Consider the following 57,671-nt stretch of genomic DNA (forward strand, 5'->3'; position numbering starts at 1 on the left):
TATCCGCTGCACCTTCTTGAGCCATTGCACGATTCACGACAGGTATTCCTCTCTAAACGTCAAAAGTAACCAATTGATACGTTTGTACCAGACAGGCAATAAAAAGCCGCCTGTTATAGGCGGCTTTTTAATTGAAACACTTACGCTTGTGGCCGCATGTGCGGGAACAGGATCACGTCGCGGATGGACGGTGAGTTGGTCAGCAACATCACCAGACGGTCGATGCCGATCCCTTCACCCGCCGTTGGCGGCATGCCGTACTCCAGCGCGCGAACGAAGTCGGCATCATAGTGCATGGCTTCGTCGTCGCCGGCGTCCTTGTCGGCCACCTGCGCCATGAAACGCTCCGCCTGGTCTTCGGCGTCGTTCAACTCGGAGTAGGCGTTGGCAATTTCACGGCCACCGATAAACAGTTCGAAACGGTCGGTGACGTTCGGGTTCTCGTCGTTACGACGGGCCAGCGGCGACACTTCGAACGGGTACTGGGTGATGAAGTGCGGCTGTTCCAGCTTGTGCTCGACCAGCTCTTCGAAAATCATCACCTGCAATTTGCCCAAACCTTCGAAGCCCAGCACCTTGGCGCCGGCCTTCTTGGCGATGGCGCGGGCCTTGTCGATGTCATTCAGGTCGTCAGCGGTCAGCTCAGGGTTGTACTTGAGGATCGAGTCGAACACCGACAGACGCACGAATGGCTCGCCGAAGTGGAACACCTTGTCGCCGTACGGCACGTCGGTGCTGCCCAGAACCAGTTGAGCCAGTTCGCGGAACAGCTCTTCGGTCAGGTCCATGTTGTCTTCGTAGTCGGCGTAAGCCTGGTAGAACTCCAACATGGTGAATTCAGGGTTGTGACGCGTCGAAACGCCTTCGTTACGGAAGTTGCGGTTGATCTCGAAGACTTTCTCGAAACCGCCGACGACCAAACGCTTGAGGTACAGCTCAGGCGCGATACGCAGGAACATTTCCATGTCCAGCGCGTTGTGGTGAGTCTCGAACGGCTTGGCCGCCGCGCCGCCTGGAATGGTTTGCAGCATCGGCGTTTCCACTTCGAGGAAGTCACGCTTCATCAGGAAGCTGCGGATGTGCGCAATCACTTGCGAGCGAACGCGGAAGGTCTGGCGCACCTCTTCGTTGACGATCAGGTCAACGTAACGCTGACGGTAGCGCTGTTCGGTGTCGGTCAGGCCGTGATGCTTGTCCGGCAGCGGACGCAGGGATTTGGTCAGCAGGCGCACGCTGGTCATTTCGACGTACAGGTCGCCCTTGCCGGAACGCGCCAGGGTGCCTTCGGCGGCAATGATGTCGCCCATGTCCCAGGTTTTCACCGCGGCCAGGGTGTCTTCGGACAGGGTTTTACGGTTGACGTAAACCTGAATGCGACCGGTCATGTCCTGGATCACCATGAACGAGCCACGGTTGAGCATGATGCGACCCGCCACCTTGACCGGGATTGCAGCCTCTGCCAGTTCTTCCTTGGTCTTGTCCGCGTACTGTTTCTGCAAATCTTCGCAGTAATTGTCGCGGCGGAAGTCGTTGGGGAAGGCATTGCCCTTGGCGCGCTCGGCAGCAAGCTTTTCCTTGCGCAGGGCGATCAGGGAGTTTTCTTCCTGTTGCAGGGCTTGCGGGTCGAGTTGTAGGTCGCTCATGTCTTTAAATATTCCATCACAGGTTCGTTGCCCCCAGCCTTTGGCTGGGGATCGCGGGCAAGCCCGCTCCCACAGGATCGCGGTGAATCAGCTGATCACTGCATGCATGTCTTACAAGCCTTGTTTCAGGCTGGCCACCAGGTATTCGTCGATGTCGCCGTCGAGCACCTTGTCGCAGTCGCTGCGTTCGATGTTGGTACGCAGATCCTTGATCCGCGAGGCATCGAGCACATACGAACGGATCTGGTGACCCCAGCCGATATCCGACTTGGTGTCTTCCAGGGCCTGGGAAGCGGCGTTGCGCTTCTGCACTTCCTGCTCATACAAACGCGCCCGCAACATTTTCATCGCGGTGTCTTTGTTCGCATGCTGGGAACGTTCGTTCTGGCAGCTGACCACGGTGTTGGTCGGTACGTGGGTAATCCGTACGGCCGAGTCGGTGGTGTTAACGTGCTGGCCACCGGCACCGGAGGAGCGGTAGGTGTCGATGCGCAGGTCCGACGGGTTGATGTCGATTTCGATGTTGTCATCGATTTCCGGCGACACGAACACGGCCGAGAACGAGGTGTGACGACGGTTGCCGGAGTCGAACGGGCTCTTGCGCACCAGACGGTGCACGCCGATTTCAGTACGCAGCCAGCCAAAGGCGTATTCGCCCTTGATGTGCACGGTAGCGCCTTTGATACCGGCGACTTCACCGGCCGACAGCTCCATGATGGTGGCGTCGAAACCGCGTTTATCCGCCCAGCGCAGGTACATGCGCAGCAGGATGTTGGCCCAGTCCTGAGCCTCGGTACCGCCGGAGCCGGCCTGAATGTCCAGGTAGGCGTTGTTGGCGTCCATCTCACCGCTGAACATGCGACGGAATTCAAGTTTTTCCAGGGATTCGCGCAGGCGCTCGACTTCGGCAGCGACGTCATCGACGGCGGCCTGGTCTTCTTCTTCGGCGGACATCAGCAGCAGGTCTTTGGCATCGGCCAGACCGCTGTGCATTTCGTCGAGGGTTTCGACGATCTGAGCCAGCAGCGACCGCTCGCGGCCCAGCTCCTGAGCGTACGACGGGTTGTTCCAGACACTCGGATCTTCAAGCTCGCGATTGACTTCAGTCAGACGCTCATGCTTTTGATCGTAGTCAAAGATACCCCCGAATAGTTTCGGAGCGCTCGGACAGGTCCTTGATACTGTTAAGGATCGGGTTGATTTCCATGGCGGGCAGCACTCGTTGGCGAACTTTTGAAAGCCGGCGAGTATAACGTAATCAAGCTGCCACGGCAGCCCGCCTGGCGGCTTTAGCGGCGACTGATTAAAGCGAACGCCGAGTAAATCTGTGGCGAGGGAGCTTGCTCCGTTGGACTGCGCAGCAGTCCCCTTCTTTATTTGCGGATAAGAGGGGCCGCTTCGCTGCCCAGCGGGAGCAAGCTCCCTCGCCACAGGGGTGTTTGCCAGCCAAGAGATCTATATTCACAAACCCAGTCGCCTGCTACTCGATCCCCACCTGATTACGCCCATTGTTCTTCGCCAGGTACAGCCCCTTGTCTGCCGCCGAGATCAATTGCCGGCAATCGCTTCCCGGCTGCGGAATCATGGTCGACAGGCCGATACTGATGGTCAGGCACGAACCTTCGGTCGGGAAAATGTGCGGGATTTTCAACCCGGCCACGGTCTGGCGCAGTTTTTCCGCCACCATTCGCGCACCGCCCGGCGAGGTGTTGGGCAGGACCAGGACGAACTCTTCGCCGCCGTAACGGGCCGGCAAGTCCGAAGGTCTGGAGCTGGCGTCGCGAATCGCCGTAGCCACTTTGCGCAGGGCTTCATCGCCTTCGAGGTGGCCAAAGCTGTCGTTGAAGGACTTGAAGTAGTCGACATCGATCATCAGTAGCGACAATTGAGTCTGGTCCCGCAGCGAACGCCGCCACTCCAGCTCCAGGTATTCATCGAAATGCCGGCGGTTCGACAGCCCGGTCAGGCCGTCGGAGTTCATCAGGCGTTGCAGCACCAGGTTGGTGTCGAGCAACTGCTGCTGGCTGACCCGCAGCGCGCGATACGCCGCGTCACGCTGCAGCAGGGTCATGTAGGAGCGCGAGTGATAGCGGATACGCGCCACCAGTTCGATGTTGTCCGGCAGTTTGACCAGGTAATCGTTGGCGCCGGCGGCAAACGCCGCGCTCTTGATCAGTGGGTCTTCCTTGGTCGACAGGACAATGATCGGAATGTCCTTGGTCGCCGGGTGATTACGGTATTCGCGCACCAGGCTCAGGCCGTCGAGGCCGGGCATGACCAGGTCCTGAAGGATTACGGTCGGCTTGATGCGAATCGCCTGGGCGATGGCCTGGTGCGGGTCGGCACAGAAATGGAAGTCGATGTTTTCTTCGTTCGACAAACCACGCCGCACTGCCTCGCCGATCATCGCCTGATCGTCCACCAACAACACCATGGCGGCGTTTTCATCGGTTTTGAAGTCGTCGAGCTGTAATTCATTCATGTGCGGTCACCTGAGTACTGCCTTGGCCACGATTGCTGCTAATAATAGTCATTTTGAGAAGATCTCCAGCAATCGTGGCGCTATCTTGTCCAGTGGACGAACTTCCACAGCCGCGTTAATGGCCGCGGCCGCCTTCGGCATGCCATACACCGCACTGCTTTGTTGGTCCTGAGCGATGGTCAGGTAGCCCTGTTGGCGCATGAGTTTAAGCCCTTGCGCGCCGTCGCGCCCCATACCGGTCAGCAGAACGCCCACGGCGTCACCGCTCCAGTAACTGGCCACACTTTCGAAAAACACATCGATCGACGGCCGATATATCTCGTTGACCGGTTCGGCGGTGTAGGCGAGTGTGCCGTTTTTCAGCAATCGAATGTGATGGTTGGTGCCGGCCAGCAGGACCACGCCGCTTTGCGGCCGTTCGCCTTCCAGGGCCAGGCGCACGTTCAGGCCACTGGCGCTGGCAAGCCATTCGGCCATGCCGGCGGCGAATACCTGATCCACATGCTGGACCAGCACGATGGCCGCCGAAAAATCTCGAGGCAGGCCCTTGAGCAGCACTTCCAGCGCCGCCGGCCCGCCAGCGGATGAACCGATGGCCACCAAATGCTGGCGCGAAGACGAGTGGCGGTGCTGGCTCGGTGCCGATCGCACCCGATTGCTGTGGTCACCAATCAGCCAGCCAATGTTCATGATCTTGCGCAGCAGCGGTGCGGCGGCTTCCTGAGGATTGTCGCCGCCGATAGCCGGGGTATCGACCACATCCAGCGCGCCGTAGCCCATGGCTTCGAATACCCGGTGTACGTTCTGCTCGCGGTCGACGGTGACAATGACTATCGCGCATGGGGTCTCGGCCATGATTCGCCGGGTCGCTTCCACACCGTCCATCAACGGCATGATCAAATCCATCAGGATCAGATCCGGGGTGTATTCAGTGCACCGTTGCACTGCCTCGGCCCCATTGCCGGCGACCCAGACCACATCGTGCGCCGGTTCGAACGCCAAAGCGCGGCGCAAGGCCTCTACCGCCATGGGCATGTCGTTGACGATAGCGATTTTCATGCCCGCGCGCCTCCAATGAGCTCAACCACTGCATCCAGCAAAGCGTCATCATGAAAACTCGCTTTGGCTAGATAATAGTCGGCTCCGGCGTCCAGTCCACGGCGGCGGTCTTCTTCACGGTCCTTGTAGGACACCACCATCACCGGCAGGGATTGCAGACGGTTGTCGCGGCGCACCAAAGACACCAGCTCGATGCCATCCATGCGCGGCATGTCGATGTCAGTGATCAACAGATCGAAGTCCTCTGAACGCAGGGCGTTCCAGCCATCCATGCCGTCCACCGCCACCGCGACGTCATAGCCGCGATTGAGCAGCAGCTTGCGCTGCAACTCACGAACCGTCAGCGAGTCGTCCACCACCAGAATCCGTTTACGCGCCGCTTCGACGGCCTGATTGGCATGCCGGGCAATGCGCTCCAGACGCCCGGTATTGAGCAGTTTGTCCACCGAACGCAGCATGTCTTCGACGTCGACGATCAGCACCACCGAGCCGTCGTCGAGCAAGGCCCCGGCGGAAATGTCCTGCACCTTGCCCAGGCGCTCGTCCAGCGGTAGCACCACCAATGTGCGCTCGCCGATAAAGCGCTCGACTGCCACCCCGTAGATCGCCTCGCGCTCGCGGATGACCACGACTTTGAGGGTTTGCGCGTTGTTCTGGCTCGCCGGGCGATGCAACAGCTGACTGGCGGCGACCAGCCCGACATGCCGGCCTTCGTACCAGAAGTGCTGCCGGCCTTCGACCTGCACGATATCTTCCGGCGCCAGGTCGCACATGCGCTCGATGTGCGCCAGCGGGAAGGCATACGCCTCATCACCGACTTCCACCACCAGGCTGCGCACCACCGACAGCGTCAGCGGCACTTCCAGATGAAAGCGACTGCCCTCGCCCGCTGTCTGCTCCAGCACCACGGCACCGCGCAATTGGCGAACCATATGCTGAACCGCATCCAGCCCCACGCCGCGCCCGGAGACTTCAGTGACGGAGTCGCGCAGGCTGAAACCCGGCAGAAACAGGAACGTCAGCAGCTCCTCTTCGCTCAACTGAGCGGCGGTCTCGGCTGGGGATAACTGCCGTTCGACGATGTTGCGCCGAAGCTTTTCCAGATCAACACCATTGCCGTCATCGCTGAGTTCCAACACCAGCAGACCGGCCTGATGGGATGCTCGCAAACGGATCACGCCTTCTTCCGGTTTGCCGGCCAATAGTCGTTGTTCCCGGGTTTCGATGCCGTGATCCACCGCATTGCGCAGCAGGTGCGTCAGCGGCGCTTCGAGTTTTTCCAGTACGTCGCGGTCGACCTGGGTCTTATCGCCCTCAATCTCCAGCCGCACCTGTTTCCCAAGGTCGCGGCCGAGATCACGGACCATGCGCACTTGCCCGCTCAGCACGTCGGCGAATGGCCGCATGCGACAGGCCAGCGCCGTGTCGTACAACACCTGCGCACGCCGGCTGGCGTGCCAGGCGAACTCGTCCAGCTCGGCGTTTTTTTCCACCAGCAATTGCTGGGACTCGGCCAACAATCGGCGGGCATCGCCCAAGGCTTCCTGGGCTTCGAGACTCAAGGCATGGTCCTTGAGATGGACGTTGAGGTTTTCCAGCGCCCGCAGGCCGTTGCTCTGCATGCGTTTGAGGCGCTGCATGGTGGCCAGGTGCGGCTTGAGCCGCTGGGTTTCCACCAGGGATTTACTCGACAGGTCGAGCAGGCTGTTCAAGCGCTCGGCCGTGACACGCAATACGCGTTCGCCACTTTCGGTGGTGCGTTTAGTCGTGGGCGCTGGCTCGGCGGGCGCTGCCGGGGAGGCTTCGGCGGTGGCCGGCATGGGCGGCTCAACCTTGGGCGTCGGCGGTTGCATCTGAAGCTCTGCCATCGGCGGCGCGATGGGGGCAGTGGCCGCCATGTGATCAAGCAACCGGCCCATCAAGACGACGTAAGCGTCGATATCCGCAGGCGCCGGAGCGTTGCCCGGCGTCGCAATCCGCATCAGCAGATCGGTGCCTTGCAACAGTGCATCAATGTGTTCGGGCCGCAGGTACAGGCGCCCTTCCTGGGCGCTGACCAGGTAATCTTCCATCACATGGGCAACGCTGACCCCGGCATCGACACCGACAATCCGCGCCGCGCCCTTGAGCGAATGGGCGGCGCGCATGCACGACTCAAGGTAATCGGCCTGAGTCGGATCACGCTCAAGCGCCAAAAGACCTGCGCTCAGCACCAGGGTCTGGGCCTCGGCTTCGAGGCTGAACAGTTCCAGCAAAGAGGCGTCACGCATTTGCTCGGGGGTCATGTGAGGCTCCGGGTCACGGCGGACAGCAGCTGTTCTTCATCCAGCCAACGCAGGCTGCGACCTTTGAATTGCAAGACGCCACGGGTGTATCTGGCGCTGGCCTGGGTGCCGGATTGGGACGCCGCATCGAGAATGCGCTCGTCGATAGCGTGAATCCCGTCCACCTCATCCACCGGTACCACCACCGGTCCGCCGTGGGCGGCGATGATCAGCATCCGCGGCATCACCCGCGCGCCGGACGCCACACCACTGGTGGCATCGAGCCCCAGCAACTCCACCAGCGACAGGCATGCCACCAAGGCACCGCGCACATTCGCCACGCCGAGCAACGCCCCGGAGCGCTGGTGCGGCAAGGAGTGAATCGCTTGCAACGGCGCCACTTCGACCAGGCTGCGAGTGGCCAGGCCCAACCATTCTTCGCCGAGGCGAAACATCAGCAGCGAGCGGGTTTTCACATCGCTGCCGGCCACCGTGGATACTTGCTCGCGGTCGTCCTGCCGCAAGGCATAGCGATCGAGCAAGCGCGTGGCGGCGACCGAATACACCGCGCAGTTGCGACAATGAATGTGCTCGCTCAGCAATGGGCAGGACTTGTCGCCGTGGATACCGATGCGGTTCCAGCAGTCGTCGATGGCCTGGGCATTTTCATGGATGACGCTCAAGGAATCGGCGGCGTTCATCGTTTACGCTCACTGTCTGCGGCGCGCTCGCTGCGGGCGGCGCGAGCCTGTAATCGTCGGGCTCCCGCCGTGTCGCCCTGGGACTGGAGCAAGGCGGCCAGATGCATCAACGCGTCGGGGTGTTGCGGTTCGAGGTACAACGCCTTGCGATAAAAGCCCTGGGCCTCGAGAGCGCTGCCGGCGACATCGCTGAGCAGCCCCAGCCAATAGAACACTTGGGCCACCGGCTCGTGACTGCGCAAAAAACTATCGCACGCGGCGCGGGCCTCCGCGCTTTTGCCTTCATTGGCCAGCGCGGCAATGTTCGCCAGCAGCGTGGCGGCGTCTGAAGGGGTGGCAGTGGCAACCGGAGGCATCGACACCACCGTCGCAAAAGGCCGACTGCGCACTGGCGGCGGTGTCACGCTGGGCACCGGTTGTTGCACCGGCAGCGGCGTCGGCACGAAGGTCGCGAGCGGCTCTTGCGCACTTTGACGACTGAAGGCAAACGACTGCGGGATGCCGATCGAGCGCATGCCGAAACGGCCCAGCAGACTGCCTTCCGCCGGGCCGATAAACAGCACGCCGTCGACGTGGGTCAGGCGCTTGAGCACTTCGAACACTTGCTGCTGGGTCGACTGATCGAAATAGATCAGCAAATTGCGGCAGAACACGAAGTCATAAGGTGGCTCACTGGCCAGCAAGGCCGGATCCAGCAGATTGCCAACCTGCAAACGCACCTGCTCAATCACGCGCCCACTGAGGCGATAGTTGTCGTTTTCAGCCGTGAAATGCCGCTCGCGGAAGTCGATGTCCTGGCCACGAAACGAATTCTTGCCGTACAGCGCGAGCCTGGCCTTTTCCACCGACAGCGGGCTGACATCCATGCCGTCGACTTTGAACTGGTGCGGCGCCAGCCCGGCATCGAGCAATGCCATGGCAATGGAATACGGTTCTTCGCCGGTGGAACACGGCAGACTGAGAATCCGCAGGGCGCGCATGTTATTGATCGCCGCCAGCCGTTTGGCCGCCAGTTTCGCCAGCGTGGTGAAGGATTCCGGGTAACGGAAAAACCAGGTCTCGGGGACGATTACCGCTTCGATCAGCGCCTGTTGTTCGTCGCGCGAGCCCAGCAGAGTGTGCCAATACTCATCGGCCGTCTGAACCCGAGCCGCCGTGATGCGCTGGCGCACCGCGCGTTCGATGATCGCCGGGCCGACCGAGCCCACATCGAGGCCAATACGTTCTTTGAGGAAATCGAAAAACCGTTGATCGCTGCTCATCCCTGCTCCTCAAACTGCGCCAGGTCCAGCGGCGGCGAGGGAAACAACAAGGCGCGGACCTGTTCGTCCAGCAAATCGGCAACCCGCACCCATTGCAGTAAACCCTGGGCATCTTCGCGCACCGGCCCCAGGTACGGCGCCTGGCGATTGTCCAGGCCATAAGGCTGAAAGTCCGCCGGGTTGCAGCGCAACGTGTCGGTGGCCTGTTCCAGAATCAGCCCGAGCAATTGCGCAGGCGTCGCCTCATCCGGGCGATAATGCACCAGCACCAGCCGCGTACTGTTGCGAGCCTGGGCCGGTTGGCCGAACGTCAGGGCGCTGAGGTCGATCACCGGCACCACCGCGCCGCGACAGGCAAATACCCCCGCCACCCAGTCCGGTGCCTGGGGAATCGGTTTCAACGGCAGCTGCGGCAGCACTTCGGCCACCTCGATGGCCTGCAAGGCGTAACGCTCGTTGCCGATGCGGAACACCAGAAACAACGACTGTTTCACCGGCATCACCGCGCCGCGCTTGACCGCGAGCTCGCTCATCAGACTTTGAATCGCGAGACGCCGCCACGTAGCCCCACGGCCACCTGGCTCAATTCATCAATGGCGAAACTGGCCTGACGCAAAGACTCGACAGTCTGGCTGCTGGCATCGCCCAACTGCACCAACGCGTGGTTGATCTGCTCGGCGCCGGTGGCCTGGGCCTGCATGCCTTCGTTGACCATCAACACCCGTGGTGCCAGTGCCTGAACCTGATGGATGATCTGCGACAACTGCTCGCCCACCGACTGCACCTCGGACATGCCACGGCGCACTTCTTCAGAAAACTTGTCCATGCCCATGACCCCGGCCGACACCGCCGACTGGATCTCGCGCACCATCTGCTCGATGTCGTAAGTGGCCACCGCAGTCTGGTCTGCCAGGCGCCGTACTTCGGTAGCGACCACGGAAAACCCGCGACCATATTCACCGGCCTTCTCGGCTTCGATCGCGGCATTCAGGGACAACAGGTTGGTCTGGTCGGCGACTTTGACGATGGTCACCACCACCTGATTGATGTTGCCGGCCTTCTCGTTAAGGATCGCCAGTTTGGCGTTGACCAGATCGGCCGCGCCCATCACCGAGTGCATGGTGTCTTCCATGCGCGCCAGGCCTTGTTGACCGGAACCTGCCAGCACCGACGCCTGATCGGCGGCGGTGGAGACCTCGGTCATGGTGCGTACCAGATCCCGCGAAGTGGCGGCAATTTCCCGCGAGGTCGCACCGATTTCGGTGGTGGTGGCAGCGGTTTCGGTGGCCGTGGCCTGCTGCTGCTTGGACGTCGCGGCGATTTCCGTGACCGACGTGGTGACCTGCACCGAGGAGCGCTGGGCCTGGGACACCAGCGAGGTGAGCTCGGTCATCATGTCGTTGAAGCCGGTTTCCACCGCACCAAATTCATCCTTGCGATCAAGATTCAAGCGGCTGCTGAGATCGCCGCTGCGCATGACTTCGAGAATATCCACGATGCGATTCATTGGGGCCATGATCGCGCGCATCAGCAGCAGGCCACAGAGGCCGGCGACGATGATCGCCACCAGCAAAGAGACGCCCATACTGATTTTGGCGTCGGTCACCGCTTCGCCGATGGACAGCGTGGCTCTGTCAGACAGGTCGTGATTCACTTCGATAAGGGTGTTCAACTGCTTGCGCCCATTGACCCAGGCCGGCGTGAGCTTCTGCTCCAGGGCAAGACGCGCTGGCTCGTACTCTTTGCGCTGATAGAGGTCGAGGACGTTGGTCATCTCTTGATTGAAGAGCTGATGACGTGCTTCGAATTCATCGAATGCGGCCTGATCCTGGGGAGTGAAAATGGTCTTGCGGTAATTGACCATCTGCTCGCTCAAGCGCTCTTCGAAGCTCTTGTACATGGCGTGGTCGGCGGGTGTTATCTCGCGACGTCCGGAAAGACCGACAATTTGCTGGGTCAGGTTATAACTGTCGACCCACGCACCGCGCATCATCGAGCTGAAGTAGACACCAGGAACCGCATCGAGGCGGACCCTTTCTGCGCTGGCGTCGATCTTCATCAGCCGAGAAAAGGACACCACAACCATCAACAGCATGATCGCGATAATCACCGCAAAGCTCGCCAAAATGCGTTGGCGCAACGTCCAGTTCTTCACAGTCAGTCCTCGGTGCGGTTCGAATTGCGGGGGAGTATAGCCGAGGGCGGTGCTTCGGTTATCAGATGGGCGAGCAAGGCCGGGATTGGATCTGGATGGGGCTTTGCGCGATAGAGGGTGGGTGCCAGGGGTAATTCGGAGGAAACGAACTATGGAAGGGTCATTGAGGGGTGTGGTGCAGTTCAGAATAAAAATTAACAAACCAATATCAAAACACGCTAACCAACTATCAACTCTGACAGTAGCCACTACCCTGATGAATTATTACTCTACGACCTGTATAAACACCAACTAACGAGCACACCATCATGCCAGCACCCAAAGACTACGATAGCCTGAAAGCGAAAGGCGAAAAGGCCATAGGAACAATGTCTGCATTCCTCAACGACACACAAATACTTGATACCAAAACGATAACTTACGTACGAGGCAATGAAGTTTATATGTTCTTCGGCGAAAGCGAAGACCGGAGCTTTGTGCTTCTCAGCTTTCCAGAAGCACTGGACCCCAGCGAAATACATACTGTACGTTACCCAGAAGATTTTGAGGGTTTAAACAGTTCATGGCAAGCCGCTGACAAAAATTCACCTCTAACCGTAAAAAAAGGCTCCTTAACACAACTAAAATTCTTCGACTCGGGAAAGCGTTCTTTCGAAGGTACATTTGACATCGATTTAGAAGGCGATCTTGGCAAATTAACCGGAAAGTTTCATATTCCAAAACAATAGTAACATCACTAAAACAATAAACCCCATCAACACAATCAGTTGATGGGGTTTTCTTCTTTATAGCCTAACGTCGTCCCAAGCCCGATCAAGCGATTCTAACTTGCTTCTCCAACTCGGCCTTCAACCCCGGCTCCAGCTTCAACTGCCGCGCCAGTTCATCGAGGTAGGACTTTTCCATGAAGCTCTCTTCGTCCACCAGCATCACACTGGCGATGTACATTTCAGCCGCCATTTCCGGCGTACTCGCAGCGCGGGCGACGTCGGTCGGGTCCAGCGGTTTGTTGAGTTCAGCATGCAGCCACTGCTGCAGTTCCTGATCGTTGTCGAGCTTGGTGAACTCGCCTTCGATCAACGCACGCTCGCGTTCATCCACATGACCATCGGCTTTGGCCGCCGCCACCAGCGCCTTGAGAATCGCCTGGCTGTGCTGCTCGACTTGCGCCGCCGGCACGCGGTCGAGGGTTTGCGGTTCGGTCTTCGGCGCGCTGCCTTGCTGGGCCTGCCAATTTCCGTAAGCCTTATAGGCAATGACCCCCAACGCGGCGAGGCCGCCGTAAGTCAGGGCCTTGCCGCCCACGCTGCGAGCCTTCTTGCTGCCCAGCAGCAGGCCCATGGCCCCGGCCGCCAACGCACCGCCGCCGGCACCCGAAAGCACACTGCCGAGCCCGCCAGCCCCACCACTACCACCAAGCAAGCCGCCCAGCCCACCGCCAGCCGATTTGTTCTGCGTCCCGCCAGCCTTGTTCTGCAACAGATCCTGACCGGACTTGAGTAACTGATCGAGCAATCCACGGGTGTTCATTTGCTGCCTCCACGAATTCGGGTTAACCGGATCATTAAGGCCATGAGCCTGGACCGAAAGTGCCCGGTGCCGTCGGGTGAGAGTGCTTCAGGATGTTGCTTGCTACTCGTGGCTGTGGATTTCCAATAAAAAACGGGATGGATTTATTAACTAAATAAATCCATCCCGATTATTTTGTCTCTAGTATTTTATTGGAGGGGGAAATTGACGTCGGTCTTTAAATAGATCCGCCTGTTCACGCAAAAAAAAAAAAAAAAAAAAAAAATCAAACCCCCAATGCAATCCATCGAGGGTTTGATTGAAATAGATATGAACCTATTTCTGGGCTAGACACTCCTTACTTACCATTCCAACAACTTGTTAATCTGAGATATCTGCTCCGAGCTCTGTACCTCCCAACTCTTCAGTCGTTGGGGCCGGGGTAGTATCAATACGACACGCTACCGCAGAAGGCCCTTGGGTAGCATGGGCAAAAGAGTACTGCCCATTGGACATTACAACTGTCCAGCTGTGATTGATCTGAGAGTGAGGTTCGTGCGTCCACGTCGCATTGTGTAACCAGCCTGCAGCCTGAACAATACCTCCCGTCTGTCCTACGTAAGTGTCATACACCGCTCTAAGCTGTGCGCGATTGATTGGCAGTCCTCCTCCTTGGGCTATACACGCCCGTTCAGCGTCGAACTGATTCATCAGACTGCCAATTCGCATAAACATTATCACCCCAGTCACTGTAATTTTATGAGTAACCGAAGCGCCCTTACTGTCTGTGACCTTCAACGTAGTGGTCCCTCTCCCCGCCACTCGTACCTTCCCCGCAGCATCAATCGTCGCCACGTTATTACTGGCAGAGCTGTATGTATAGGGAGGAACGCCTCCTGTCCCAACTCGAGTGTAGGTAGCATCGTCAGGCGGATTTATTGGCGGAATACCGCGAACAACGCTGTAACTTGGAAGGTTCAATGTTACATCAGCACCGAATGACAAAGGCACAACCACAGTAAAAGTCCAGACTGTCGAAACCTGACCACTGCCATACAGCGCTTTCGCGGTGAAATGGTGCTCCGCCACATCCAGCGCCGTGACCACCAGGGTCCAGATCCCGGTCGCCGCGTCGGCGACAGGTTCGCCCTTGACGGTGGTGCCATCGAGAATCTGCACCTTCTGGCCTTTGCTGGCCGTACCGGTGAGCGTCACGCTGGTCTCGACGGTGAAACCGTTGTGAGGGACTTCGACGTTCTTGGCGTCTTTCACCGAGGTAATGGTCGGTGCAACGACTGCCGTTACATTCACCACCCACGCCGCCGAAACCTGACCACTGCCATACAGCGCTTTAGCCGTCAGGCTACGCACACCGACCGCGACGGATATGGTTGCGGTCCAAATCCCGCCCACTGCGGTGAGTTCGCCTCCTATTGGGGCATCTCCATCATAGAGCTGCACTTTTTGGCCAACACTGGCGCTACCCGTGATCGTGATCGAGGTCTCGATCGTGGTACCACCATTGTCGATTTCACCCTTTGAATCTGTCACGCGGTCGATTACTGGCGGCACAGTCACGGCCTCACCAATCACCCGCGCCTTGGCCTCCCTCGAGGAATATTTCTGCTCGCCGTTTCTTTTCAGCACATAGGCCACACTCACCGTCTGGACGGAAACGACCTTGTCATTCGGGATTTCCAGTACCACACGCACCGGATCCCCGAATTCGTCCGCCTGAACATTTCCCCCTACGGTCATCACAACATCCGGCAGCCCCGGTGATTGGCCGGTGTAGGTCGCTTCGATGAAGTCGCCCACTTCGAAGCGAGGGTCTCTCACCAGGATAATCACATACAGGTAGGCCCCCAGTTTTCCCAGGTCGATGGTGCCTGACTCGTCGTCGGCCTCACTCAGAATTTCGCGCAGAATCGCAGCTGGCAAGCGGGTGCCCGCCAAGTCCTCTTCCACGGTTTGAGTCGCAGACCAGATAGCATCGGTGTCCGGGACGTTTCCGAGCTGGTCGGTGACGGTGTAGGAAAAGTTGAGTTCATGGTCGGGTCTTTGCGCGACCTCCAGGTGGGCGCGGGTCACGGTAAAACACACCCTGGTCGCGATCGGTGAGCCCGGATCGGGTGGTTCAGGCGCTTCGTCCCTGCCAACGATGAAATGCATGGACTCACCGTTACACTTCAGGGTAATCGTGTCGTAGGCTCGGCAGTAGGGATAAGACACACACACTTGGGCACTGACGAAGTCGGGGCCGACGCCGTTCTTGATGGCGTCGGGCAACAATAACTCCAGCTCGGAATGGCCCTCGACCTCCGGAAATCTGTCTTTTAAACCGGGCCGGATTTTGTTGTACAGCATCGTCAGCATCGGTGAGGTACCGATATTGTTGCTGCCGCGCTTGATGATGTAGAAGAGTTCATTGATCCGATCCGCATGCAACCGGCCTTTGGGGATACGCAGGGTCGTGATCGCGTTCTCATCCTCAATGATTTTGCTGTACAGAAACGTGGTCTCCCCGACCAGCCACAGCTCCATGACATCCCCGGGATTCATCGTGCCCGACAACGGCGGATCGATCTCGACGGTGGCGCCCTCACCGTCAGTGACGAGATCGTAAATCACCAGGGACACGCCGATATCGGCCCCTATGACTGGCCGGGTCGCGTCAGGCACTCGGGGTCTATCCAGCACTAGTACGGTGTTATCGGGCGATTCCGGTAGGGTCATGATAAAGGCTCCTGCACGATGGGCTTTGGGTTGGGTTATCCAATACCGATACGCGGGAACTGGCTACTGTCAGAATTAACAGGTAGACGACTTTTCCAGACAAACGGTAAAGCGTATCCCCAGATGCCGCTGCGCAGGCTACCCATCGATTTAAAAGATATACACTCGGGCAAATCGATAAAAACCGCCCACCCGGTAATTCCCCATGATGACCCTGCGTCAGATCCGCCACTTCATTGCCGTGGCCGAGACCGGTTCGATCTCTGCCGCGGCGCAAACCGCGTTCATTTCTCAATCCACCCTGACCCTGGCCATCCAGCAACTGGAGCAGGAAATCGGTGTCGGCCTGTTCAATCGCCACGCCAAGGGCATGACCCTGACCCACCAGGGTCATCAATTCCTGCGCCAGGCACACCTGATTCTGGCCACGGTGGAGAATGCCAAACGCAGCCTGCAACAGAGCACCGATCAGGTTGCCGGGCAGTTGATCATCGGCGTGACCAGCCTGGTTGCCGGTTATTACCTGGCGGATTTGCTCACCCGGTTCCAGCGCGCTTACCCCAACGTTGAAATACGCGTGATGGAAGACGAGCGGCCGTACATCGAGCATTTGCTGGTCAGCGGTGAAATTGATGTGGGCGTGCTGATCCTTTCCAATCTGGAAGACCGCCACGCCTTGCAGACCGAAGTCCTGACCCACTCGCCCCATCGGCTGTGGCTGCCGGCCCAGCATCCGCTGCTGGAACACGACAGCATCAACCTCGCCGATGTCGCTCGCGAGCCGCTGATTCAGCTGAACGTCGATGAAATGGACCGCAACGCCCAGCGCATGTGGTCGGCGGCCTCGCTGCAACCGCGCATCACCTTGCGAACAGCCTCGACGGAAGCGGTACGAAGCCTGGTCGCCGCGGGCTTGGGCGTTTCCATTCAACCGGACATGACTTACCGCCCGTGGTCCCTGGAGGGCGACATCATCGAAGCGCGGCCGATCGCCGACCTGAGCCAGACCCTCGATGTCGGTCTGGCGTGGCGTCGCGGCACTGCCCGGCCCGCGCTGGTGGACCCGTTCCTGACCGTCGCTCGCGAACAACCCCATGGCGGGCGCAAGCCATCTATTTAATCGAACGCCGCCTTCAGTATTTAGTATTTGTCGACCACAAGCCCGGCCACTAGTCTTGAGGCATCTATAAGACGGCCTGGCCCAGTCACAGGGAATCCCATGGCCACACAAGAAAAGAGAACCCGAAAAATGGCTGGCGCGCAGACTCCGTTGTTCACCGCGTTGTTGATCGATGGCGAGTTGGTCGCGGGTCAGGGTTTCGTCGAACCCATCCTCAACCCGGCCACCGGAGAAGTGCTGACGCACATTGCCGAAGCCAGCACCGAGCAGGTCGAAACCGCGATCCTCGCCGCCCACCGCGCCTTTGCCAGTTGGTCGCGGACCACGCCGCAGCAGCGCTCGAACCTGCTGCTGGACATCGCCAACGCCATTGAAAAAAACGCCGACCTGCTCGCCCGCCTCGAATCCCTGAACTGCGGCAAGCCGTTGCACCTGGCGCGTCAGGACGATTTGAGCGCCACGGTCGATGTGTTCCGTTTCTTCGCCGGTGCCGTGCGTTGCCAGACCGGCCAGCTCAGCGGCGAATACTTGCCGGGTTACACCAGCATGGTTCGCCGCGATCCGATTGGCGTGGTCGCCTCGATTGCGCCGTGGAACTACCCGATCATGATGGCCGCCTGGAAAATCGCCCCCGCCCTCGCCGCGGGCAACACGCTGGTGTTCAAACCGTCGGAACACACGCCACTGTCGATTCTGGCGTTGGCACCGGCGCTCGCCGAGATCCTGCCGCGCGGGGTGATCAACATCATTTGCGGTGGCGGTGAAGGCGTCGGCAGCCATTTGGTCAGCCACCCGAAAGTGCGCATGGTGTCGCTGACTGGCGATATCGTCACCGGACAAAAAATCCTCCAGGCCGCGGCGAAAACCCTGAAACGCACCCACCTCGAACTCGGCGGCAAGGCCCCGGTGATTGTCTGCAACGATGCGGACATTCAAGCGGTGGTCGAGGGCGTGCGCACCTACGGCTATTACAACGCCGGCCAGGACTGCACCGCCGCGTGCCGGATTTATGCCCAGGCCGGGATTCATGACCGCTTGGTGGCGGAACTCGGCGCAGCGGTCGGCAGCCTGCGTTTTGCCGGTAAACGTGATGCCGACAACGAGATCGGCCCGCTGATCAGCACTCGCCAGCGCGACCGCGTGGCCAGTTTCGTCGAGCGTGCCCTCGGCCAGCCGCACATCGAGCGAGTGACCGGCGCGGCGGTGCATTCCGGTGCCGGCTTCTATTACCAGCCCACTTTGCTGGCCGGTTGCAAACAGAGCGATGAAATCGTCCAGCGCGAAGTGTTCGGGCCGGTGGTCACCGTGACCCGTTTCGATGAGCTCGAACAAGCAGTGGACTGGGCCAACGACTCGGAATACGGCCTCGCCTCCTCGGTCTGGACCCAGAATCTCGACAAAGCCATGCAGGTCGCAGCGCGTTTGCAGTACGGCTGCACCTGGATCAACAGCCATTTCATGCTGGTCAGCGAAATGCCCCATGGCGGCCTGAAGCGCTCGGGCTATGGCAAAGACTTATCCAGTGATTCGCTGCAGGACTACAGCGTGGTGCGCCACATCATGGCCCGTCACGGACAGCATTTATAAAAGCGCACTACGCTAACAATTAGCCATAACGGCATTGGCTTCACCCCGTTCAGAACTGCCCCGACCATAATTTAAAGAAGAGGGTTCACCATGCTTGTGCACAAGACCGCACTGCTCAGTGCAATCACCACGGCACTGCTGGCCAGCGCCAGCCTGCAAGCCGCCGAGCCGCTGAAAGCCGTCGGTGCCGGCGAAGGTCAGCTGGATATCGTCGCCTGGCCCGGCTATATCGAACGGGGCGAAACCGACAAGACCTACGACTGGGTGACCGGCTTCGAGAAGGAAACCGGCTGCAAGGTCAACGTCAAGACGGCCGGCACGTCCGATGAAATGGTCAGCCTGATGGCCAAGGGCGGTTACGACCTGGTGACGGCGTCCGGCGACGCCTCCCTGCGTCTGATCGCCGGCAAACGTGTGCAACCGATCAATACCGCATTGATTCCCAACTGGAAAAATCTCGATCCGCGCCTCAAGGATGCGCCGTGGTATGTGGTCAACAACCAGACTTACGGCACCCCTTATCAATGGGGCCCGAACGTGTTGATGTACAACACCAAGGTGTTCACGCAGCCACCTACCAGTTGGGGGGTGCTGTTCGAAGAGCAGAAGCTGTCCGACGGCAAATCCAACAAGGGCCGCGTGCAAGCGTATGACGGCCCGATCTACATCGCCGACGCGGCGCTGTACCTGAAAACCGCCAAGCCGGAACTGGGCATCACGGATCCTTACCTGCTCGACGAAAAACAGTACAAGGCCGTTCTCGACCTGCTGCGCGCCCAGCAAAAGTTGATCCATCGCTACTGGCACGACACCACCGTGCAGATGAGTGACTTCAAGAACGAAGGCGTGGTGGCCTCCAGTTCCTGGCCCTATCAGGTCAACGGCCTGATGAACGAGAAACAGCCCGTCGCCTCGACCATCCCCAAAGAAGGCGCCACTGGATGGGCCGACACCACCATGCTGCACGCCGAGGCCAAGCACCCGAACTGCGCGTACAAATGGATGGACTGGTCGCTCACGCCGAAGGTCCAGGGCGATGTGTCCGCCTGGTTCGGCTCGCTGCCGGCGGTCCCGGCGGCGTGTAAGGCCAGCGAACTGCTGGGCGCCGAGGGTTGCAAGACCAACGGTTTCGATCAGTTCGACAAGATCGCCTTCTGGAAAACTCCGCAGGCTGAAGGTGGCAAGTACGTGCCTTATAGCCGCTGGACCCAGGATTACATTGCGATTATGGGGGGCAGGTAACACTCGGTACATAGTTGGCGAGGAATACTTGTGGCGAGGGAGCTTGCTCCCGCTGGGTGGCGAAGCCGCCCCAAAAACCAGTCACTGCGGTCTACCAGGTAAACCGCATTAACCCTTTTTTGGGAGTGCTACGCACTCCAGCGGGAGCAAGCTCCCTCGCCACAAAAGCCCATCGATCACGATTCAGATTTTTCAGAAGTCCAGGCAAGGCCACTGTGATGATCCTCGCCTTTTCGGAGCAACGCACCATGACGCTTGCAGTCCAGTTCACCAACGTTTCCCGGCAGTTCGGCGAGGTGAAGGCCGTTGACCGGGTTTCTATCGATATCCAGGACGGCGAGTTCTTTTCCATGCTGGGCCCCTCCGGCTCGGGCAAAACCACCTGCCTGCGCCTGATCGCCGGTTTCGAACAACCGAGCGCGGGTTCCATCCGTATTCACGGCGCCGAAGCTGCGGGGTTACCGCCGTATCAGCGTGACGTGAATACTGTGTTCCAGGACTACGCGTTGTTCCCGCACATGAACGTACTCGACAACGTCGCCTACGGTTTGAAAGTCAAAGGTGTCGGCAAGACCGAACGCCAAAAACGCGCCGAAGAAGCCCTCGATATGGTCGCCCTCGGCGGCTACGGCGAGCGCAAACCGGTGCAACTCTCCGGCGGCCAGCGCCAGCGCGTGGCCCTGGCCCGCGCGTTGGTCAATCGCCCGCGTGTGTTGTTGCTCGACGAACCCTTGGGTGCCCTCGATCTGAAACTGCGCGAGCAAATGCAAGGCGAGCTGAAGAAGCTGCAACGCCAGCTCGGCATCACGTTTATCTTCGTCACTCACGACCAGACCGAAGCGCTGTCGATGTCCGACCGCGTGGCCGTGTTCAACAAGGGCCGCATCGAACAGGTCGACACACCGCGCAACCTGTACATGAAGCCGGCAACCACGTTCGTCGCAGAATTCGTTGGCACTTCCAATGTGATTCGCGGCGATCTGGCCCGGCAGTTGAGCGGCAATCCACAGCCGTTTTCGATCCGCCCGGAACACGTGCGTTTCGCCGAAGGCCCGCTGGCCAGCCATGAAATCGAAGTCAGCGGCCTGCTGCACGACATCCAGTACCAAGGCAGCGCCACCCGCTATGAACTGAAACTGGAAAACGGCCAGACATTGAACATCAGCCAGGCCAACGTTCAGTGGCTGGATGTCAGCACGCAACATCAGACCGGGCAACGCATCAGCGCTCGTTGGGCGCGCGAGGCGATGATCCCGCTGCACGATAATGTTGTGGGCGGGGTGTGAGATGAACAGCGTGGCCGCTCCTCAAACCCCTGCCAGCGGCTCTCCGTTGCGCCGGTTTTCGAACGTGCTGTACCGGCGGCCGAACCTGTATCTGTCGCTGCTGCTGGTGCCGCCGCTGCTGTGGTTCGGTGCGATCTACCTCGGTTCGCTGTTGACGTTGTTGTGGCAAGGCTTCTACACCTTCGATGACTTCACCATGGCGGTCACGCCCGACCTGACCCTGGCGAATTTCACCGCACTGTTCCAGCCGTCAAACTTCGACATCATCCTGCGCACCCTGAGCATGGCTGTCGTCGTGTCGATCGCCAGTGCGGTCGTGGCGTTCCCGATCGCCTACTACATGGCGCGCTACACCACCGGCAAGACCAAGGCGTTTTTCTACATCGCGGTGATGATGCCAATGTGGGCCAGTTACATCGTCAAGGCCTACGCCTGGACCTTGCTGCTGGCCAAGGGCGGCGTGGCCCAGTGGTTTGTTCAGCACCTGGGGCTGGAGCCGGTGTTGCAGTTCGTGCTCGGGATTCCGGGCGTCGGCGGCAGCACCTTGTCGACCTCGCATCTGGGGCGGTTCATGGTGTTCGTCTACATCTGGCTGCCGTTCATGATCCTGCCGATCCAGGCCTCACTGGAACGCCTGCCGCCGTCCTTGCTGCAAGCCTCGGCGGACCTTGGTGCCAAGCCGCGTCAGACCTTCATGCAAGTGATTCTGCCGCTGTCGATTCCGGGCATCGCCGCCGGTTCGATCTTCACCTTTTCGTTGACCCTGGGCGATTTCATCGTGCCGCAACTGGTGGGCCCGCCGGGCTACTTCATCGGCAGCATGGTCTACGCCCAGCAAGGAGCGATCGGCAATATGCCGATGGCGGCGGCCTTCACGCTGGTGCCGATCGTGCTGATCGCCATTTACCTGTCCATCGTCAAACGTCTGGGGGCTTTCGATGCGCTCTGATACTTCATCTCAAGACCGGGCATCCCTGGGCCTGCGCATCGCCGCCTGGGGCGGGTTGGTGTTCTTGCACTTCCCGATCCTGATCATCTTCCTCTACGCCTTCAACACCGAAGACGCGGCGTTCAGCTTTCCGCCCAAGGGCTTTACCCTGAAGTGGATCGGCGTGGCGTTCTCCCGCCCCGACGTGCTGGAAGCGATCAAGCTGTCGTTGCAAATCGCGGCCGTCGCCACATTGATTGCGCTGGTCCTGGGCACTCTTGCGTCGGCGGCGTTGTACCGGCGGGACTTCTTCGGCAAGCAAGGCATCTCGCTGATGCTGATCCTGCCGATTGCCCTGCCCGGGATCATCACCGGGATCGCGCTGTTGGCGACGTTCAAAACGCTAGGGATCGAACCGGGGATGTTCACCATCATCGTCGGCCACGCGACCTTCTGCGTGGTGATCGTCTACAACAACGTCATCGCCCGCTTGCGCCGCACTTCATACAGTTTGATTGAGGCCTCGATGGACCTCGGCGCCGACGGCTGGCAGACCTTCCGCTACATCGTCCTGCCGAACCTCGGCTCGGCGATGCTGGCCGGTGGCATGCTGGCGTTTGCGCTGTCGTTCGACGAAATCATCGTCACCACCTTCACCGCCGGCCATGAACGCACCTTGCCACTGTGGCTGCTCAACCAGCTTAGCCGCCCACGGGACGTGCCGGTCACCAACGTCGTCGCGATGCTGGTGATGATGGTGACCATGCTGCCGATCCTCGGCGCCTATTACCTGACCCGGGGCGGGGAAAGCGTTGCGGGCAGTGGCGGGAAATAACGGACAACGCATTTCCAAGGTGAAAACCGGATCCTGTGGGAGCGGGCTTGCCCGCGATAGCGGTCTTACAGTCGACATTTCAGTTGAATGTCAGTCAGTCATCGCGGGCAAGCCCGCTCCCACAGGGGGCCGGTTTCAGCAGGAACACATAAGCAGCTTCGATGAGGACATAGCCATGCAAACCAAACTCTTGATCAACGGCCAACTCGTCAATGGCGACGGCCCCGCCCAAGCCGTGTTCAACCCGGCTCTGGGCCGTGTGCTGGTAGAAATCAACGAAGCCAGCGAAGCCCAGGTCGACGCCGCCGTGCGTGCCGCCGACAACGCCTTCCAAGCCTGGTCGCAAACCACGCCGAAAGAACGCTCGTTGCTGCTGCTCAAACTCGCCGACATCATCGAAGCCCATGGCGAAGAGCTGGCCAAACTGGAGTCGGACAATTGCGGCAAACCCTACAGCGCCGCGCTGAATGATGAGATCCCGGCGATTGCCGACGTTTTCCGTTTCTTCGCCGGCGCCAACCGTTGCATGAGCGGCGCGCTGGGAGGGGAATACCTGCCCGGCCACACCTCGATGATCCGCCGCGACCCGGTGGGCGTGATTGCCTCCATCGCGCCGTGGAACTACCCGCTAATGATGCTCGCCTGGAAAATCGCCCCGGCCCTGGCCGCCGGTAATACCGTGGTGCTCAAGCCGTCGGAGCAAACCCCGCTGACCGCCCTGCGCCTGGCAGAACTGGCGTCGGACATCTTCCCGGCTGGTGTGCTTAACTTGGTGTTCGGTCGTGGTCCTACGGTCGGCAGCCCATTGGTCACACATCCGAAAGTGCGCATGGTGTCGCTGACCGGCTCCATCGCCACCGGCTCGAACATCATTTCCAGCACCGCCGCAAACGTCAAACGCCTGCATATGGAACTGGGCGGCAAGGCACCGGTGATTATCTTCGACGATGCGGACATCGACGCCGCCGTGGAAGGCATTCGCACCTTCGGTTTCTACAACGCTGGTCAGGATTGCACCGCCGCCTGCCGCATTTACGCGCAAGCAGGCATCTACGACCAGTTCGTCGAGAAGCTCGGTGCGGCCGTCAGCAGTATCAAGTACGGCTTGCAGGACGATCCCTCGACGGAGCTTGGCCCGTTGATCAGCGCACAACATCGCGACCGCGTGACCGCGTTGGTCGAACGTGCCATGGCGCAACCACACATCCGTTTGATCACGGGCGGCAAAGCGGTGGAAGGCAATGGCTTCTTCTTTGAGCCAACGGTGCTGGCCGACGTGCAACAAGACGACGAGATCGTGCGCCGCGAAGTGTTCGGGCCGGTAGTGTCGGTCACCAGGTTCACCGATGAAGCGCAGGCATTGGCCTGGGCCAACGATTCAGACTACGGCCTGGCGTCATCGGTCTGGACCACGGACGTCGGCCGCGCGCATCGCCTGTCTGCACGCTTGCAGTACGGCTGCACGTGGGTGAATACCCACTTCATGCTGGTCAGCGAAATGCCCCATGGCGGTCAGAAACTGTCTGGTTACGGGAAGGACATGTCGATGTATGGGCTGGAGGATTACACCGTTGTGCGGCATGTGATGTTCAAGCATTGAAAGCTTCGCGGGCAAGTCGGATCGCCGCACCGCTCGCTCCTACAGGGTTTACGTCGTTTGATCGACACAAAACCTGTAGGAGCGAGCGGTGCGGCGATCCGACTTGCCCGCAAATGGCGTCATCACGAACTCAAGGAAGGCACCCGAGGGCTGTTAGATCGGTTGTGGTTTGGAAAGGATTTCAAATTCATCCATCAGCAGATGGATTTCGGTACTCGGATTGGGTTCGCCGCTGATGGCGACGTCTTCGAGAATCTTGGGTGCCAAGGCTCTGGCTTTCTGAAAAGGTTCACCCAATAGCTGAGCAAAATAGTTGATGCCTTTGCCCTTTTGGTACGTATCCATGTTCGGTTTTTCTCTGAGGCTTTTGGCTACCAAGTCGCCGGGAGAGTTTTTCCCAACAGCTCTAAATGGCTTTCGATTGAAGCCGAAGTGCAAAAGAAGCCAAAACTCAAAACAGGGAAACGATGCTATGACTTTGATTTTCGGATGAGGCCTCGCCAGATCTATCGCCCTTTCGAAACATTGGTGCGTATCGCGATCCAATGCACAAAACACTTTGTCGAAACGTTTCTGACGGGCAATGGCTCTTTCTACTATTCCACTCGGGTGCGTGACGCCGCAGTGGGCAATTTCTACCTGAGCTTTGGCGCGAAAATGAAACGCGGCCTCCTCCAGGTACCGTTTTCCTGACTTGCTATCTTCACAGAGAACCAGCACTTGGGGCTGAGGCTTGAATCTTGATTTCTTCCGATCAAATGATTTTTTCGAGTGCACCATTGGTCATCCCCGCCTAATCAGAGGCAAACCGCGGTAACGGCCTTCAAAGTAGCGTTTCTCAACATCCTCCCCCTCTCGCCCTTCAAAATCGTGAACGGAAAAAACACTGGTTGCACCATTGGCATCGCGCTCAGTGATCCAGAACTGATCACGCCGCAGAATTTTTGCATTCATTAGATGAGTGTCATGTGTCGTAAAGATCAGCTGAGTATCCAATCCGCTATCGAGATGTTTCCCGATCAGATCAGCAACTATCTCAGGATGCAGGCTGCTGTCCAACTCATCGACAGACAGTATCCCGCTTCCATCTGCGCGATTGATCATGAACCAGGGTAGCCAAAAGCCAATCAGGTTTTTTGTGCCTCCGGACTCCTCTGAAAAATCAAACTCTGCTGCTCCCAAAAGACTTGTATGCGTCAGGGTCACTTTGTCTTTTTGTGCCGCCGCGAAGAATTCTTTAAGCGTGAGCTTCTTCTTGATCGGAACAGCATCTGCATCCTCGGTATTGAGTTGAATAGCAGACACCGGAATATCCACTGCCCTTAGGAACTCCTTCAAATCGACTGTGTAGTCCGAGGCAACCTGTAAAAACCTGATGGAGGCGGCAGACAGCCCCATCATATTGTTCTGCTCAATGACAAGAAGTCCGGTTTGAAACCAGGTAAACGGCGCTCGCAACTGAGTCAACTCTTCGCTGCTGTTCGCAACGGCCTGCGAAATAAACAACACCTTAGGGCTCGTCAGGCGCCGCCAGGCATTGTGGACATCCTTCCCCCCCTCAAGACTTGAACCAAAAACATACTGCTCTCCCTCATCACCAAAACGACGTTCATACAGCAGTGTTTCTTTCCCTTTGGGATAGGAGACCAGTTGCTCCTTGATTATCCGTTGCGAAGTAATGCGCAGAACAAACCGATATCGGAGTCCGTTTTGAATGAAGTTGTACTCAAAAAAACTGGGTTCGTCCTTGAGCTGCGAGTCAAAACGAAACGGTGAAACCGGCAGCGGTTCATCATTTGAGGACGGGGTCGTTGCGAGCAAGCGCCCCATGATCCCCATCGCCTGGATAAGAGAAGATTTACCGGACGCGTTAGGCCCGTAAATCGCCGCTACCTTCAACAAGTCCGGTAGTTTTTCGCCACTTACGGAAGGTTTGAATACATTGCGCTTTTTACTCAGGCGTGGGGTCGCCACCATGGACAGAGTTTGCGTATCACGGAAGGAGCGATAATTGGAAACCGAAAATTCGATCAACATGTAGAAATCCTGCACTTAATTCCGGAAAGCAGAATAAATATAGGAAAAACCATTCATTTGGCGCTGTCTCTCTGCACCTCGTGCAAAAACAGGAAATTCCTACAGATGGAGCCTTCCAGCAAATACAACAATTCCTACAACAAGCATCGCCAGAGTAGACTTGGCGCCGCGAGCGCCTGAACGATAGGCTTCATCCCGTCGCTGCCAAATCAGCGACCCGGGGTCGAAGCCGGAACATCATCAACATGGCGCATCCGCGCCCCCATATGAACTGGGGCAATTTTGCCTTTCAGCTTCGCTTTATGGTGGGCCGTGTGGCGCGGGCCTCTCGGCTTACATGTTGATCGAGAATGTTCCGACTTCGAACGCCGCGCGGTCCGCCACCCGAATCTGTCGAAGGATTAGTGGCGGCTTCCTTTTCAACATGGAGTCGAAAAATGCTTGAGCACACGCTAAATCCCTCTGAAATCCATCCTCATTACACTCCTACTGTCTTCACCCGCCACAATCGCTTCCTCCACGCCTTCATGCAGGACAACCAAGCCTGGTTCTGCGTCCAGGACCTCGGTCGCCTGATGGGTCGACCGATGGACCAACGGCTCACCCTGAAGCTCGATCCTGATCAACGCCAATATGTCTGGCTGCTGAAGAACGGCAAAACGACCGAATCACTGATGGTCAGCGAATCAGGGATGTATGCCCTGCTCGTTCACCATTTCGTCCCGGAAAACCGAAACCTGCGCCAGTGGCTGAGCAACGAGGTCATCCCAATGCTGCGTGATTCGAAAGCGACATCTGTGGATAACATTCCCAGCCTGAGTTCGTTGCAATGGGCTGGGGTTTCTGTGCCGCTGCTGCATTGGCAGCATCAGGCCTGGATCAAGTGGCGGGACATGCCTGACCTGATGCAGGCACAGCGGCCATTCACGATTTGTAGCCGTTGAACTGATGAACAAAGGGACGGACTTTTACAGTCCGCCCCTTTGGTTTTCCAACATCACTCAATCTCCTACTGTTAAAACCGCGAAACACTGCGCATCGCATCCACCAGATACCGCATCGCAATCCGGTCATTCTCCGACAGCTCGCGATACCGCTCCACCAACTTCAACTCCTCCGAACTGAGCCGACGCCTTCGCCGACCGGTGGTCAGCCAGGGAAAGATTCCTAATATTTCAGTGATGCCTTGTACTTTCGACATGGACGATGTCCTTCTATACGTCAGAGAAAACTGCAAAACCGCATCGCCCTATCACTTTCAGCGGCCGTCTTGTACGCGCTGAACCCACCGGCCTGAAGGGCCGAAACCGGTCATGCCCATAGAATAGAAATTAAATCGGCGCTGAAAAGCGGTTTTTAGAGTAATTAGTCGAAAAAAGCAGATATGCCCTATAAATCAGAAAGTGCTGTGAGAAACGTTACCTGACATGTCTTGTTTCATTGCCGCGCTGTCGCGGTGCCATCAAACATTTTTGCTCTGCAACTGAACGGTTTAAGCTTATTGGCATCTGCTCTAAAGTCCGTTGCGTTTGGCCGAAGGCATGTCCGAACCGTTATTTCTGATCCAGCACGTGCCAGGAACGGCGCGGGATTGTTCACGACAGGTTGTACTTATGCACCGCAGGAATTTGCTCAAAGCCTCCATGGCCATCGCGGCTTACACTGGTCTCTCAGCCACCGGCCTATTGGCCGCACACGCCTGGGCTGGCAGCAGCACGGCTGATGGCGACGCTGTGGCGTTCGACTTCGAAGCGCTGAAGAGCCAGGCCAAACAGCTCGCCGGCAAGCCTTATCAGGACACCAAACAGGTGCTGCCGCCGACGCTGGCGACCATGACACCGCAGAACTTCAACGCGATCCGCTACGACGGCAATCACTCGCTGTGGAAGGACTTGAAAGGTCAGTTGGACGTGCAGTTTTTCCACGTCGGCATGGGTTTCAAGCAACCGGTGCGCATGTACAGCGTCGATCCCAAGACTCGACTGGCGCGCGAGGTGCATTTCCGCCCGTCGCTGTTCAACTATGAAAAAACCACCGTTGACACTAAACAGCTCAAGGCCGATCTGGGTTTCTCCGGGTTCAAGCTGTTCAAGGCCCCGGAGCTGGATAAGCACGACGTGTTGTCGTTCCTCGGCGCCAGCTATTTCCGCGCGGTGGATGCCACCGGCCAGTACGGTTTGTCGGCCCGCGGCCTGGCGATCGATACGTACGCCAAGAAGCGTGAAGAGTTTCCTGACTTCACCAAGTTCTGGTTCGAGACACCAGACAAGGACAGCACCCGTTTCGTGGTTTACGCCCTGCTCGATTCGCCGAGCGCCACTGGCGCCTACCGTTTTGACATCGATTGCCAGGCCGAGCGTGTGGTGATGGAAGTCGACGCCCACGTCAATGCCCGCACCGCCATCGAGCAACTGGGCATCGCACCGATGACCAGCATGTTCAGCTGCGGCACTCACGAACGGCGCATGTGTGACACCATTCACCCGCAAATCCACGATTCTGATCGCCTGGCGATGTGGCGCGGCAACGGCGAATGGATCTGCCGCCCGCTGAACAACCCGGCCACCCTGCAATTCAATGCCTTTGCCGACACCGATCCTAAAGGTTTCGGCCTGGTGCAGACCGATCACGAGTTCGCCAATTATCAAGACACCGTCGACTGGTACAGCAAGCGCCCGAGTCTGTGGGTAGAACCTACAACCGCGTGGGGCGAAGGCTCTATCGATTTGCTGGAAATTCCTACAACCGGCGAAACCCTGGATAACATCGTTGCGTTCTGGACGCCGAAAAAACCGGTCGCGGCCGGGGACTCCCTCAACTATGGCTACAAGCTCTACTGGAGTGCCCTGCCGCCGGTGAGTACGCCTCTGGCGCGGGTCCACGCGACCCGTTCGGGCATGGGCGGTTTCATTGAAGGCTGGGCGCCGGGCGAGCATTACCCAGAGGTCTGGGCACGACGCTTTGCCGTGGACTTCACCGGCGGCGGTCTGGACCGCTTGCCCGAAGGCGCGGGGATCGAGCCGGTGGTGACCTGCTCGAATGGCCAAGTGAAGGACTTCAACGTGTTGGTGCTCGATGACATCAAGGGCTACCGCATTACCTTCGACTGGTACCCGACCAATGACAGCGTGGCTCCGGTGGAACTGCGGTTGTTCATTCGCACCAATGACCGGACGTTGAGTGAAACCTGGTTGTACCAGTATTTCCCGCCTGCACCGGATAAGCGTAAGTACACCTGAGAGTTAGTCGGGGTCTGAAATGGCCCCTTCGCGGGCAAGCCCGCTCCCACAATCGATTTGTGTCGTATACCGATTCTGCGAACGACGATGAACCACTGTGGGAGCGGGCTTGCCCGCGAAGACGGCCGAACAGCCGACCAATATCCCGACACCAGAAATCAAAAAGCCCCGGTCAACACGACCGGGGCTTTTTGGTTTTTACAGCGGCCTTCTAGTCACGCAAATCCGATTCATGAATCGGCTGGTCGCGATGGGTGGCCCGCTGGTATTGCGCCGGCCAGATAGCTTTGTGCCCGCCCAGATCGTCATCGGCATGCAGCGGCCAATACGGATCACGCAACAACTCCCGGGCGAGGAAGATGATGTCGGCCTGACAGGTACGCAGAATGTGCTCGGCCTGGGCCGGTTCGGTGATCATTCCTACAGTGCCAGTGGCAATACCTGACTCCTTGCGTACGCGCTCGGCGAAACGGGTCTGATAACCGGGGCCAGTAGGAATCTCCGCGTTTACCGCCGTACCGCCCGATGAGACATCAATCAGGTCCACGCCCAGATCTTTGAGGCGTCGCGCCAGCTCCACGGTTTCATCGGGGTTCCAGCCGTCCTCCACCCAGTCGGTGGCCGACACCCGCACAAACACCGGTAACTCTTCAGGCCACACTGCACGCACCGCTTCGGTGACTTGCAGCACCAGCCGAATCCGATTCTCGAACGAACCGCCGTACTGATCGCGCCGCTGATTGCTCAAGGGCGAAAGAAATTGGTGCAACAGGTAACCGTGGGCGGCGTGTACTTCGACCACTTTGAAACCGGCGGTCATCGCCCGTTTGGCCGAATCGACGAAGGCCTGAATGACGTCAGCGATCTCGCCCTCATCGAGCTGCTTGGGTGGTGTGTGCTGGGGGTCGAAAGCGATCGGCGAAGGGCCGACCGGGGTCCAGCCGCCGTCTTCCGGCTTGATGCTGCCATGCTTGCCGAGCCACGGCCGATGCGTACTGGCCTTGCGCCCGGCGTGCGCCAACTGGATGCCGGCAACGGCGCCCTGGGCGGCGATGAAGCGCGTAATACGTTGCAAGGATTCGATCTGTTGATCATTCCAGAGGCCGAGGTCCTGGGCGGTAATCCGCCCATCAGCGGTGACCGCCGTGGCTTCGGTGAATACCAGACCAGCGCCGCCGATAGCACGGCTGCCGAGGTGGACCAGATGCCAATCATTGGCCAGCCCATCGACGCTGGAGTATTGGCACATCGGTGACACCGCGATGCGGTTAAGCAGGGTCAATTGACGAAGGGTATAGGGTTCAAGCAGCAGACTCATGGGGCACCTCTCGAATCAGTGGGCAGGCTCCAGGGTTCTGTTTGAATAGTCGACGAGTGACAGGAAAAAGGGTGCAGCACCCGCCCCCGCGGGCAAAAAATTCGACAAGACGTCACAAGGATAATCAAGCAGTGCTTAGAGACTAGTCGACATCGGGGGATCAGGGAGGGTTCAAGAAATGAAACACCCAAATTTGAGGTCCGGGCGATACCTGTGGCGAGGGAGCTTGCTCCCGTTCGGCTGCGTAGCAGTCGTCAACCATCCGGCGTGTTACCGCAGGAAAAAAGTGTTTAAGGGTTTTAGAGCCGCTTCGCAGCCCAGCGGGAGCAAGCTCCCTCGCCACAAAGGCATCGTGCCGTTATCGCGGCTCGATGTGAGCAATCATCAACTGAACGGTCTCGTTCCCCCGGAACTCATTGAGGTCGAGCTTGTAAGCCAATTCAACCCACTTGATGGTCGGATTTGGCCAGATATCGCGGTCGATACCGAAGGCAATGCCGTCAAGCTTCACCGAACCGCATTCACTCTTCAGCACCACTTTGAGGTGTCGTTCACCGACGACGCGCTGCTCAACCAATTGAAACACGCCATGGAACAGCGGCTCCGGGAAGTGTTGCCCCCAAGGCCCGGCGTGGCGCAGGGCGCGGGCCAGTTCCAGGTGAAACTCTTCGACCGCCAACGTACCGTCCGACAGCAGGCGCCCGGTCAGGTCTTCTTCGCGCAGTTGCCTACGCACTTCAGCGTCAAAGGCCTCGGCAAATAACGGAAAATTCGCTTCCGGCAACGTCAGGCCTGCCGCCATGGCGTGGCCGCCGTATTTGCTGATCAGGTTCGGATGTTGCGCCGCGACCACGCTCAGGGCGTCGCGAATATGAAAGCCCTGAACCGAACGCCCCGAGCCCTTGAGCAGGCCATCACCGGCATCGGCAAAGGCAATGGTCGGACGGAAATAGCGCTCTTTCATACGCGAGGCGAGGATTCCGATGACGCCCTGGTGCCACTCGGGATCGAACAGGCACAGGCCGAATGGCATCGATTCCACCGGTAAATCCTTGAGCTGTGCCAGCGCCTCACGCTGCATGCCCTGCTCGATGGATTTGCGGTCCTGATTCATGCCGTCCAGTTGAGCGGCCATTTCACGGGCAGCACCCGCATCTTCGGTGAGCAGGCATTCGATGCCCAGGCTCATGTCATCCAGACGCCCTGCCGCGTTCAGACGCGGGCCGAGGATGAAGCCCAGGTCGGTGGAGGTGATGCGCGAATGGTCGCGCTTGGCCACTTCAAGGATCGCCTTGATTCCCGGCCGCGCACGCCCGGCGCGAATCCGCTCCAGCCCCTGATGCACCAGAATCCGGTTGTTGGCATCCAGCGGCACCACGTCGGCGACGCTGCCCAGTGCCACCAGGTCCAGCAGTTCGCCAATGTTCGGCTGCGGCGTGCTCTCATACCAACCCAGGCTGCGCAAGCGCGCGCGCAGGGCCATCAGTACATAGAAGATCACCCCGACGCCGGCCAGGGCTTTGCTCGGAAACTCGCAACCCGGCTGATTCGGATTGACGATGGCATCGGCCAACGGCAGTTCATCGCCGGGCAAGTGGTGATCGGTGACCAGCACCTTGAGCCCGGCCTTTTTCGCCGCCGCCACGCCTTCGACGCTGGAGATACCGTTGTCCACGGTGATCAGCAGGTGCGGCTCGCGGGTCAGCGCCACTTCGACGATCTCCGGCGTCAGGCCATAGCCATACTCGAACCGGTTCGGCACCAGATAGTCGACATGCGCCGCGCCCAGCAGGCGCAAACCCAGCATGCCCACGGTACTGGCCGTCGCACCGTCGGCGTCGAAGTCGCCGACGATCAGTATCCGCTGACATTGCTCCAGGGCCGTCACCAGCAAATCCACCGCCGCCTCGATGCCTTTGAGCTGCTGATACGGAATCAGCCGCGCCAGGCTCTTGTCCAGTTCAGCCTCGGATTGCACGCCCCGCGCCGCGTAAAGGCGGGTCAGCAGCGGTGGAATATCACCGAGGAATGGCAGGGTGTCGGGCAACAGGCGAGGTTCGATGCGCATGGGGTGACAGGTGCTTCTCTTGAATACGTAGGATAAAACCGGGTAACGCGGTTCAGCGGCGAATAATCAGCCGCGTTCACCGCTCAGCCATTGCAACTGGACTTCGTGCTGACCACGGTCGTCGGTGACGAAAATCGTTCCTTCGCTGATCATCACATCCCACTTGATAACGCGCGGCATGTCCTTGGCCAGGGTTTCCAGCACGTCCTGAGGCACAGCGGCGATGTGAACGTTTTTCAGGTTTTTGATCGCCGGGATCACTTTGGTTTCCCAGACACGCAGGCTGCCGTAAGCCAGCAGGCTGGTACGCTCGGTGCGGCGCGAGCACCAGGTCAGGCGATCGGCGTCTGGCTGGCCGACTTCAATCCAGTGCAGGACACGATCATCCAGGCTCTTTTCCCACAGCGCTGGCTCATCCACGTCTGACAGACCGCGACCGAAGGACAACTGCTCGTTGTACCAGAAGGCGTAGGCCAGCAGCCGCACGGTCATGCGCTCTTCGGTTTCCGAAGGGTGACGGGCGATGGTCTGCTTCACGCTCTCGTAGACGCTGCGGTCGAGGTCGGTGAGGTTCAGTTCAAACTTGTAGGTTGTGGACGGCTGGGCCATGAACGGGCTTCTTGATACGAGGAAAGGCGGCAAGTCTAACCGATGCAACCGGCAATCAACGAATTGAAGGCATCAACTTTGGGCGATGGGCGTCGGCCTATGTTAAAACTCTGCATTCGCTCAGCCTTTGTCCTACAGGATTCAGTATGCCGTTCTCCAACAAACCGCTCTGCGGTCTGAAAGTCATCGAATTGGGTACGTTGATTGCCGGGCCGTTTGCCTCGCGTATTTGCGGCGAGTTCGGCGCCGAAGTGATCAAGATCGAATCCCCGGACGGCGGTGATCCGTTGCGCAAATGGCGCAAGTTGTATGAAGGCACTTCGCTGTGGTGGTTCGTTCAGGCACGTAACAAGAAGTCTTTGACCCTGAACCTGAAACACCCGGATGGCTTGGCGATTCTGAAACAGCTGCTTAGCGAAGCGGACATTTTGATCGAGAATTTTCGCCCCGGCGTGGTGGAAAAGCTTGGCCTGGGCTGGGACGTCTTGCATGCACTGAACCCGAAACTGGTGATGGTGCGGCTTTCGGGCTTTGGCCAGACCGGGCCGATGAAAGATCAGCCAGGCTTCGGCGCGGTCGGTGAGTCCATGGGCGGCCTGCGCTACATCACCGGGTTCGAGGACCGGCCGCCAGTGCGCACCGGGATTTCCATTGGTGATTCGATTGCCGCGCTCTGGGGCGTGATCGGCGCACTGATGGCCTTGCGGCATCGCGAGGTCAACGGCGGCTTGGGGCAAGTGGTGGACGTGGCGTTGTACGAAGCGATCTTCGCCATGATGGAAAGCATGGTCCCGGAGTTCGACGTGTTCGGCTTCATCCGCGAACGCACCGGCAACATCATGCCGGGCATCACGCCCTCCTCTATCCATACCAGCGCTGATGGCAAACACGTACAGATCGGCGCCAACGGCGATGCGATCTTCAAGCGTTTCATGCTGATCATCGGCCGCGAAGACCTGGCCAACGACCCTGTGCTGTCCAGCAACGACGGACGCGACAGCCGTCGCGACGAGATTTACGGGGTGATCGATCGCTGGGTCAACTCACTGCCGCTGGACGCGGTGATCGAGCAACTGAACCAGGCCGACGTTCCGGCCAGCCGGATCTTCAGTGCCGAAGACATGTTCAGTGATCCGCAGTACCTGGCCCGGGAAATGTTCCTGCAAGCCAAGCTGCCCGACGGCAAGGACTTCAAGATGCCCGGCATTGTGCCAAAACTCTCTGAGACGCCCGGCAGCTCCGAATGGGTCGGGCCGCAGCTGGGTGAGCACAATGCGCAGGTGCTCCACGACCTTGGCTACGACTCGGCACAGATCACACGGTTGCGTGAAGACGGGGCCATCTAAGCTGAAGCGCCTGCTTTCATCCACAATCGATTACGCCGGCATCGGGCGTGTGCTGGCGGTGCTCGGGCTGTTGGCGGGGTTGATATCCCCGGCCCTGGCGCAACCTAAGGAACATTTGTTCTGGCTGCTGCGCGACCTGCCGCCACTGACGGTCTTCGAAGGCCCGAAAAAAGGCCAAGGCGTTATCGATCAATTGATGCCGCTGTTGATCGCCGGGATGCCACAGTACGAACACACCCTGATGCGGGTCAATCGCGCCCGTGGCATGCAAATGCTCCATGAGAAATCTTTCACCTGCGACCCCTCGCTGATCTGGAGCGAGGAGCGCGAACACTGGATTGCGTTTTCCATACCGGTCTTCCGGGCAGTCAGCAATGGGCTGGTGATCCGACGTGAAGATCGGTCGGCACTGGAGCCTTTTCTCTTTGGCGATGAAGTCGATCTGGCAGCACTGTTGGCCAGCGGACGAGAGAAAGTCGGTGTAGTGGCCGAGCGCCGTTACGGTCAGTTCCTCGACACGTTGCTGCAACAAGCGCCGCCCGGCGTGCTGACGGCTCACTACGGCAACGATGCCCTCGGCAATCTGTTGCAGATGCAGCGCCTGGGTCGCTTGCAAGTGGTCTTGGGTTACTGGCCGGAAATCCGCTATCAGGCTCGTCAGGAACATATTGCCGATGATCAGTTAGAGTTTTATCCGGTCAAAGGCACGGGCAAATACTTGTCCGGGTACATCGGTTGCTCGAATACGCCCCAGGGGCGACAGGCAATCAGTGAAATCAATCAGCTATTGCGCGCCCTGCCCCGCGAGCGCCTGGACCCGCTGTACGCCGACTGGCTCGACCCACAAAGACGCAAGGACTACCTGGAAGAAACCAGGGCTTTTTTCGAGCGTCAGGCCGCGCAGTGACAAATCGCAGACAAAAAGAAACCCCGAGAAGTGGGGAGACGACTCGGGGTTAAACGTGGCCTACATAAAGACCAGTAGCAACAAGCTACAAGCACCGGAGCACAATGCTTGATCCTGCTGTTACATGGTCTGACTGACCTTGGCGCAGGAAGGTTCCCACAAAAAACAATTCAATTTCGGCTGGCCAGGATCTTGTCCTGAGCAGCATTGCGCAACGCCGCGATGACACAGGGCTCCAGACGTCCTTCAGCGATCAGCACGTCGCGGTGCAGCCCGTCGACGACATCCGTCAGCAGACGTTTATCGGTTAACTGGGCCTGATTGAACGCCCGTTCGACCACGATAGCGCCGCTCGTACTCTTCAGTGTCACCAGGCATTCGCCATGGGCACCCGACGGGGTCAACTTGACCAGATACGGGCTCAGAGCCTCACCGAGCAATAGACTGATACTTTCCATCTCGATCACCACTCAATAGTCCGAAAACAAAGTGCCTGGGGCGTGTCCACAGTAAATGACCACAGGCCCGAGAAGAAAGTTCTGGATTCCAACGGCAGGCGCACCGGCGCCTCTGGTAACTAGAGCATGCACGGTCAAGATGACAGTAAAAAAACAGCCGTTTCATGCCTGACAGGTAAGTCAAGACGCAGAACGCTGTGGGAGCGTGGCTTGCCCGCGAAGAACGATGACGCGTATTAACCTGCAAAACCGCGGTGCATTCTTCGCGGGCAAGCCACGCTCCTACAGAGTTTTCGGTGCTCAAATTTCTTAACTTACCGAAATTAACGCTTCACACCTGGCGTGTACGCTTGCCGATATCGCTCCATCCGCCCAGCAGTCCTCGCAATTGACCATTGGCACTGTAGAACGGCACCGTCCACTGGTAGATATCCCTGACGCCATCCTTGAACATCAACTGACGTTCACTGAAGCGAGTCTTGCGCGTACCGAGCTGAGCCATGAACTCGGTGTGCAGCTGCTCGGCGGTCTCTTTGGGCAAAACATCGACTTCGATCAGTTGTCGACCCTGTACCTGGTCGAAACGGGTCGACAAGTTCTCCTCATAACTTTTGTTGCACATGATCAAACGCCCCTCCAGATCACGCACGAACATCGGATCGGGCATGGCGTCTATCAACGCATGCTGAAATGCGAGCTGGTCATTAAGGTCTTTCTCGGCATCCCGACGTTGTTCGATCAGTGCGGCGAGCCGACGGTTCCACAGCAATGAAAGCAGGCCGAAGAGGCTAACGATGAACAGGCTCCAGCAGCCCCACTGGGTTATCCGCTGCCAGGCCGAGGGCGCATGTACCGGTGCAATTCCATTCAGCCATTTCAGCCGTATGGCGCGTAGCTCTGCAGGCGGGAATGCTTCGAGCGCCTTGTTGAGGATGCTCAATAGGTGCGGCTGTCCTTTGCGGACCGCCAAGTGATCAGCCTCCCACTTGCCCTCCACCGCAGGCCCTACCTTTAGCCGGTCCGAGGGATAAAGCTGCGCTCCGATTTCATTTTCTATGGTGGCGTAGGCCTCGCCACTTTCCACCAGCGCCAAGGCTTCAGCGTAGGTTTTGACCAGGCGCAGCTCAATCGCCGGGTAATCACGACGAATCACACCCTCCAAGGCGTGCCGGGCCGGCAATACCAGGACTCTTCTGGAAAGTTGTTCCAGGGACTGTAACGCTGGTGTGTCGGCCAGCCCCACGAGTACCCAACCCGCCCCGCCGAATGCATGGCTGAAATCCAGGAACACCTTGCGCTCGTCATTTATTGCCAACGTCGTGCTCATGTCCGCCGCGCCGTTTTCCAGTTGTTCCAGCAGTTGATCGGTAGAAAACGACTCTTCATGGACGAACCGCAGCCCTGTCATGGCGCTGATTCGGTCGAGCACATCGTTGTTCAAACCGCTCCAGTGACCATACTCATCCTTGAACAGGTACAGCGGGTACTGCGCCGACGCGACAACGACCTCGGGATGATCACGAACCCATTGCAGCTCCTGAGCATCCAGCTCAATGCGTGCGACGGCGGTTGACGCCCTGGAATCATGTGCCACCCATTGCGCTGCCTTTACCCACGGCCCGAAGCCCAGGGTGCCCAGCAAAAACATCCAGCACACGGCTGGTCTAAACCCTCTGAAAAACAGCATTGCCACTTCCTTGGTAATCGTCTCGCCCGTCCTTCATGGGCGGCTCTTCTTTTACGAAACCCGGCAAGTGTGGCATGCAGAAATGAGAAAGCCCGTCAGGAGACGGGCTTCAAAATGTGACAGCTTTTACCGGTTACAGCGGCTTGCCGCGGTTGCCATGCTGACTGACAAAGGCCTGTACGGCTTTCAGGTCGTTCGGCAACACGGTGCAACGCTCATCTCGCTCAAACAAATCAGAAAGATGTGCAGGTAGTTCGAGTGCTTTTCCTACACCGGCTTTTTCCACTGCGTCCGGGAATTTGACTGGATGGGCTGTACCGAGGATCACCATCGGGATATCCAGGCTGCGACGGCATTCGCGCGCGGCCTTCACGCCGATGGCAGTGTGCGGGTCCAACAGCTCGCCGGTTTGCTCAAAGACTTCGGCAATGGTTTCGCACGTTTGGGCGTCGTCCACGGCCAGCGAATCGAACAGTTTGCGTGCCTCGGTCCAGCGCTCCTCTTCGACGCTGAAACCGCCGCCCTGCTTGAAGGTGTCCATCAAGCCGGCAATTGCCGCGCCGTTGCGACCGTGCAGGTCGAACAGCAGGCGTTCGAAGTTCGACGAGACCATGATGTCCATGGACGGCGACAGCGTGGCGTGCAGGGTTTCCTTGACGTACTGATTGCCACTCATGAAGCGGTGCAGGATGTCGTTGCGGTTGGTGGCGACGATCAACTGATTGATCGGCAGGCCCATGTTGCGCGCCAGGTAACCGGCGAAGATATCGCCGAAGTTGCCGGTTGGCACCGAGAACGACACCGAACGCGCCGGGCCACCCAGCTGCAGGGCTGCGTGGAAGTAGTAAACGATCTGGGCCATGATCCGCGCCCAGTTGATCGAGTTCACCGCCACCAGGCGCGTGCCCTTGAGGAAGCTCTGGTCGGCGAAGCTGGCCTTGACCATTTCCTGGCAGTCATCGAAGTTGCCTTCGATGGCGATGTTATGAATGTTTTCGCCGAAGATGGTGGTCATCTGGCGACGCTGCACTTCGGACACACGGTTGTGCGGGTGCAGGATGAAGATGTCGACGTTTTCGCAGTGCTTGCAGCCTTCGATGGCGGCCGAACCGGTGTCACCGGAGGTGGCGCCAACAATCACCACGCGCTCACCGCGTTTTTCCAGCACGTAGTCGAGCAAGCGACCGAGCAGTTGCAGGGCGAAATCCTTGAACGCCAGGGTCGGGCCGTGGAACAGCTCCAGCACCCATTCGTTGCCATTGAGCTGACGCAACGGGGCCACGGCGTTGTGGGAAAACACGCCGTACGTTTCTTCAAGAATCTTTCTGAAATCGGCATCCGGGATGCTGCCGGTCACGAACGGGCGCATTACCCGGAAGGCCAGCTCGTGATACGGCAGGCCGGCCCAGGAAGCGATCTCTTCCTGGGTAAAACGTGGCAGGTTTTCCGGGACGTACAGACCGCCGTCGGTGGCGAGACCGGCCAGCAGGACATCTTCGAAATTCAGGGCCGGTGCCTGGCCGCGGGTACTGATATAACGCATGACTGGCTCCAATAGACAGTGTTCGCAATGCCGGGCCCGCGTGCGGGCCCGGTGAACGATAACGGCTTAGTTCAGGTGCTCGACGCGGATTCGTACGACCGGGCCGACCACGCCTTCCAAGGCCTCCAGGGCGGTGATCGCGTCGTTCATGTGCTGTTCCAGCACACGGTGCGTCAGCAGGATCATTGGCACCAGACCGTCATGCTCTTCGACTTCTTTCTGCATGATCGATTCGATGTTGATACCGCGCTCCGACAGGATGCTCGCCACCTGAGCCAACACGCCCGGATGGTCCTTGGCCTGAATGCGCAGGTAGTAAGCGCTTTCACAGGATTCGATCGGCAGGATCGGATGGGCCGACAGCGAATCCGGCTGGAAGGCCAGGTGCGGTACGCGGTTTTCCGGATCGGAGGTCATGGCGCGAACCACGTCCACCAGGTCGGCGATCACCGACGAAGCGGTCGGCTCCATGCCGGCGCCGGCGCCGTAGAACAAGGTCGAACCGGCAGCATCGCCGTTGACCATCACCGCGTTCATCACGCCGTTGACGTTGGCGAGCAAACGATCGGCCGGGATCAGCGTCGGGTGCACACGCAACTCGATACCGGCCGCGGTGCTGCGCGCCACGCCCAGGTGCTTGATGCGATAGCCCAGCGCTTCGGCGTAGTTCACGTCAGCGGTGGTCAGCTTGGTGATGCCTTCGGTGTAAGCCTTGTCGAATTGCAGCGGGATACCGAATGCAATGGACGCCAGGATCGTCAGCTTGTGGGCTGCATCGATGCCTTCGACGTCGAAGGTCGGATCGGCTTCGGCGTAACCCAGGGCTTGCGCCTCGGCGAGTACGTCTTCGAAGGTGCGACCCTTTTCACGCATTTCGGTGAGAATGAAGTTGCCAGTGCCGTTGATGATCCCGGCCACCCAGTTGATGCGGTTGGCGGACAAACCTTCGCGGATCGCTTTGATCACGGGAATGCCGCCGGCCACGGCCGCTTCGAACGCCACGATGACGCCCTTCTCGCGAGCCTTGGCGAAAATTTCATTACCGTGAACGGCAATCAGTGCCTTGTTCGCGGTGACCACATGCTTGCCATTCTCGATGGCCTTGAGTACCAGCTCGCGGGCAACGGTGTAGCCGCCCATCAGCTCTATAACGATGTCGATCTCTGGGTTCGTGGCCACTTCGAACACATCGTTGGTAATCGCAATACCGGTCGTCTGGAACTGAGGCTTTGGCGTGCGCATGGCAATTTGTGCCACTTCGATTCCACGCCCGGCACGACGAGCAATTTCCTCGGCGTTGCGCTGAAGTACGTTGAAGGTACCGCCACCGACGGTCCCTAACCCACAGATGCCTACTTTGACCGGTTTCACTGTGAACTCCCCATAAAACGGCCGACTCAAGGCCGGCCGTGAAAACAACCGCATACTCGCGGCTCTCGATTAATGGCTCGACAATATTGCCGCCGAACCATGATCGTCAAAGGCTGACCATGACGATGCGAAATTATTTCGCGCCCAATGCCAGTTTGGCGACTTGTGGCGCAGGCTGGTAGCCCGGAATGACCTGTCCGTCGGCCAAAACGATGGCCGGTGTACCGTTCACACCGATCGACTGACCGAGGGCGAACTGCTTGGCTACCGGGTTCTCGCACTTGGCGGCCTTGATTTCCTTGCCATCGACCATTTTGTCCATGGCCGCTTTCTTGTCCTTGGAGCACCACACGGCTTGCAGTTGCTCGTCACCCGCCGAGCCCAGGCCCTGGCGCGGGAACGCAACATAACGCACTTCGATACCCAGCTTGTTCAGCGCCGGCACTTCGGCGTGCAGCTTGTGGCAATACGGGCATGTGGTGTCGGTGAACACGGTGATGTGTGATTTGGTTTCGCCGATGGCCGGGTAAACCACGGTTTCAGCCACTGGAATGTTATTGATCAGTTTGGAAATGCCCAGGCGCTCGGTCTTCTCGGTCAGGTTGACCGGTTTGCCGTCCTTGAGCTGGAACAGGTAACCCTGAACGACGTATTGGCCATCGGCGCTGGCATAGAGCACACGGCTGCCCTTGAGTTTGACTTCATACAGGCCTGGCAACGGGCTGGCGGTGATGCTTTCGACCGGCACGTCGAGTTCGAGGGTTTGCAGGCTTTTACGAATGGCTTTGTCGGCCGTGTCATCGGCGACGGCAAAGGTGCTGACCAACGCAATGGCTGCGGCGGCGAAAATCTGGGTCAGACGCATGAGAACTCCTGAAGGCGGACAAATGGGACGATCAGAACACCCGTGCCGAAACACCGGGTCATAACCGCCCATCGTGCAAACCGGCAAAGCCTACCACATAAGGCCCCCGTGGCCGAATGCGGGTGACGCGAGACACCCATGCCTGACTGACACCCATTATTGTGGCGAGGGAGCTTGCTCCCGCTCGGCTGCGTAGCAGTCGCAAATAGGCCAGTCGGGCTTTCCTGAATAAATGCAGCGCCTGGTTTTGGGGTTGCTACGCAACCCAGCGGGAGCAAGCTCCCTCGCCACAGGGTTGACGCTAGCCTCTGGGGTGATGCTTGGCGTGCAGGTCCTGCAGACGTGCGCGGGCGACGTGAGTATAGATCTGGGTCGTCGACAGATCGCTGTGGCCGAGCAACATTTGCACCACGCGCAAATCGGCGCCGTGATTGAGCAAGTGTGTGGCGAAGGCATGGCGCAGGGTATGTGGAGACAACGACTTGCCGATCCCGGCGACCTTGGCCTGGTGTTTGATGCGATGCCAGAAGGTCTGGCGGGTCATCTGCTCGCCGCGCAGGCTGGGGAACAGCACATCGCTGGGGCGCCCGCCCAGCAACTCGCCACGGGCATCGCGCATGTACCGCTCGACCCAGACAATCGCCTCCTCGCCCATCGGCACCAGTCGTTCCTTGCTGCCCTTGCCCATCACCCGCAGCACGCCTTGGCGCAGGTTGACCTGTTCCAGCGTCAGGCTGATCAGCTCCGTGACCCGCAAGCCACAGGCGTAAAGCACTTCCAGCATGGCGCGGTCTCGCTGACCGATGGCTTCGCTCAGGTCTGGCGCGGCCAGCAGCGACTCCACATCGGCTTCCGACAAGGACTTAGGCAACGGCCTGCCTAGCTGGGGCATATCGACACGCAATGTCGGATCGACCGCGATCAGCTTTTCCCGCAATAAATAGCGATAGAAGCCACGCACACCGGAAAGAAACCGCGCCGTGGAACGGGGTTTGTAGTTTTGCTCCAGGCGCCAGGCCAGGTGATCGAGGATCAACTCGCGACCGGCGTTGATCAATTCCAGGCCCTTTTCCTGCAACCAACCGTTGAACAAGGCCAGGTCGCTGCGATAGGCATCGCGGGTATTATCGGAAAGGCCTTTTTCCAGCCACAGGGCGTCAAGGAACTGGTCTATCAGGGGATGATCAATGGCAGGCATGGGGTCTCGGACAGGCAGGCGTAAGGCCGCGAAAAATGAGGAGTCTTTCATAGCACGTTGGCGGCGAACATAAAATTCAGGCACAAAAAAAGCATCCCTCTCGAGATGCTTCTTTTTGCTTGAGGCACTCAGCTTATTGTTGAGCCGGTTCGTTCTGCCCCAGGATCAACTTGCCTTCCTTGTCGACCGGAATCTGGTTGCCCGGATCGCGATCCATCCGCACTTTGCCTTCCTTGCCATCCAGCGAATAACGAACGTCGTAGCCTACAACCTTGTCGCTGATGTCATTCACGGTGTTACAGCGGGTTTGAGTGGTGGTGTAGGTATCACGCTCCTGCATGCCTTCCTGCACCTTGTTGCCCGCATAACCACCGCCGACCGCACCGGCCACTGTGGCGATTTTCTTGCCTGTACCGCCGCCGATCTGGTTGCCCAACAGGCCACCCGCCAGCGCGCCGACCACCGTACCGGCGATCTGGTGTTGATCTTTCACCGGCGCTTGCCGGGTAACCGTAACGTCCTTGCACACTTCACGTGGAGTCTTGATTTGTGTCTTGACCGGTTCAACGGCCAACACTTGCGCATACTCAGGGCCGCTTTTAACCAGGTTGTAGGTGGCAACAGCACCCCCGGCAGTGACACCGACAGCACCCAATACCGCACCAACCAGCAACGACTTGTTCACATGAACCTCCTGACCATCACAGACGGGACAAACCCGCGCTTCTCCCAGCCTTGGAGCATAAAAAAAGGCGCGAGTTCAATACTCGCGCCTTCTCGGGCTACAGCTGGAAAAGCGATAACCGTTATGGGCGGTCGTCGACTTCGGTCTCGGCCACCGCAGCAGGAATCAGGTCCTCGCTGCTCAGGTTCAGCCAGATCAGCACCACGTTCGCGATGTAGATCGACGAGTAAGTACCCGCCAGAACACCGATGAACAGGGCGATGGAGAAGCCGAACAGGTTGTCGCCACCGAAGAACAACAAGGCCGCGATCGCCAGCAACGTGGAGATCGACGTCGCCATGGTCCGCAGCAGGGTTTGCGTGGTCGAGATGTTGATGTTCTCGATCAGGCTGGCCTTGCGCAGTACCCGGAAGTTCTCACGAACCCGGTCGAATACCACGATGGTGTCGTTGAGCGAGTAGCCGATGATCGCCAGTACCGCCGCCAGTACCGTCAGGTCGAAGGTGATCTGGAAGAACGACAGGATACCGATGGTCACGATCACGTCGTGGATCAGCGAAACGATCGCACCGACTGCAAACTTCCACTGAAAGCGGAAAGCCAGGTAGATCAGAATGCCGCCCAGCGCCATCAGCATGCCGAGGCCGCCCTGGTCGCGCAGTTCTTCACCGACCTGAGGGCCGACGAACTCGACGCGCTTGACCACCGCAGGGTTGTCGCCACCGAGCTTCTGCAAGGCCTCGGCCACCTGGTGACCCAGCTGCGGATCTTCACCTGGCATACGCACCAGCAAATCGGTAGTCGCACCGAAGCTCTGTACGATCGCCTCGTGATAACCCGACGTCACCAGCTGCTCACGCACCTTGGTGACGTCAGCCGGACGCTCGTAGGTCAGCTCGATGAGCGTACCGCCGGTGAAGTCCAGGCCCCAGTTCATGCCCTTGGTGGCGACACTGAACAATGCCAGTGCGGTAAGGAACAATGTGACGCCGAACGCAACGTTGCGAACGCCCATGAAGTTGATTGTACGTAACATGGCAGCCCCTTAAATCCACAACTTCTTGAAGTCACGACCGCCGAAGATCAGGTTGACCATCGCGCGGGTCACCATGATGGCCGTGAACATCGAGGTAAAGATCCCGAGGGACATGGTCACTGCGAAACCCTTGACCGGGCCGGTGCCCATGGCGAAGAGAATCCCGCCGACCAACAAGGTTGTCAGGTTGGCGTCGAGAATCGCGGTGAATGCCCGGCCGAAGCCTTCGTTGATTGCCCGCTGCACGGTCATGCCGGCCGCGATCTCTTCACGTATCCGCGAGAAGATCAGTACGTTGGCGTCGACCGCCATACCCATAGTCAACACGATACCGGCGATACCTGGCAGGGTCAGCGTTGCACCCAGCAGCGACATCAAGGCCAGCAGCATCACCATGTTCACCGTCAGCGCGACGGTGGCGATGAGGCCGAAGAAGCGGTAGATGGCCATGATGAACAGCGAGACAAACAGCATGCCCCACAGCGAGGCATCGATACCTTTGGTGATGTTGTCAGCACCCAGGCTTGGGCCGATGGTACGTTCTTCCGCGAAGTACATCGGTGCCGCCAGACCACCGGCACGCAGCAGCAGCGCCAGCTCGGACGATTCGCCCTGGCCGTTCAGGCCAGTGATGCGGAACTGGGCACCCAGCGGCGACTGAATGGTCGCCAGGCTGATGATCTTCTTCTCTTCTTTAAACGTCTGAACCGGTACGTCTTTCTCGACACCGTTGACCACTTGCTTGACGTAAGTAGTGACAGGACGTTGCTCGATGAAGATCACCGCCATGCTGCGACCGACGTTGTTACGCGTCGCACGACTCATCAGCTCGCCGCCATGGCCATCCAGACGGATGTTCACTTCTGGCGTACCTTGCTCGCCGAAGCCCGCCTTGGCGTCAGTCACCTGGTCACCGGTGATGATCAGGCCACGCTCGATCAGCGCCGCAGGACGATTGCCTTCCCGGAACTCGAACGACTCGGAAGTGGCTTTCGAAGCGCCAGGCTCAGCTGCCAGACGGAACTCAAGGTTGGCCGTCTTGCCGAGGATACGCTTGGCTTCTGCAGTGTCTTGCACGCCCGGCAGCTCAACCACGATGCGGTTGGCGCCTTGGCGCTGAACGATAGGTTCGGCAACACCCAGCTCGTTGACGCGGTTACGTACCGTGGTCAAGTTCTGCTTGATGGAGTATTCGCGGATTTCCGCCAGCTTGGCCGGGGTCATCGCCAGACGCAGTACCGGTTGGCCATTGAGGTCGGCCGGAACAATATCGAAATCGTTGAAGTTCTTGCGAATCAGCGCACGCGCCTCTTCACGGGCTGCTTCATCAGTGAAGCCCAGCTGAATGGCACCGCCCAGTTGCGGCAGGCTGCGATAGCGCAGACGCTCTTTACGCAACAGGCTCTTGACGTCGCCTTCGTAGACTTTCAGGCGTGCATCGAGGGCTTTGTCCATGTCCACTTCCAGCAGGAAGTGCACACCACCGGACAAGTCCAGACCCAGCTTCATCGGGTGCGCGCCAAGGCTGCGCAGCCATTGCGGGGTGGTTTGTGCCAGGTTCAGTGCAACGACGTAGTCATCACCCAATGCCTTGCGTACGACGTCTTTGGCTGGCAGCTGATCTTCAGCCTTGGTCAGACGGATCAGACCGCCCTTGCCGCCCGCAGCCAGGGTGGCCGCCTTGACGTTGATCCCGGAGTCCTTGAGCGCGGTGCTCACACGATCCAGATCAGCCTGAGTAACCTGCAGTGCAGTGCTTGCACCGCTGACCTGAATGGCCGGGTCATCAGGGTATAGATTGGGAGCGGAATAAATCAGACCGATCGCCAGCACCGCCAGGATCAGAATGTATTTCCACAGAGGGTATTTGTTCAGCATCACGCCGCCCGCTTATGACGCGGGGCGCCTTGCGCGCCCCGTCGATTGAGTAGAAGTTGGAACTTAGATCGCTTTGAGCGTGCCTTTTGGCAGCGTGGCGGCGATGGCGCCTTTCTGGAATTTCATTTCGACGGTGTCGGAGACTTCCAGGACAACGAAGTCGTCGGACACTTTGGTGATCTTGCCGGCGATACCACCGGTGGTCACAACTTCGTCACCTTTTTGCAGGCTGCCCAGCAGGGTTTTCTGCTCTTTGGCGCGCTTGGCCTGTGGACGCCAGATCATCAGGTAGAAGATGACCAGGAAACCGACCAGGAAAATCCACTCGAAGCCGCCGCCCATTGGGCCAGCAGCAGGTGCAGCGGCGTCAGCCATGGCATTAGAGATAAAAAAGCTCATTTAGCACTCCAGTTGCAAATGTTGAATCTTGGGGTCAGTAAACTCAGTCCAAAGGCGGAACAGGTAACCCGCGTTTGGCGTAGAAGGCATCGACAAAGGCGGCCAATGTACCCTGTTGAATAGACTCGCGCAAACCAGCCATAAGCACCTGGTAATGGCGCAAATTGTGGATGGTATTCAACATGCTACCCAGCATTTCGCCGCACTTGTCCAGATGATGCAGATAAGCACGGGAGAAGTTCTGGCAGGTATAGCAATCGCAGGTCGGATCCAGCGGCGAATCATCATGGCGATGGAACGCGTTACGAATCTTCAGCACGCCTGTATCAATGAACAGATGCCCATTGCGGGCATTACGGGTTGGCATCACGCAATCGAACATGTCCACACCGCGGCGCACACCCTCAACCAGATCTTCCGGTTTGCCAACGCCCATAAGGTAACGAGGTTTGTCAGCCGGCATCTGGCCCGGCAGATAATCCAGCACCTTGATCATCTCGTGTTTGGGCTCGCCCACCGACAGACCGCCAATGGCCAGGCCATCGAAGCCGATCTTGTCGAGGCCTTCCAGGGAGCGCATGCGCAGATCCTGGTGCATACCGCCCTGAACGATGCCGAACAGCGCCGCCGTGTTGTCGCCATGGGCTTCTTTCGAGCGCTTGGCCCAACGCAACGACAATTCCATCGATACGCGAGCGACGTCTTCATCGGCCGGGTACGGGGTGCATTCGTCGAAAATCATCACGATGTCCGAGCCCAGGTCACGCTGAACCTGCATCGACTCTTCCGGGCCCATGAACACTTTGGCGCCGTCGACCGGAGAAGCGAAGGTCACGCCCTCCTCCTTGATCTTGCGCATCGCGCCCAGGCTGAACACCTGGAAACCGCCGGAGTCTGTAAGAATCGGGCCTTTCCACTGCATGAAATCGTGCAGGTCGCCGTGCTTCTTGATCACTTCGGTGCCAGGACGCAGCCACAAGTGGAAGGTGTTACCCAGAATGATTTCCGCGCCAGTGGCGACGATATCCCGCGGCAGCATGCCCTTGACCGTGCCGTACGTGCCCACCGGCATGAAGGCCGGGGTCTCGACGGTACCGCGCGGGAAGGTCAAACGACCGCGACGCGCCTTGCCGTCGGTGGCTAGGAGCTCAAAGGTCATGCGACTGGTGCGACTCATTCTGTTTCCTCTGGGCCTGTTTGTTTAGGGGCAGTAGGTGCGGGATTACGGGTGATAAACATCGCATCACCGTAGCTGAAAAAGCGGTATTCGTTGTCGACGGCAGCTTTATAGGCGGCCATGGTCTCGGGATAACCGGCGAACGCCGAAACCAGCATCAACAGCGTGGACTCGGGCAAATGGAAGTTGGTAACCAGGGCATCGACCACATGAAACGGGCGGCCCGGGTAGATAAAGATGTCAGTATCGCCACTGAACGGCTTGAGCACGCCATCGCGCGCGGCACTTTCCAGAGAACGCACGCTGGTGGTCCCCACAGCCACCACGCGACCACCGCGAGCGCGGCAGGCTTCGACGGCATCGACCACGTCCTGGCCGACTTCCAGCCATTCACTGTGCATGTGGTGATCTTCAATCTTTTCGACACGCACCGGCTGAAAGGTGCCGGCGCCGACATGCAAGGTCACGAACGCAGTCTCGATGCCCTTGGCGGCAATCGCCTCCATCAGCGGCTGATCGAAATGCAGCCCCGCCGTCGGCGCCGCCACCGCGCCCAGGCGCTCGGCGTAGACCGTCTGATAACGCTCGCGGTCCGAGCCTTCATCCGGGCGGTCTATATAAGGAGGCAACGGCATATGCCCGACGCGGTCGAGCAGCGGCAACACCTCTTCGGCAAACCCCAGCTCGAACAACGCATCGTGACGCGCCAGCATCTCGGCTTCGCCACCGCCGTCGATCAGGATCTTCGAACCCGGTTTCGGCGACTTGCTGGAACGCACATGGGCCAGCACGCGATGACTGTCGAGCACCCGCTCCACCAGGATTTCCAGCTTGCCGCCGGAAGCCTTCTGGCCAAACAGCCGCGCCGGAATCACCCGGGTATTGTTGAACACCATCAAATCGCCCGGGCGCAAATGCTCAAGCAAATCAGTGAATTGACGGTGTGCCAGGGCGCCGCTGACCCCGTCAAGGGTCAACAGGCGACTACCGCGACGCTCAGCCAAAGGATGGCGAGCAATCAGCGAATCAGGAAGCTCAAAGGTAAAGTCAGCAACGCGCATGATGGGGTTCGTCTAGCAGGGCCGGGAAGTCTAGCGGAAATATCAAAAATTCTCCATGTACCTGATTGACCAACGGTTATCTCATCTCTATACTTCGCCGCCATTGAGCCCTGATGGCGGAATTGGTAGACGCGGCGGATTCAAAATCCGTTTTCGAAAGGAGTGGGAGTTCGAGTCTCCCTCGGGGCACCACATAGCAGTATCTGAGAGTCTCTACCAGCCTCTCAGACCCAGAGAAACCGGCCACTTGGCCGGTTTTTTTGTGCCTGTCTGTCTATGCCTGTATCCCCTTATCCGTTGTATCCCTGTATCCCTGCTTGTATCCTGAGAAAAATACCTAACTTTGGGATACAAGGATGAAGCGCGCAGACATCAAGCGCCGCCCTCTAGCAGACACGACACTTGCGGGGCTGGAGCCGGAATCAAAGGAATACCGGGAGCTGGACGGAAACGGCCTCTACTTCAGGGTCAAACCCGATGGTGGTAAATCCTGGCAGCTCCGTTACAAACGCCCGGCGGGCAATTGGGCTTGGATGGGGCTCGGGGGTTACCCGGAAGTAAGTGGTGCGTTGGCACGGGACAAAGCTGCCGAACTACGCAAAGTAGTGAGTAGCGGTGCCGACCCCCTCGAGCAAAAGCGATCTGCGAAAGCTGCAATCGATGCGGCTAAAACTCGAACATTCCGAGCCGCTGCTGACGCCTGGCTAAAGGCGAAAGAAGAAAAGGGTCTTGCCCTTTCTACCCTCAATAAGATCCGGACGTACCTCGATAAGGACATCCTCCCAGCGCTGGGGGACAAACCTCTCGACGAAATCACCCGCACAGATTGTGCAGATCTCCAAGCCTCCATAGAAGCGAGAGACGCTCACAACGTAGCTGAAAAGTGTCGCACCTGGATCAATCAGATCTTCGGTCGAGCCATTGGATTAGGCTTGACCGAAAACGACCCGGGAAGCCGTCTTCGCGATATCGCCGCCCAAGCACCAAAAACTCAACAGCATCCTCATTTGCTGGAACCAGAGCTTGGCGACTTTCTGACAGCGCTGAAAAACACCCCCAGCCGACTGACAGCCCGAACTGCCGCATGGCTTTGCATTTGGACGGCATCGAGACCGGGAATGGTTCGCTTAGCTGAATGGAAAGAGTTTGACCTTGATAAAGCGATCTGGACGACACCTGCCGCTAAGATGAAGATGCGCAGGGATTTCGTGTGCCCACTCCCTAAGCAGGCGATATCCGCTCTCAAAGAACTCCAATGCCTCACCGGGCGCAGTCGATGGCTGTTCCCCGGAGTCGGCGCTAAGAACCCGACCATTAGTGAAAACACCATCAACAAAGTCTTTGCGACGGTTGGTTACAAGGGCCGCTTGGTTGGCCATGGTACTCGCCATACCGCTAGCACTCTGCTCCGGGAACACGGCTGGCCGAAAGAGCATGTTGAAGCGCAGCTTGCTCATAAAGAAGAGGGAATTTCTGGGGTGTACAACAAGGCTCAATACTTTGAGCATCGAGTGAAGATGATGCAGTGGTATGCGGATCATCTTGATGAGCTAGCAACTGGCAATGTCGTGCAAGGTCAATTTGGAAAGGCGGTATGAGACTCCTTATCCATCCCCCCTCCAAAAGCCATGTCACGTGTGTTACTCGTGTAACAACCTTGGCCAAGCACCCGGTTTCATTGGCTTTCCCACCCGTTACACGTTTGAGTGACTTTACGTACACCCCATGTAACGCCTCTCTAGCGTGTAACGCCAAACTCAGCCCACGCTTGCTGCGGGCTGGCGTTCGGCGCCCGTGGCTAAAGCGCGATTCTCGCTGGTTACGCCAGGAAAACGCCGGGCGTAGGATCGAGCGTTACACGTTGGGGAATCTTGGCGATGATTGATCATCAACCCACCTTGCATTCAGCGTTTACCACCGGCCTGATCGATTACCTCTCAGCGCAACCGCTCTACGATCTCTGCCGTGAACAGCTCGCCGATGTGTGTTACTTGATCGATCAGTGCTGCCTACGCATCCAGACCGAGGGCATCGATAACGATCTCAGCAGCATGTGTATCAAGACAACGATGCACGAAGAGACCATTTTCCAGTACGCCTCTACTGACAACAGAGCGCGCCTCGCTCATTGGGTTCGTCAATACAGCAACTGCTACTCGGCCACTGATCGCGAGGCGCACGCTGCCTACATCATGGCCTGTGCCGTCAAAGCACTGGGAGTTCTTAACGACTGGATGCGCGCCGCCGACAAGGCGGTCTGGTTGCATATCACGGAAATACCGACTAACTGGCCGTGGGATCTTTACTGCCGATTTGTAGAGTCGCTGGTCGATACAAACGAGCGCACCCAGGCACTCGACGAGTATGTATTTAATTTGGAGCCGATCACCTCCTTGCCCTGCTTAATTGATGATGAACTGACGCCCGTCGCTGATCGGGCGATCAGGTCAGCTATCCGCAGCAAAGGCGGCATCATCAGCGGGATGGAGCGAAGCGAGGACGTCAACGCCCGAGACACTGCAATCATTAAGCAAGCTGACCATTATTTGGCGAAGGGCATGCCAATAAAAAACGTCACAACAGCCGTGCATGCCTGGCTGAAACGAGAAGTCTCTAAACCACTAAGGCAGCGCCCTGAATGGGTCGCCCTCGAGACCGAAAAGGCCCTGACTCGCAAAAGCGTGGAGGCTATTCTCAAACGCAATTTCGTTTTGTAATTGAAATTTCAATTGGAAGTGAACTGCTCACCGCCGATCAATCTCTAGACCATTGCTCTCGTCAGTCCAAATCAATCGAGAGCAATACCTATGAACACCTCCGTCACCGAATTTTCCCGCAAGTCACCCGCCAATGCCCCATCACACTTTGACGCATCTTCGACTCTGATCAGAATGCGAGAGTTGGAGGGCATCGTTGGAATGAAGCGCTCCACCATCTACAAGCTCATGCAGCGCCCCGACTGTGGCTTTCCCCAACCCGTCAAATTGAGCAACAGCAACGCACGCGGCGCCCCTGTGGCTTGGGTTCTTTCCGAAGTGCATGCATGGGCACGCAGCCGCATCGAGGCGCGTGACCAGGTGGCCGCATGAAGCGCAACTACAGCCCATTCAAAGGCCCCTTTCTTGACTCCTACAGCATCGGATTTCGCCTCTATCAAGCTGGGGCAATCAACTGGCGACACCACACCATCGCGGGCGTGAGCTGGAACGGGGAGGAACAAGAGGCCTTCTTTTTTAACCCTGATGGCTTGGTCCTTCCGCTTAAACCTAATCCGTGGGAATTGCCTGAACTGATCCGCAAAAACGCGGTACGCAGGGAGTTTTCCAGCATCCACGGTACGGGCCATTTCGCGATGAAAGAGGGCCGCCGCACCGCCCTAAAATCGCTGGGCATGACCAACTGGGTCACGTATTGGCTGGTCGATCAATCGACCGGTTACGCGAATGATCCGGCGGTATGGCGACACATCACCGAGCAGGATCTTGCGGAGGAAAAAATCGCTAGCGAACGCCTGCACCATGAAATGCGCATGACGTCCGATCTGTCCAGCTACGTGGATGAATGCCTCGCACAGCAGCGCGATCTTCTGGCTGTAGAACACCGCCGACGGTGCGCCGAGGACAGCAAAGTCTTGGCTTGGCTCAAAGGTGAAACACCGCCGCCGCTGCTTGCCACCGTGCAGGAGGCCGCATGAGCCGTCCGATTGCCAATAACGCGTTGATGCATCCCTTTTCCGTGCTGCGCCGGATCGGTTTTTCGCCGCGCCTCATGCAACGCCTTGAGCGCTACCGCAGCCAGCAGGACAAACAGGGGCGAGTGGTCAGTGTACTCAGCTGGTCCGACGGCACCTGGTGCGCCCTCTCCCTCCACTGCAAAAACACTGGAGCCGTGATTGTCGACGAAGGCCAGCAAACGCATGCCTACGAAGACGCTCGCTCCATGCTCAACGGCGGTTTTCTGCCCCTCCTTTCCCTACGCTGGGAAGCCCACGCCTGAAACGAAAACGCCTCCGGGGGCGATCCGGAGGCGTTGAGGTAAATCTACATGCACGAACAATTTATGCCGCACCTGAGAAAACCGCAAGTCATCAACGCAGTTGCACTTTCGAAAAACGGACGTTACTCTCTGGCCGTCGCTGCAAATTCAGCGAATGGGCTTGGCGGCCCAAACAGTACAAGGCGCAACAGCGCCCCCATTACGATTGCAGGCGCTTTTTTTGTGCCCGCACTCCCGTGTCATGGCGGGTTGCGTAGGAGCACCCTCGGGTGCGCCGGTCTCCTTGTACGCCGGTCCGCCAATCCTGCGCAATCCGTCACCCAAATCTGCTTGGCGGCAGACGGTGACGGTTCCTCAGTACAAGGAGCCTCACATGCAACACGCCCTCAATCCGTCCAAAATTCGCGCCGCTGCACACCGTGCAATGGCTCTCGCCGCTTTACACGCCAACTCCAGCCTCGCTACTCGTCTCTCCCGCTACAACAACCACATGGCCAAAGCTCGCGCACTCGAAGCCGCAGGCGGTGCCCAATGAACAACGCCCTGAGCTGTGCTCTGCCCGAAGATCTGCTGTGCGTCAGCACGACCGCTGAAGCCGGCGTGCCCATCGACGCCATTACTTGCGCCATTGATCGCGCCGACTCGGTGCTGACGCTGCTTGAGGATCACTTCGAAAGCGAATCCTCGCGCCTCGCTAACCACGTCATAGCCGCCGTCCTTTGGGACGTGCGCGGCACCCTCGGCCTGATCAAGACGCTCGCCTTGCACGGTGACACTACCTCGACTCCCGCCGTACAAAAAGGCGGTGCGTTATGACTGCTTCCACCACGCTGGGCCGCGCCACATTTACCCGCGTCAACGCCACCGATTTGAAGCTGTTCCGGGTCAATGCTGGTATTCCGGTTGAGGATGCGCTGGAGATGGCGTCGCTGCTCCAGCATCACGCCAACCAGCTCACTTTCGACGCCGCCGTGAGCGATCAGGGCGAGCGTTTCAGTTGGCCAGCCCTGTACCTCGGTGAAATGGCCAAAGCGCTGATCGATGACATCAACGACGCGCTGTTTCTGCCGAGGGCCGACGTATGAGCCAACGTCCAAACAGCACCGCAAAACGTCCTAGCTTCGCCGACGTGAAAGCCGCCGCGCTGAAAGACACTGATCGCGTCCTGACGCACTGGCTGCCCAACGGCAAGCGCGTGGATGGCGGCAAGGAATACACCGCGCCTAATCCGACCCGCAGCGATAAACGCGCCGGGTCGCTCAAGGTCAATTTGAGCAAGGGCACGTGGGCCGACTTCGCTACCGGTGACAAGGGTGGCGATCTGATCGATCTGGTGCGCTATCTGGACGGAGGCACCGATGTCGAGGCCTGCAACAAGCTGGCTGACTTGCTCAACGTCTCGCCCGGCGTCGCCCAGGCGAAGGCAGCTCCCAGCAAGGCCAAAGCACCGCAGTGGATCGCCATCCAGCCGATCCCGGCCGAGGCCATGAATAAGTGCCCGGCCAAGCACCGGGATCATGGCGCACCTTCCAAGGTGTGGATCTACCGTGACACGCAGGGCCAGCCACTTATGGCGCTTTACCGCTTCGACCTCGGCCCTAATGAAGACGGCAAGCCCAAGAAGGTCTTTGCGCCACTGACATGGTGTCAGCGCGCCGATGGCCAAACCAAGCAATGGCGGTGGCAAGGTCTGCCGGATCCGCGCCCGTTGCTGCGCCTTGATGAACTGACTCAGCGCGGTGATGCACCGGTTGTTCTCTGCGAAGGCGAGAAGGCTGCCGACGCCGCCGCCGAACTGTTGCCCGGTTACGTGGCCACCTGCTGGCCGAACGGTTCCAACTCCTGGCACAAAGCCAACCTGACACCACTCAAAGGGCGCGACGTGCTGGTGTGGCCGGACAACGACGACAGCGGCAAAGCCTGCATGGAGACTGTGGCCGACAAGCTGCGCGAAATTGGCGCCGCCTCGGTCCGGGTCATCGCGTTGGACGTGTTCACACGCAAGCCCACGCTGAAGAACGAGAGCGCCGCCTTTGCCAAAGGTGGTCAATGGGATGAGGGCGACGATGCGGCCGATGCGCTCGCCAAAGGCTGGACAGCCGCTCATATCGCCGAGCTGGAAAGCAACGGTGAACTGTTCGGTTTGCCTGTGGAAAAGTCGGCGACGGAACCGACCGAAGCCAAGCCGGAGGCGAAGACGAAACCAGCGGCCAAGCGCCCGACGAAATCGAAAAATGACTTGATGCCCGGTGGCTTTCGCCTTACGCCCGAAGGGGTGTTTTATGCCGGCGACGACGGCGAGGCGCGCCCGGTGTGTTCGCCTCTGGAAATCCTCGCTCGTACCCGTGATGAGAAAGGCCACAACTGGGGCCTGTTGGTCGAATTCGACGATCCAGACGGCACCAAGAAGCGCTGGAACATCCCGGCGCGCACTATGACCGGCGACTTTGGCAAAGACGTTCTAGGGCCTCTGGTGGACATGGGTTTACGTCTCGCAGGGAGTCGTTCGGGGCGTAACACACGCAACGACTTGCAGAGCTACCTTGGCGGCTTCGACAGCGCGCAAAGGGCTCGACTGGTCACCCGTTTGGGTTGGCACGACAGCGCTTTTCTGTTGCCCGAGCAGCAGGTCGGCGCGCACAGCGAACACCTGCACTTCTACGAGGCTGGTGCGCAGCTTCCACCGATCAGCGAAGCGGGCACGCTGGAGCAATGGCAGCAGCAGATCGGCGCGCTGTGTGTCGGCAACCATCGCTTGGCGTTCGTGGTCGGCGTGGCATTCGCTGGTCCGCTGCTACACATGCTCGGCCATGAGTCGGGCGGCTTTCACCTGTATGGCGACAGCTCGGGTGGCAAGACCACTCACCTGCAAGTTGCCGCCTCGATCTATGGCGGACCGCGTCTGGTGCGTTCGTGGCGCTCCACCGATAACGCGCTGGAATCCATCGCCGCCGCGCATTCCGACGGCCTCCTGGTGCTGGACGAAATCGGCATGTGCGATGCGCGCATCATCGGCGAGACGGTGTACATGCTCGGTAACGGCACCGGCAAGGCCCGCGCCAACGACCGGGGCCAAGCAGGCCGACAGGTTCAGGAGTGGCGGCTGCTGTTTCTCTCCACTGGCGAGAAGACGCTGGCCCAGCACATGGCCGAAGCGAACAAGGAGCTGAAAGCGGGTATGGAGGTGCGCATGCTCGCCGTACCGGCCGATGCCAGCAAAGGTCTCGGCATGTTCGACACGCTCAACGGCTTTGAAGACGCCGCAGCATTGTCCGACGCGCTCAAGGCACGGGTGGCGAACTACTACGGCACACCACTCACTGCCTTCCTGACGGCGCTGTGCGAACCCGGCAAGCGTCACGGCTGGTCGTCCATCCTGCGCCGCACGCTGGAAGGTTTTATCGCCAAGTCTCTCCCGGCATCCGCCAGCGGACAGGCACACCGTGCTGCTGCTCGCTTCGGCCTCGCGGCTGCGGCTGGCGAGCTGGCCACCGCAATGGGCATCACCGGCTGGCCGGACGGGACCGCCACGACTGCCGCCCGCGTGTGTTTGAACGCATGGCTGAACGAGCGCGGCGGCGCCGGTAATTTCGAGGGCGATGCGATCTTGGCGCGCCTGCGCCAGGTCATCGAGCGCTTTGGAGAAAGCCGCTTTACCCGCTGGGAATCGGCGGCGGCAAAGATCGACGAACACGGCCCGCGCACGATCGACCGTCTCGGCTTTCGCAAGACGCTCGAGCACGGCATGGGCGACACCATGCACACCACCAACACCTATTACGTGCTGCCTGAGGCGTGGCGCTCCGAGATCTTCCGGGGCATGAACATCAACGCAGTGAACAAGGAACTGTTGCAGCGCGGCGTGCTGGAGCCGGGCAGCGACGGTAAGGCGTCGAGTCTGGTCCGGTTGCCCGGCCTCGGACCGCAACGCTGCTACATCGTGAAGACGATTCCGGGAACGGATGAGAGCGAGGCTCGGGCTGCCTGAGGGCATCTCTGCTGATCGAGGTAGCGCCGGCTTATTTCCGGCCTCGCCAGCCGGTCATTCAACCCAAATCAAATTTCAAAGGAACAAGACAGATGAACGAATTTCAAGCACCGACAGAGCAACGCGAACCGCTACCCCATGAACTGGAAGGCCTTGGAGTCGCAGGACTTTCAGAGGTTGTGCCAGACGCCAGTGAAACGATCGGCCATTGCGAAAAGAAACAGCTGCTGCTGAACGAGATCGAAAAACTGAAAATCGAACGGGACAAATACCTGAGGGAAGCCGAACAGCTGCATACCGAGATAGCTCCGCTGGAAGAGCTGCTGGAGAGCGACGAGATGATGGATGCTGATCGAGCATATGAAATACGGAAACAGTACAACACCCTGAAAATCC

51 protein-coding genes and 1 tRNA gene (1 of these 52 running past the window's edge) are annotated in these 57,671 nt (G+C 58.8%); 23 read left to right on the forward strand and 29 right to left on the reverse strand.

The window, feature by feature from the left end; translation table 11 throughout:
- Positions 1–140: 140 nt before the first annotated feature.
- From lysS to AB7M26_RS00045, 9 genes are all read right to left on the reverse strand, one after another.
- Positions 141–1,643, reverse strand: coding sequence for a lysine--tRNA ligase (gene lysS, locus AB7M26_RS00005; RefSeq protein WP_123498098.1), 1,503 nt, complete (start codon positions 1,641–1,643; stop codon positions 141–143).
- A 111-nt stretch (positions 1,644–1,754) separates the two neighbouring features.
- A protein-coding gene (gene prfB / locus AB7M26_RS00010; RefSeq protein WP_095920368.1) for a peptide chain release factor 2 occupies positions 1,755–2,850 on the reverse strand; the annotation gives its coding sequence in 2 pieces (ribosomal slippage) (positions 1,755–2,777 and positions 2,779–2,850; 1,095 coding nt in all).
- Between the two features lie 273 nt (positions 2,851–3,123).
- Positions 3,124–4,125, reverse strand: coding sequence for a diguanylate cyclase domain-containing protein (locus tag AB7M26_RS00015; protein ID WP_429387407.1), 1,002 nt, complete (start codon positions 4,123–4,125; stop codon positions 3,124–3,126).
- 48 nt (positions 4,126–4,173) lie between these two features.
- Positions 4,174–5,184 (reverse strand): chemotaxis response regulator protein-glutamate methylesterase, encoded by a 1,011-nt coding sequence (gene cheB, locus AB7M26_RS00020; protein WP_429387410.1) that lies wholly within the window; start codon positions 5,182–5,184, stop codon positions 4,174–4,176.
- Positions 5,181–7,469, reverse strand: a complete 2,289-nt coding sequence (locus AB7M26_RS00025; RefSeq protein ID WP_123498093.1) for a hybrid sensor histidine kinase/response regulator — start codon at positions 7,467–7,469, stop codon at positions 5,181–5,183. Before AB7M26_RS00025 ends, cheB begins: the two co-directional genes overlap by 4 nt.
- Positions 7,466–8,149: a chemotaxis protein CheW gene (locus AB7M26_RS00030; RefSeq protein ID WP_429387413.1), complete on the reverse strand. Its 684-nt coding sequence runs from the start codon at positions 8,147–8,149 to the stop codon at positions 7,466–7,468. Before AB7M26_RS00030 ends, AB7M26_RS00025 begins: the two co-directional genes overlap by 4 nt.
- Entirely contained in the window at positions 8,146–9,411 is a 1,266-nt protein-coding gene (locus AB7M26_RS00035) for a CheR family methyltransferase (protein ID WP_429387416.1), read from the reverse strand. The genes AB7M26_RS00030 and AB7M26_RS00035 overlap by 4 nt, the downstream gene beginning before the upstream one ends.
- Complete coding sequence (locus AB7M26_RS00040; protein WP_123498087.1) at positions 9,408–9,944, reverse strand: chemotaxis protein CheW; 537 nt, start codon at positions 9,942–9,944, stop codon at positions 9,408–9,410. The genes AB7M26_RS00035 and AB7M26_RS00040 overlap by 4 nt, the downstream gene beginning before the upstream one ends.
- The gene (locus AB7M26_RS00045) at positions 9,944–11,566 is read right to left on the reverse strand and encodes a methyl-accepting chemotaxis protein (protein WP_429378001.1); all 1,623 of its coding nucleotides are present in this window, start codon (positions 11,564–11,566) and stop codon (positions 9,944–9,946) included. The genes AB7M26_RS00040 and AB7M26_RS00045 overlap by 1 nt, the downstream gene beginning before the upstream one ends.
- A gap of 308 nt (positions 11,567–11,874) precedes the next feature.
- Between AB7M26_RS00045 and AB7M26_RS00050 the strand changes: the two genes are divergently transcribed.
- Positions 11,875–12,294 (forward strand): hypothetical protein, encoded by a 420-nt coding sequence (locus AB7M26_RS00050; protein WP_123498083.1) that lies wholly within the window; start codon positions 11,875–11,877, stop codon positions 12,292–12,294.
- Between the two features lie 85 nt (positions 12,295–12,379).
- On the opposite strand, the gene AB7M26_RS00055 is transcribed toward AB7M26_RS00050, so the two are convergent.
- Both AB7M26_RS00055 and AB7M26_RS00060 read right to left on the reverse strand, forming a co-directional pair.
- Positions 12,380–13,096 (reverse strand): tellurite resistance TerB family protein, encoded by a 717-nt coding sequence (locus AB7M26_RS00055; protein ID WP_123498081.1) that lies wholly within the window; start codon positions 13,094–13,096, stop codon positions 12,380–12,382.
- 360 nt (positions 13,097–13,456) lie between these two features.
- Positions 13,457–15,811 (reverse strand): hypothetical protein, encoded by a 2,355-nt coding sequence (locus tag AB7M26_RS00060; protein WP_429387421.1) that lies wholly within the window; start codon positions 15,809–15,811, stop codon positions 13,457–13,459.
- A 205-nt stretch (positions 15,812–16,016) separates the two neighbouring features.
- Between AB7M26_RS00060 and AB7M26_RS00065 the strand changes: the two genes are divergently transcribed.
- The 7 genes from AB7M26_RS00065 to AB7M26_RS00095 all read left to right on the forward strand — a co-directional run bounded on the left by AB7M26_RS00065 (position 16,017) and on the right by AB7M26_RS00095 (position 24,409).
- Positions 16,017–16,931 carry a LysR family transcriptional regulator gene (locus AB7M26_RS00065; RefSeq protein ID WP_401174771.1) on the forward strand — a complete coding sequence of 305 codons (915 nt, stop codon included), beginning with the start codon at positions 16,017–16,019 and terminating at the stop codon, positions 16,929–16,931.
- A gap of 129 nt (positions 16,932–17,060) precedes the next feature.
- A complete protein-coding gene (locus tag AB7M26_RS00070; RefSeq protein ID WP_429378245.1) occupies positions 17,061–18,518 on the forward strand; it encodes a gamma-aminobutyraldehyde dehydrogenase in 1,458 nt (485 codons plus the stop codon).
- 90 nt (positions 18,519–18,608) lie between these two features.
- Positions 18,609–19,760: a putative ABC transporter substrate-binding protein YdcS gene (ydcS, locus tag AB7M26_RS00075; RefSeq protein ID WP_123498076.1), complete on the forward strand. Its 1,152-nt coding sequence runs from the start codon at positions 18,609–18,611 to the stop codon at positions 19,758–19,760.
- Positions 19,761–20,008: 248 nt separating this feature from the next.
- Positions 20,009–21,046, forward strand: coding sequence for an ABC transporter ATP-binding protein (locus tag AB7M26_RS00080; RefSeq protein ID WP_123498145.1), 1,038 nt, complete (start codon positions 20,009–20,011; stop codon positions 21,044–21,046).
- A 1-nt stretch (position 21,047) separates the two neighbouring features.
- Positions 21,048–21,995 carry an ABC transporter permease gene (locus AB7M26_RS00085; protein WP_123498073.1) on the forward strand — a complete coding sequence of 316 codons (948 nt, stop codon included), beginning with the start codon at positions 21,048–21,050 and terminating at the stop codon, positions 21,993–21,995.
- Positions 21,985–22,809: an ABC transporter permease gene (locus AB7M26_RS00090; RefSeq protein WP_123498071.1), complete on the forward strand. Its 825-nt coding sequence runs from the start codon at positions 21,985–21,987 to the stop codon at positions 22,807–22,809. Before AB7M26_RS00085 ends, AB7M26_RS00090 begins: the two co-directional genes overlap by 11 nt.
- 175 nt (positions 22,810–22,984) lie before the next feature.
- Positions 22,985–24,409 (forward strand): gamma-aminobutyraldehyde dehydrogenase, encoded by a 1,425-nt coding sequence (locus AB7M26_RS00095; protein WP_123498069.1) that lies wholly within the window; start codon positions 22,985–22,987, stop codon positions 24,407–24,409.
- A gap of 153 nt (positions 24,410–24,562) precedes the next feature.
- Here the strand turns inward: AB7M26_RS00095 and AB7M26_RS00100 are convergent, their stop codons facing one another.
- Both AB7M26_RS00100 and AB7M26_RS00105 read right to left on the reverse strand, forming a co-directional pair.
- Positions 24,563–25,189 carry an RloB family protein gene (locus AB7M26_RS00100; protein ID WP_123498067.1) on the reverse strand — a complete coding sequence of 209 codons (627 nt, stop codon included), beginning with the start codon at positions 25,187–25,189 and terminating at the stop codon, positions 24,563–24,565.
- A 3-nt stretch (positions 25,190–25,192) separates the two neighbouring features.
- A complete protein-coding gene (locus tag AB7M26_RS00105) occupies positions 25,193–26,446 on the reverse strand; it encodes an AAA family ATPase (protein ID WP_123498065.1) in 1,254 nt (417 codons plus the stop codon).
- A 437-nt stretch (positions 26,447–26,883) separates the two neighbouring features.
- On the opposite strand from AB7M26_RS00105, the gene AB7M26_RS00110 reads away from it, so the two are divergent.
- Entirely contained in the window at positions 26,884–27,390 is a 507-nt protein-coding gene (locus AB7M26_RS00110; protein WP_123498063.1) for a BRO-N domain-containing protein, read from the forward strand.
- Between the two features lie 71 nt (positions 27,391–27,461).
- On the opposite strand, the gene AB7M26_RS00115 is transcribed toward AB7M26_RS00110, so the two are convergent.
- On the reverse strand, positions 27,462–27,647 hold the full coding sequence (locus AB7M26_RS00115; protein ID WP_123498061.1) for a hypothetical protein: 186 nt from the start codon (positions 27,645–27,647) through the stop codon (positions 27,462–27,464).
- A 412-nt stretch (positions 27,648–28,059) separates the two neighbouring features.
- Between AB7M26_RS00115 and AB7M26_RS00120 the strand changes: the two genes are divergently transcribed.
- Positions 28,060–29,685, forward strand: a complete 1,626-nt coding sequence (locus AB7M26_RS00120; protein WP_123498059.1) for a glucan biosynthesis protein D — start codon at positions 28,060–28,062, stop codon at positions 29,683–29,685.
- Positions 29,686–29,896: 211 nt separating this feature from the next.
- Here AB7M26_RS00120 and AB7M26_RS00125 read toward each other — a convergent pair whose 3' ends face one another.
- The 3 genes from AB7M26_RS00125 to AB7M26_RS00135 all read right to left on the reverse strand — a co-directional run bounded on the left by AB7M26_RS00125 (position 29,897) and on the right by AB7M26_RS00135 (position 33,680).
- Entirely contained in the window at positions 29,897–31,003 is a 1,107-nt protein-coding gene (locus AB7M26_RS00125) for an NADH:flavin oxidoreductase/NADH oxidase (RefSeq protein ID WP_123498057.1), read from the reverse strand.
- 358 nt (positions 31,004–31,361) lie between these two features.
- Positions 31,362–33,071, reverse strand: a complete 1,710-nt coding sequence (recJ, locus tag AB7M26_RS00130) for a single-stranded-DNA-specific exonuclease RecJ (protein ID WP_123498054.1) — start codon at positions 33,069–33,071, stop codon at positions 31,362–31,364.
- Positions 33,072–33,137: 66 nt separating this feature from the next.
- A complete protein-coding gene (locus tag AB7M26_RS00135; protein WP_008151638.1) occupies positions 33,138–33,680 on the reverse strand; it encodes a YaeQ family protein in 543 nt (180 codons plus the stop codon).
- Positions 33,681–33,826: 146 nt separating this feature from the next.
- Between AB7M26_RS00135 and AB7M26_RS00140 the strand changes: the two genes are divergently transcribed.
- Both AB7M26_RS00140 and AB7M26_RS00145 read left to right on the forward strand, forming a co-directional pair.
- A complete protein-coding gene (locus AB7M26_RS00140) occupies positions 33,827–35,026 on the forward strand; it encodes a CaiB/BaiF CoA transferase family protein (protein WP_123498052.1) in 1,200 nt (399 codons plus the stop codon).
- Complete coding sequence (locus AB7M26_RS00145) at positions 35,007–35,933, forward strand: TIGR02285 family protein (RefSeq protein WP_123498050.1); 927 nt, start codon at positions 35,007–35,009, stop codon at positions 35,931–35,933. Before AB7M26_RS00140 ends, AB7M26_RS00145 begins: the two co-directional genes overlap by 20 nt.
- A gap of 170 nt (positions 35,934–36,103) precedes the next feature.
- Here the strand turns inward: AB7M26_RS00145 and AB7M26_RS00150 are convergent, their stop codons facing one another.
- The 12 genes from AB7M26_RS00150 to queA all read right to left on the reverse strand — a co-directional run bounded on the left by AB7M26_RS00150 (position 36,104) and on the right by queA (position 49,291).
- Positions 36,104–36,391 carry a DUF3509 domain-containing protein gene (locus AB7M26_RS00150; RefSeq protein ID WP_008014014.1) on the reverse strand — a complete coding sequence of 96 codons (288 nt, stop codon included), beginning with the start codon at positions 36,389–36,391 and terminating at the stop codon, positions 36,104–36,106.
- Positions 36,392–36,722: 331 nt separating this feature from the next.
- The gene (locus AB7M26_RS00155; RefSeq protein ID WP_123498047.1) at positions 36,723–38,078 is read right to left on the reverse strand and encodes a transporter substrate-binding domain-containing protein; all 1,356 of its coding nucleotides are present in this window, start codon (positions 38,076–38,078) and stop codon (positions 36,723–36,725) included.
- Between the two features lie 133 nt (positions 38,079–38,211).
- A complete protein-coding gene (gene thrC / locus AB7M26_RS00160) occupies positions 38,212–39,621 on the reverse strand; it encodes a threonine synthase (protein ID WP_050683139.1) in 1,410 nt (469 codons plus the stop codon).
- 66 nt (positions 39,622–39,687) lie between these two features.
- Positions 39,688–40,992 (reverse strand): homoserine dehydrogenase, encoded by a 1,305-nt coding sequence (locus AB7M26_RS00165; protein ID WP_032830508.1) that lies wholly within the window; start codon positions 40,990–40,992, stop codon positions 39,688–39,690.
- Between the two features lie 133 nt (positions 40,993–41,125).
- On the reverse strand, positions 41,126–41,857 hold the full coding sequence (gene dsbC / locus AB7M26_RS00170) for a bifunctional protein-disulfide isomerase/oxidoreductase DsbC (RefSeq protein WP_008072863.1): 732 nt from the start codon (positions 41,855–41,857) through the stop codon (positions 41,126–41,128).
- A gap of 301 nt (positions 41,858–42,158) precedes the next feature.
- Positions 42,159–43,055 carry a site-specific tyrosine recombinase XerD gene (gene xerD, locus AB7M26_RS00175; RefSeq protein WP_123498045.1) on the reverse strand — a complete coding sequence of 299 codons (897 nt, stop codon included), beginning with the start codon at positions 43,053–43,055 and terminating at the stop codon, positions 42,159–42,161.
- Between the two features lie 133 nt (positions 43,056–43,188).
- Positions 43,189–43,740, reverse strand: coding sequence for a glycine zipper 2TM domain-containing protein (locus tag AB7M26_RS00180; RefSeq protein ID WP_123498043.1), 552 nt, complete (start codon positions 43,738–43,740; stop codon positions 43,189–43,191).
- A gap of 121 nt (positions 43,741–43,861) precedes the next feature.
- Positions 43,862–44,776 carry a protein translocase subunit SecF gene (gene secF / locus AB7M26_RS00185; protein WP_123498041.1) on the reverse strand — a complete coding sequence of 305 codons (915 nt, stop codon included), beginning with the start codon at positions 44,774–44,776 and terminating at the stop codon, positions 43,862–43,864.
- A 9-nt stretch (positions 44,777–44,785) separates the two neighbouring features.
- Positions 44,786–46,654 (reverse strand): protein translocase subunit SecD, encoded by a 1,869-nt coding sequence (gene secD, locus AB7M26_RS00190; protein ID WP_008072856.1) that lies wholly within the window; start codon positions 46,652–46,654, stop codon positions 44,786–44,788.
- Positions 46,655–46,717: 63 nt separating this feature from the next.
- The gene (gene yajC / locus AB7M26_RS00195) at positions 46,718–47,053 is read right to left on the reverse strand and encodes a preprotein translocase subunit YajC (protein WP_007903559.1); all 336 of its coding nucleotides are present in this window, start codon (positions 47,051–47,053) and stop codon (positions 46,718–46,720) included.
- A 43-nt stretch (positions 47,054–47,096) separates the two neighbouring features.
- Positions 47,097–48,212, reverse strand: coding sequence for a tRNA guanosine(34) transglycosylase Tgt (tgt, locus tag AB7M26_RS00200; protein WP_185022176.1), 1,116 nt, complete (start codon positions 48,210–48,212; stop codon positions 47,097–47,099).
- Positions 48,213–48,226: 14 nt separating this feature from the next.
- A complete protein-coding gene (gene queA / locus AB7M26_RS00205; protein WP_123498037.1) occupies positions 48,227–49,291 on the reverse strand; it encodes a tRNA preQ1(34) S-adenosylmethionine ribosyltransferase-isomerase QueA in 1,065 nt (354 codons plus the stop codon).
- A gap of 107 nt (positions 49,292–49,398) precedes the next feature.
- On the opposite strand from queA, the gene AB7M26_RS00210 reads away from it, so the two are divergent.
- From AB7M26_RS00210 to AB7M26_RS00260, 11 genes are all read left to right on the forward strand, one after another.
- A tRNA-Leu gene (locus AB7M26_RS00210) sits at positions 49,399–49,483 on the forward strand.
- A gap of 164 nt (positions 49,484–49,647) precedes the next feature.
- Positions 49,648–50,889, forward strand: a complete 1,242-nt coding sequence (locus tag AB7M26_RS00215; protein ID WP_429387442.1) for a tyrosine-type recombinase/integrase — start codon at positions 49,648–49,650, stop codon at positions 50,887–50,889.
- Positions 50,890–51,168: 279 nt separating this feature from the next.
- Positions 51,169–52,008, forward strand: a complete 840-nt coding sequence (locus AB7M26_RS00220) for a hypothetical protein (RefSeq protein ID WP_429387445.1) — start codon at positions 51,169–51,171, stop codon at positions 52,006–52,008.
- Between the two features lie 90 nt (positions 52,009–52,098).
- Complete coding sequence (locus tag AB7M26_RS00225; protein ID WP_429387448.1) at positions 52,099–52,380, forward strand: helix-turn-helix transcriptional regulator; 282 nt, start codon at positions 52,099–52,101, stop codon at positions 52,378–52,380.
- Entirely contained in the window at positions 52,377–52,985 is a 609-nt protein-coding gene (locus AB7M26_RS00230) for a hypothetical protein (RefSeq protein WP_429387451.1), read from the forward strand. Before AB7M26_RS00225 ends, AB7M26_RS00230 begins: the two co-directional genes overlap by 4 nt.
- Positions 52,982–53,287 carry a hypothetical protein gene (locus AB7M26_RS00235; protein WP_429387454.1) on the forward strand — a complete coding sequence of 102 codons (306 nt, stop codon included), beginning with the start codon at positions 52,982–52,984 and terminating at the stop codon, positions 53,285–53,287. The genes AB7M26_RS00230 and AB7M26_RS00235 overlap by 4 nt, the downstream gene beginning before the upstream one ends.
- Before the next feature lie 373 nt (positions 53,288–53,660).
- The gene (locus tag AB7M26_RS00240; protein ID WP_429387457.1) at positions 53,661–53,822 is read left to right on the forward strand and encodes a hypothetical protein; all 162 of its coding nucleotides are present in this window, start codon (positions 53,661–53,663) and stop codon (positions 53,820–53,822) included.
- Positions 53,819–54,103: a hypothetical protein gene (locus AB7M26_RS00245; RefSeq protein ID WP_429387460.1), complete on the forward strand. Its 285-nt coding sequence runs from the start codon at positions 53,819–53,821 to the stop codon at positions 54,101–54,103. The genes AB7M26_RS00240 and AB7M26_RS00245 overlap by 4 nt, the downstream gene beginning before the upstream one ends.
- The gene (locus tag AB7M26_RS00250) at positions 54,100–54,372 is read left to right on the forward strand and encodes a DUF3077 domain-containing protein (protein ID WP_429387463.1); all 273 of its coding nucleotides are present in this window, start codon (positions 54,100–54,102) and stop codon (positions 54,370–54,372) included. Before AB7M26_RS00245 ends, AB7M26_RS00250 begins: the two co-directional genes overlap by 4 nt.
- Positions 54,369–57,275: a DUF927 domain-containing protein gene (locus AB7M26_RS00255; RefSeq protein ID WP_429387466.1), complete on the forward strand. Its 2,907-nt coding sequence runs from the start codon at positions 54,369–54,371 to the stop codon at positions 57,273–57,275. Before AB7M26_RS00250 ends, AB7M26_RS00255 begins: the two co-directional genes overlap by 4 nt.
- Before the next feature lie 230 nt (positions 57,276–57,505).
- A protein-coding gene (locus tag AB7M26_RS00260) for a chromosome segregation protein SMC (protein ID WP_429388978.1) crosses the window boundary here: on the forward strand, positions 57,506–57,671 show its beginning. The gene runs 677 nt beyond the window's last position; the window shows 166 of its 843 coding nt (coding positions 1–166); the start codon lies at positions 57,506–57,508; the stop codon falls past the right edge of the window.

The organism is Pseudomonas sp. F-14 TE3482, from assembly GCF_053629455.1.

Excerpts from the sequence above, each read along its gene's own strand:
- lysS (WP_123498098.1), bottom strand. The coding sequence starts at position 1,643 with ATGAGCGACCTACAACTCGACCCGCAAGCCCTGCAACAGGAAGAAAAC.
- AB7M26_RS00015 (WP_429387407.1), bottom strand. The coding sequence starts at position 4,125 with ATGAATGAATTACAGCTCGACGACTTCAAAACCGATGAAAACGCCGCC.
- cheB (WP_429387410.1), bottom strand. The coding sequence starts at position 5,184 with ATGAAAATCGCTATCGTCAACGACATGCCCATGGCGGTAGAGGCCTTG.
- AB7M26_RS00025 (WP_123498093.1), bottom strand. The coding sequence starts at position 7,469 with ATGACCCCCGAGCAAATGCGTGACGCCTCTTTGCTGGAACTGTTCAGC.
- AB7M26_RS00030 (WP_429387413.1), bottom strand. The coding sequence starts at position 8,149 with ATGAACGCCGCCGATTCCTTGAGCGTCATCCATGAAAATGCCCAGGCC.
- AB7M26_RS00035 (WP_429387416.1), bottom strand. The coding sequence starts at position 9,411 with ATGAGCAGCGATCAACGGTTTTTCGATTTCCTCAAAGAACGTATTGGC.
- AB7M26_RS00040 (WP_123498087.1), bottom strand. The coding sequence starts at position 9,944 with ATGAGCGAGCTCGCGGTCAAGCGCGGCGCGGTGATGCCGGTGAAACAG.
- AB7M26_RS00050 (WP_123498083.1), top strand. The coding sequence starts at position 11,875 with ATGCCAGCACCCAAAGACTACGATAGCCTGAAAGCGAAAGGCGAAAAG.
- AB7M26_RS00055 (WP_123498081.1), bottom strand. The coding sequence starts at position 13,096 with ATGAACACCCGTGGATTGCTCGATCAGTTACTCAAGTCCGGTCAGGAT.
- AB7M26_RS00060 (WP_429387421.1), bottom strand. The coding sequence starts at position 15,811 with ATGACCCTACCGGAATCGCCCGATAACACCGTACTAGTGCTGGATAGA.
- AB7M26_RS00065 (WP_401174771.1), top strand. The coding sequence starts at position 16,017 with ATGATGACCCTGCGTCAGATCCGCCACTTCATTGCCGTGGCCGAGACC.
- AB7M26_RS00070 (WP_429378245.1), top strand. The coding sequence starts at position 17,061 with ATGGCTGGCGCGCAGACTCCGTTGTTCACCGCGTTGTTGATCGATGGC.
- ydcS (WP_123498076.1), top strand. The coding sequence starts at position 18,609 with ATGCTTGTGCACAAGACCGCACTGCTCAGTGCAATCACCACGGCACTG.
- AB7M26_RS00080 (WP_123498145.1), top strand. The coding sequence starts at position 20,009 with ATGACGCTTGCAGTCCAGTTCACCAACGTTTCCCGGCAGTTCGGCGAG.
- AB7M26_RS00085 (WP_123498073.1), top strand. The coding sequence starts at position 21,048 with ATGAACAGCGTGGCCGCTCCTCAAACCCCTGCCAGCGGCTCTCCGTTG.
- AB7M26_RS00090 (WP_123498071.1), top strand. The coding sequence starts at position 21,985 with ATGCGCTCTGATACTTCATCTCAAGACCGGGCATCCCTGGGCCTGCGC.
- AB7M26_RS00095 (WP_123498069.1), top strand. The coding sequence starts at position 22,985 with ATGCAAACCAAACTCTTGATCAACGGCCAACTCGTCAATGGCGACGGC.
- AB7M26_RS00100 (WP_123498067.1), bottom strand. The coding sequence starts at position 25,189 with ATGGTGCACTCGAAAAAATCATTTGATCGGAAGAAATCAAGATTCAAG.
- AB7M26_RS00105 (WP_123498065.1), bottom strand. The coding sequence starts at position 26,446 with ATGTTGATCGAATTTTCGGTTTCCAATTATCGCTCCTTCCGTGATACG.
- AB7M26_RS00110 (WP_123498063.1), top strand. The coding sequence starts at position 26,884 with ATGCTTGAGCACACGCTAAATCCCTCTGAAATCCATCCTCATTACACT.
- AB7M26_RS00115 (WP_123498061.1), bottom strand. The coding sequence starts at position 27,647 with ATGTCGAAAGTACAAGGCATCACTGAAATATTAGGAATCTTTCCCTGG.
- AB7M26_RS00120 (WP_123498059.1), top strand. The coding sequence starts at position 28,060 with ATGCACCGCAGGAATTTGCTCAAAGCCTCCATGGCCATCGCGGCTTAC.
- AB7M26_RS00125 (WP_123498057.1), bottom strand. The coding sequence starts at position 31,003 with ATGAGTCTGCTGCTTGAACCCTATACCCTTCGTCAATTGACCCTGCTT.
- recJ (WP_123498054.1), bottom strand. The coding sequence starts at position 33,071 with ATGCGCATCGAACCTCGCCTGTTGCCCGACACCCTGCCATTCCTCGGT.
- AB7M26_RS00135 (WP_008151638.1), bottom strand. The coding sequence starts at position 33,680 with ATGGCCCAGCCGTCCACAACCTACAAGTTTGAACTGAACCTCACCGAC.
- AB7M26_RS00140 (WP_123498052.1), top strand. The coding sequence starts at position 33,827 with ATGCCGTTCTCCAACAAACCGCTCTGCGGTCTGAAAGTCATCGAATTG.
- AB7M26_RS00150 (WP_008014014.1), bottom strand. The coding sequence starts at position 36,391 with ATGGAAAGTATCAGTCTATTGCTCGGTGAGGCTCTGAGCCCGTATCTG.
- AB7M26_RS00155 (WP_123498047.1), bottom strand. The coding sequence starts at position 38,078 with ATGCTGTTTTTCAGAGGGTTTAGACCAGCCGTGTGCTGGATGTTTTTG.
- thrC (WP_050683139.1), bottom strand. The coding sequence starts at position 39,621 with ATGCGTTATATCAGTACCCGCGGCCAGGCACCGGCCCTGAATTTCGAA.
- dsbC (WP_008072863.1), bottom strand. The coding sequence starts at position 41,857 with ATGCGTCTGACCCAGATTTTCGCCGCCGCAGCCATTGCGTTGGTCAGC.
- xerD (WP_123498045.1), bottom strand. The coding sequence starts at position 43,055 with ATGCCTGCCATTGATCATCCCCTGATAGACCAGTTCCTTGACGCCCTG.
- secF (WP_123498041.1), bottom strand. The coding sequence starts at position 44,776 with ATGTTACGTACAATCAACTTCATGGGCGTTCGCAACGTTGCGTTCGGC.
- secD (WP_008072856.1), bottom strand. The coding sequence starts at position 46,654 with ATGCTGAACAAATACCCTCTGTGGAAATACATTCTGATCCTGGCGGTG.
- yajC (WP_007903559.1), bottom strand. The coding sequence starts at position 47,053 with ATGAGCTTTTTTATCTCTAATGCCATGGCTGACGCCGCTGCACCTGCT.
- tgt (WP_185022176.1), bottom strand. The coding sequence starts at position 48,212 with ATGACCTTTGAGCTCCTAGCCACCGACGGCAAGGCGCGTCGCGGTCGT.
- queA (WP_123498037.1), bottom strand. The coding sequence starts at position 49,291 with ATGCGCGTTGCTGACTTTACCTTTGAGCTTCCTGATTCGCTGATTGCT.
- AB7M26_RS00215 (WP_429387442.1), top strand. The coding sequence starts at position 49,648 with ATGAAGCGCGCAGACATCAAGCGCCGCCCTCTAGCAGACACGACACTT.
- AB7M26_RS00220 (WP_429387445.1), top strand. The coding sequence starts at position 51,169 with ATGATTGATCATCAACCCACCTTGCATTCAGCGTTTACCACCGGCCTG.
- AB7M26_RS00225 (WP_429387448.1), top strand. The coding sequence starts at position 52,099 with ATGAACACCTCCGTCACCGAATTTTCCCGCAAGTCACCCGCCAATGCC.
- AB7M26_RS00230 (WP_429387451.1), top strand. The coding sequence starts at position 52,377 with ATGAAGCGCAACTACAGCCCATTCAAAGGCCCCTTTCTTGACTCCTAC.
- AB7M26_RS00235 (WP_429387454.1), top strand. The coding sequence starts at position 52,982 with ATGAGCCGTCCGATTGCCAATAACGCGTTGATGCATCCCTTTTCCGTG.
- AB7M26_RS00240 (WP_429387457.1), top strand. The coding sequence starts at position 53,661 with ATGCAACACGCCCTCAATCCGTCCAAAATTCGCGCCGCTGCACACCGT.
- AB7M26_RS00245 (WP_429387460.1), top strand. The coding sequence starts at position 53,819 with ATGAACAACGCCCTGAGCTGTGCTCTGCCCGAAGATCTGCTGTGCGTC.
- AB7M26_RS00250 (WP_429387463.1), top strand. The coding sequence starts at position 54,100 with ATGACTGCTTCCACCACGCTGGGCCGCGCCACATTTACCCGCGTCAAC.
- AB7M26_RS00255 (WP_429387466.1), top strand. The coding sequence starts at position 54,369 with ATGAGCCAACGTCCAAACAGCACCGCAAAACGTCCTAGCTTCGCCGAC.